Annotated in this window: 54 protein-coding genes (1 of these 54 cut by a window edge); 26 read left to right on the forward strand and 28 right to left on the reverse strand. The window is 63.2% G+C overall.

Annotation, left to right across the window (positions count from 1 at the left end):
* The coding region (locus tag RhoBH5_RS21800) for an HNH endonuclease signature motif containing protein (RefSeq protein ID WP_270008781.1) at positions 1-759 on the forward strand (759 nt) is incomplete at its 5' end.
* 49 nt (positions 760-808) lie between these two features.
* Here RhoBH5_RS21800 and RhoBH5_RS21805 read toward each other — a convergent pair.
* On the reverse strand, positions 809-1,810 hold the full coding sequence (locus RhoBH5_RS21805; protein WP_058227445.1) for a PHP domain-containing protein: 1,002 nt from the start codon (positions 1,808-1,810) through the stop codon (positions 809-811).
* Between the two features lie 60 nt (positions 1,811-1,870).
* Here RhoBH5_RS21805 and RhoBH5_RS21810 point away from each other — a divergent pair, with 60 nt between their 5' ends.
* Positions 1,871-2,281 (forward strand): TIGR03668 family PPOX class F420-dependent oxidoreductase, encoded by a 411-nt coding sequence (locus RhoBH5_RS21810; RefSeq protein WP_202427235.1) that lies wholly within the window; start codon positions 1,871-1,873, stop codon positions 2,279-2,281.
* A 144-nt stretch (positions 2,282-2,425) separates the two neighbouring features.
* Positions 2,426-3,178, forward strand: coding sequence for a cyclase family protein (locus RhoBH5_RS21815; protein ID WP_209923152.1), 753 nt, complete (start codon positions 2,426-2,428; stop codon positions 3,176-3,178).
* Here RhoBH5_RS21815 and RhoBH5_RS21820 read toward each other — a convergent pair.
* The 4 genes from RhoBH5_RS21820 to RhoBH5_RS21835 form a co-directional block, all read right to left on the reverse strand.
* Positions 3,167-4,723 (reverse strand): GGDEF domain-containing protein, encoded by a 1,557-nt coding sequence (locus RhoBH5_RS21820; RefSeq protein ID WP_007729043.1) that lies wholly within the window; start codon positions 4,721-4,723, stop codon positions 3,167-3,169. The two genes, RhoBH5_RS21815 and RhoBH5_RS21820, sit on opposite strands and share 12 nt — an antisense overlap.
* Positions 4,724-4,858: 135 nt before the next feature.
* Positions 4,859-5,749 (reverse strand): metal ABC transporter permease, encoded by an 891-nt coding sequence (locus RhoBH5_RS21825; protein ID WP_054186863.1) that lies wholly within the window; start codon positions 5,747-5,749, stop codon positions 4,859-4,861.
* Positions 5,750-5,752: 3 nt separating this feature from the next.
* Positions 5,753-6,484 carry a metal ABC transporter ATP-binding protein gene (locus RhoBH5_RS21830; protein ID WP_054186862.1) on the reverse strand — a complete coding sequence of 244 codons (732 nt, stop codon included), beginning with the start codon at positions 6,482-6,484 and terminating at the stop codon, positions 5,753-5,755.
* A complete protein-coding gene (locus tag RhoBH5_RS21835; RefSeq protein ID WP_054186861.1) occupies positions 6,481-7,407 on the reverse strand; it encodes a metal ABC transporter substrate-binding protein in 927 nt (308 codons plus the stop codon). Before RhoBH5_RS21835 ends, RhoBH5_RS21830 begins: the two co-directional genes overlap by 4 nt.
* A gap of 77 nt (positions 7,408-7,484) precedes the next feature.
* Here RhoBH5_RS21835 and RhoBH5_RS21840 point away from each other — a divergent pair, with 77 nt between their 5' ends.
* The 3 genes from RhoBH5_RS21840 to RhoBH5_RS21850 all read left to right on the forward strand — a co-directional run bounded on the left by RhoBH5_RS21840 (position 7,485) and on the right by RhoBH5_RS21850 (position 10,111).
* Positions 7,485-8,162, forward strand: coding sequence for an SDR family oxidoreductase (locus RhoBH5_RS21840; protein WP_007729052.1), 678 nt, complete (start codon positions 7,485-7,487; stop codon positions 8,160-8,162).
* Between the two features lie 138 nt (positions 8,163-8,300).
* A complete protein-coding gene (locus RhoBH5_RS21845) occupies positions 8,301-9,209 on the forward strand; it encodes a TIGR04222 domain-containing membrane protein (protein WP_054186860.1) in 909 nt (302 codons plus the stop codon).
* The gene (locus RhoBH5_RS21850; protein WP_054186859.1) at positions 9,206-10,111 is read left to right on the forward strand and encodes a TIGR04222 domain-containing membrane protein; all 906 of its coding nucleotides are present in this window, start codon (positions 9,206-9,208) and stop codon (positions 10,109-10,111) included. The genes RhoBH5_RS21845 and RhoBH5_RS21850 overlap by 4 nt, the downstream gene beginning before the upstream one ends.
* Here RhoBH5_RS21850 and RhoBH5_RS21855 read toward each other — a convergent pair.
* From RhoBH5_RS21855 to pdhA, 5 genes are read right to left on the reverse strand one after another with little or no spacing between them, the layout of a single operon-like run.
* Complete coding sequence (locus RhoBH5_RS21855) at positions 10,043-11,146, reverse strand: Glu/Leu/Phe/Val dehydrogenase dimerization domain-containing protein (RefSeq protein ID WP_054186858.1); 1,104 nt, start codon at positions 11,144-11,146, stop codon at positions 10,043-10,045. The two genes, RhoBH5_RS21850 and RhoBH5_RS21855, sit on opposite strands and share 69 nt — an antisense overlap.
* Positions 11,147-11,170: 24 nt before the next feature.
* Entirely contained in the window at positions 11,171-12,565 is a 1,395-nt protein-coding gene (gene lpdA / locus RhoBH5_RS21860) for a dihydrolipoyl dehydrogenase (protein WP_245219934.1), read from the reverse strand.
* Positions 12,565-13,788 (reverse strand): dihydrolipoamide acetyltransferase family protein, encoded by a 1,224-nt coding sequence (locus RhoBH5_RS21865; RefSeq protein ID WP_054186857.1) that lies wholly within the window; start codon positions 13,786-13,788, stop codon positions 12,565-12,567. The genes lpdA and RhoBH5_RS21865 overlap by 1 nt, the downstream gene beginning before the upstream one ends.
* The gene (locus RhoBH5_RS21870; protein ID WP_054186856.1) at positions 13,785-14,789 is read right to left on the reverse strand and encodes an alpha-ketoacid dehydrogenase subunit beta; all 1,005 of its coding nucleotides are present in this window, start codon (positions 14,787-14,789) and stop codon (positions 13,785-13,787) included. Before RhoBH5_RS21870 ends, RhoBH5_RS21865 begins: the two co-directional genes overlap by 4 nt.
* Before the next feature lie 2 nt (positions 14,790-14,791).
* Positions 14,792-15,919 (reverse strand): pyruvate dehydrogenase (acetyl-transferring) E1 component subunit alpha, encoded by a 1,128-nt coding sequence (pdhA, locus tag RhoBH5_RS21875; RefSeq protein WP_270008782.1) that lies wholly within the window; start codon positions 15,917-15,919, stop codon positions 14,792-14,794.
* A gap of 154 nt (positions 15,920-16,073) precedes the next feature.
* Between pdhA and RhoBH5_RS21880 the strand changes: the two genes are divergently transcribed.
* Genes RhoBH5_RS21880 through RhoBH5_RS21890 form a run of 3 tightly spaced genes read left to right on the forward strand, consistent with a single transcriptional unit; the run spans position 16,074 to position 17,738 of the window.
* Positions 16,074-16,544 carry an Lrp/AsnC family transcriptional regulator gene (locus tag RhoBH5_RS21880; RefSeq protein ID WP_042447206.1) on the forward strand — a complete coding sequence of 157 codons (471 nt, stop codon included), beginning with the start codon at positions 16,074-16,076 and terminating at the stop codon, positions 16,542-16,544.
* Between the two features lie 46 nt (positions 16,545-16,590).
* On the forward strand, positions 16,591-17,415 hold the full coding sequence (locus tag RhoBH5_RS21885; RefSeq protein WP_042447209.1) for a DUF692 domain-containing protein: 825 nt from the start codon (positions 16,591-16,593) through the stop codon (positions 17,413-17,415).
* Positions 17,412-17,738, forward strand: a complete 327-nt coding sequence (locus RhoBH5_RS21890; RefSeq protein ID WP_042447211.1) for a hypothetical protein — start codon at positions 17,412-17,414, stop codon at positions 17,736-17,738. The genes RhoBH5_RS21885 and RhoBH5_RS21890 overlap by 4 nt, the downstream gene beginning before the upstream one ends.
* On the opposite strand, the gene RhoBH5_RS21895 is transcribed toward RhoBH5_RS21890, so the two are convergent.
* The 8 genes from RhoBH5_RS21895 to leuS all read right to left on the reverse strand — a co-directional run bounded on the left by RhoBH5_RS21895 (position 17,727) and on the right by leuS (position 27,555).
* Complete coding sequence (locus tag RhoBH5_RS21895; RefSeq protein WP_003942478.1) at positions 17,727-18,521, reverse strand: family 1 encapsulin nanocompartment shell protein; 795 nt, start codon at positions 18,519-18,521, stop codon at positions 17,727-17,729. The two genes, RhoBH5_RS21890 and RhoBH5_RS21895, sit on opposite strands and share 12 nt — an antisense overlap.
* The gene (locus tag RhoBH5_RS21900; RefSeq protein ID WP_042447536.1) at positions 18,518-19,576 is read right to left on the reverse strand and encodes a Dyp-type peroxidase; all 1,059 of its coding nucleotides are present in this window, start codon (positions 19,574-19,576) and stop codon (positions 18,518-18,520) included. The genes RhoBH5_RS21895 and RhoBH5_RS21900 overlap by 4 nt, the downstream gene beginning before the upstream one ends.
* 68 nt (positions 19,577-19,644) lie before the next feature.
* Positions 19,645-20,601 carry an SMP-30/gluconolactonase/LRE family protein gene (locus RhoBH5_RS21905; protein WP_007729077.1) on the reverse strand — a complete coding sequence of 319 codons (957 nt, stop codon included), beginning with the start codon at positions 20,599-20,601 and terminating at the stop codon, positions 19,645-19,647.
* Between the two features lie 33 nt (positions 20,602-20,634).
* Positions 20,635-21,591, reverse strand: coding sequence for an alpha/beta fold hydrolase (locus RhoBH5_RS21910; protein WP_270008783.1), 957 nt, complete (start codon positions 21,589-21,591; stop codon positions 20,635-20,637).
* 1 nt (position 21,592) lies between these two features.
* Entirely contained in the window at positions 21,593-21,967 is a 375-nt protein-coding gene (locus RhoBH5_RS21915; protein WP_003942502.1) for a nuclear transport factor 2 family protein, read from the reverse strand.
* A 65-nt stretch (positions 21,968-22,032) separates the two neighbouring features.
* Entirely contained in the window at positions 22,033-22,713 is a 681-nt protein-coding gene (locus tag RhoBH5_RS21920) for a hypothetical protein (RefSeq protein ID WP_054186854.1), read from the reverse strand.
* 63 nt (positions 22,714-22,776) lie between these two features.
* Positions 22,777-24,282: an MFS transporter gene (locus RhoBH5_RS21925; protein WP_042451764.1), complete on the reverse strand. Its 1,506-nt coding sequence runs from the start codon at positions 24,280-24,282 to the stop codon at positions 22,777-22,779.
* A 426-nt stretch (positions 24,283-24,708) separates the two neighbouring features.
* Positions 24,709-27,555, reverse strand: coding sequence for a leucine--tRNA ligase (leuS, locus tag RhoBH5_RS21930; RefSeq protein WP_054186853.1), 2,847 nt, complete (start codon positions 27,553-27,555; stop codon positions 24,709-24,711).
* A gap of 101 nt (positions 27,556-27,656) precedes the next feature.
* Between leuS and RhoBH5_RS21935 the strand changes: the two genes are divergently transcribed.
* Together RhoBH5_RS21935 and RhoBH5_RS21940 are read left to right on the forward strand one after the other, a co-directional pair.
* A complete protein-coding gene (locus RhoBH5_RS21935) occupies positions 27,657-28,148 on the forward strand; it encodes an SdpI family protein (protein ID WP_054186866.1) in 492 nt (163 codons plus the stop codon).
* A 5-nt stretch (positions 28,149-28,153) separates the two neighbouring features.
* A complete protein-coding gene (locus RhoBH5_RS21940) occupies positions 28,154-29,113 on the forward strand; it encodes a DUF1648 domain-containing protein (protein ID WP_232318968.1) in 960 nt (319 codons plus the stop codon).
* Here RhoBH5_RS21940 and RhoBH5_RS21945 read toward each other — a convergent pair.
* On the reverse strand, positions 29,082-29,777 hold the full coding sequence (locus RhoBH5_RS21945; protein ID WP_007729102.1) for a FadR/GntR family transcriptional regulator: 696 nt from the start codon (positions 29,775-29,777) through the stop codon (positions 29,082-29,084). The two genes, RhoBH5_RS21940 and RhoBH5_RS21945, sit on opposite strands and share 32 nt — an antisense overlap.
* Before the next feature lie 162 nt (positions 29,778-29,939).
* Between RhoBH5_RS21945 and RhoBH5_RS21950 the strand changes: the two genes are divergently transcribed.
* On the forward strand, positions 29,940-31,109 hold the full coding sequence (locus RhoBH5_RS21950; RefSeq protein ID WP_042924296.1) for an MFS transporter: 1,170 nt from the start codon (positions 29,940-29,942) through the stop codon (positions 31,107-31,109).
* Between the two features lie 4 nt (positions 31,110-31,113).
* Positions 31,114-32,094 carry a bile acid:sodium symporter family protein gene (locus RhoBH5_RS21955; RefSeq protein ID WP_003942582.1) on the forward strand — a complete coding sequence of 327 codons (981 nt, stop codon included), beginning with the start codon at positions 31,114-31,116 and terminating at the stop codon, positions 32,092-32,094.
* On the opposite strand, the gene RhoBH5_RS21960 is transcribed toward RhoBH5_RS21955, so the two are convergent.
* Genes RhoBH5_RS21960 through RhoBH5_RS21970 form a run of 3 tightly spaced genes read right to left on the reverse strand, consistent with a single transcriptional unit; the run spans position 32,087 to position 33,715 of the window.
* A complete protein-coding gene (locus RhoBH5_RS21960; protein WP_042924370.1) occupies positions 32,087-32,305 on the reverse strand; it encodes a hypothetical protein in 219 nt (72 codons plus the stop codon). The two genes, RhoBH5_RS21955 and RhoBH5_RS21960, sit on opposite strands and share 8 nt — an antisense overlap.
* Before the next feature lie 55 nt (positions 32,306-32,360).
* Positions 32,361-32,966, reverse strand: a complete 606-nt coding sequence (locus RhoBH5_RS21965; RefSeq protein WP_003942572.1) for a YqgE/AlgH family protein — start codon at positions 32,964-32,966, stop codon at positions 32,361-32,363.
* A 53-nt stretch (positions 32,967-33,019) separates the two neighbouring features.
* Entirely contained in the window at positions 33,020-33,715 is a 696-nt protein-coding gene (locus tag RhoBH5_RS21970) for a TetR/AcrR family transcriptional regulator (protein ID WP_003942494.1), read from the reverse strand.
* A 134-nt stretch (positions 33,716-33,849) separates the two neighbouring features.
* Between RhoBH5_RS21970 and RhoBH5_RS21975 the strand changes: the two genes are divergently transcribed.
* The 4 genes from RhoBH5_RS21975 to RhoBH5_RS21990 are packed head-to-tail and all read left to right on the forward strand — an operon-like array spanning position 33,850 to position 38,421.
* Positions 33,850-34,791 carry an NAD-dependent epimerase/dehydratase family protein gene (locus tag RhoBH5_RS21975; protein WP_054827742.1) on the forward strand — a complete coding sequence of 314 codons (942 nt, stop codon included), beginning with the start codon at positions 33,850-33,852 and terminating at the stop codon, positions 34,789-34,791.
* Positions 34,792-34,845: 54 nt separating this feature from the next.
* Positions 34,846-35,469, forward strand: a complete 624-nt coding sequence (locus RhoBH5_RS21980; protein ID WP_042924289.1) for a TetR/AcrR family transcriptional regulator — start codon at positions 34,846-34,848, stop codon at positions 35,467-35,469.
* Positions 35,453-37,090, forward strand: coding sequence for an acyl-CoA dehydrogenase family protein (locus RhoBH5_RS21985; protein ID WP_054186851.1), 1,638 nt, complete (start codon positions 35,453-35,455; stop codon positions 37,088-37,090). The genes RhoBH5_RS21980 and RhoBH5_RS21985 overlap by 17 nt, the downstream gene beginning before the upstream one ends.
* Before the next feature lie 23 nt (positions 37,091-37,113).
* The gene (locus RhoBH5_RS21990; RefSeq protein WP_007729119.1) at positions 37,114-38,421 is read left to right on the forward strand and encodes an MFS transporter; all 1,308 of its coding nucleotides are present in this window, start codon (positions 37,114-37,116) and stop codon (positions 38,419-38,421) included.
* Here RhoBH5_RS21990 and RhoBH5_RS21995 read toward each other — a convergent pair.
* A complete protein-coding gene (locus RhoBH5_RS21995; protein WP_003942535.1) occupies positions 38,405-39,856 on the reverse strand; it encodes a CCA tRNA nucleotidyltransferase in 1,452 nt (483 codons plus the stop codon). The two genes, RhoBH5_RS21990 and RhoBH5_RS21995, sit on opposite strands and share 17 nt — an antisense overlap.
* Before the next feature lie 111 nt (positions 39,857-39,967).
* Here RhoBH5_RS21995 and RhoBH5_RS22000 point away from each other — a divergent pair, with 111 nt between their 5' ends.
* The 5 genes from RhoBH5_RS22000 to RhoBH5_RS22020 are packed head-to-tail and all read left to right on the forward strand — an operon-like array spanning position 39,968 to position 48,354.
* The gene (locus tag RhoBH5_RS22000) at positions 39,968-40,540 is read left to right on the forward strand and encodes an NUDIX hydrolase (RefSeq protein WP_030537486.1); all 573 of its coding nucleotides are present in this window, start codon (positions 39,968-39,970) and stop codon (positions 40,538-40,540) included.
* The gene (locus RhoBH5_RS22005; RefSeq protein ID WP_007729124.1) at positions 40,537-42,891 is read left to right on the forward strand and encodes a DUF6049 family protein; all 2,355 of its coding nucleotides are present in this window, start codon (positions 40,537-40,539) and stop codon (positions 42,889-42,891) included. The genes RhoBH5_RS22000 and RhoBH5_RS22005 overlap by 4 nt, the downstream gene beginning before the upstream one ends.
* A complete protein-coding gene (locus RhoBH5_RS22010; RefSeq protein ID WP_270008784.1) occupies positions 42,888-46,910 on the forward strand; it encodes a lipid II flippase MurJ in 4,023 nt (1,340 codons plus the stop codon). Before RhoBH5_RS22005 ends, RhoBH5_RS22010 begins: the two co-directional genes overlap by 4 nt.
* A gap of 47 nt (positions 46,911-46,957) precedes the next feature.
* Positions 46,958-47,584, forward strand: a complete 627-nt coding sequence (gene sigM, locus RhoBH5_RS22015; RefSeq protein WP_007729129.1) for an RNA polymerase sigma factor SigM — start codon at positions 46,958-46,960, stop codon at positions 47,582-47,584.
* Positions 47,585-47,637: 53 nt separating this feature from the next.
* On the forward strand, positions 47,638-48,354 hold the full coding sequence (locus RhoBH5_RS22020) for a hypothetical protein (RefSeq protein ID WP_007729130.1): 717 nt from the start codon (positions 47,638-47,640) through the stop codon (positions 48,352-48,354).
* 9 nt (positions 48,355-48,363) lie between these two features.
* Here RhoBH5_RS22020 and RhoBH5_RS22025 read toward each other — a convergent pair whose 3' ends face one another.
* On the reverse strand, positions 48,364-48,930 hold the full coding sequence (locus tag RhoBH5_RS22025; RefSeq protein WP_003942539.1) for a helix-turn-helix domain-containing protein: 567 nt from the start codon (positions 48,928-48,930) through the stop codon (positions 48,364-48,366).
* A gap of 98 nt (positions 48,931-49,028) precedes the next feature.
* On the opposite strand from RhoBH5_RS22025, the gene nox reads away from it, so the two are divergent.
* The 4 genes from nox to RhoBH5_RS22045 all read left to right on the forward strand — a co-directional run bounded on the left by nox (position 49,029) and on the right by RhoBH5_RS22045 (position 53,060).
* Positions 49,029-50,240: a 4,4'-dithiodibutanoate disulfide reductase gene (gene nox, locus RhoBH5_RS22030; RefSeq protein ID WP_007729131.1), complete on the forward strand. Its 1,212-nt coding sequence runs from the start codon at positions 49,029-49,031 to the stop codon at positions 50,238-50,240.
* 131 nt (positions 50,241-50,371) lie between these two features.
* Positions 50,372-51,379, forward strand: a complete 1,008-nt coding sequence (trxB, locus tag RhoBH5_RS22035) for a thioredoxin-disulfide reductase (protein ID WP_003942521.1) — start codon at positions 50,372-50,374, stop codon at positions 51,377-51,379.
* A gap of 38 nt (positions 51,380-51,417) precedes the next feature.
* A complete protein-coding gene (gene trxA / locus RhoBH5_RS22040; protein WP_003942530.1) occupies positions 51,418-51,741 on the forward strand; it encodes a thioredoxin in 324 nt (107 codons plus the stop codon).
* A gap of 128 nt (positions 51,742-51,869) precedes the next feature.
* A complete protein-coding gene (locus RhoBH5_RS22045; RefSeq protein ID WP_003942558.1) occupies positions 51,870-53,060 on the forward strand; it encodes an N-acetylmuramoyl-L-alanine amidase in 1,191 nt (396 codons plus the stop codon).
* 20 nt (positions 53,061-53,080) lie between these two features.
* Here the strand turns inward: RhoBH5_RS22045 and RhoBH5_RS22050 are convergent, their stop codons facing one another.
* The 4 genes from RhoBH5_RS22050 to rsmG all read right to left on the reverse strand — a co-directional run.
* A complete protein-coding gene (locus tag RhoBH5_RS22050) occupies positions 53,081-53,764 on the reverse strand; it encodes a hypothetical protein (RefSeq protein ID WP_003942495.1) in 684 nt (227 codons plus the stop codon).
* Positions 53,765-54,019: 255 nt separating this feature from the next.
* Positions 54,020-55,060, reverse strand: a complete 1,041-nt coding sequence (locus RhoBH5_RS22055; protein ID WP_054188731.1) for a ParB/RepB/Spo0J family partition protein — start codon at positions 55,058-55,060, stop codon at positions 54,020-54,022.
* Position 55,061: 1 nt separating this feature from the next.
* Positions 55,062-56,063, reverse strand: a complete 1,002-nt coding sequence (locus RhoBH5_RS22060; protein WP_003942510.1) for a ParA family protein — start codon at positions 56,061-56,063, stop codon at positions 55,062-55,064.
* A gap of 81 nt (positions 56,064-56,144) precedes the next feature.
* Positions 56,145-56,665, reverse strand: the 3' portion of a protein-coding gene (gene rsmG / locus RhoBH5_RS22065) for a 16S rRNA (guanine(527)-N(7))-methyltransferase RsmG (protein ID WP_270008785.1). Its footprint extends 160 nt past the window's final position; 521 of the gene's 681 nt are visible here — the last part of the coding sequence; the start codon falls outside the window, past its right edge; its stop codon occupies positions 56,145-56,147.

The following is a 56,665-nucleotide window of genomic DNA, read 5'->3' on the forward strand; positions in this document are numbered from 1 at the left end:
GGAGTGACCGGCGAAATGCTTCTCTCCGCCCTCTCCAACCTCTCCATGCCCACCCCCGCCGAAGACGGCACACCCGACAAACGACCCGCCGCCACACGCAACGCAGACGCCATGGCAGAACTCATCCGACGCTACCTCGACAACGCTGCCACCGGCATCGACGGCGGCCAACGCCCACACCTGAACGTGCACATCAACGCCAAAGACCTGGCCCACCACCGTGAATGCGCCACAACGAGTGATGGCTCAACACCTGCCCCGTCCGAGGACGACGATCCCGGCATGCTCGATCTCGACTTCCACGATCTCGACAAACAAGATCTCGATGTCGGCCACATGCCCTGGATGGGACCACTGAGCGTCGGCCGCACCCGCATGATCGCCTGCGACTGCATGCTCTCCAGCGTCCTCCTCGACGGAAACGGTGCCCCACTCGATGTCACCCCACTCAAAAGGCTTGTCACCGCGGCACAACGCACCGCCCTGATCGCCCGCGACAAAGGATGCGCCTTCCCCGGCTGCGACTGCGTCCCCGCCTGGACCGACGCCCACCACATCAAACACTGGGCCAAAGGAGGACCAACCGTCATGGACAACCTGGTCCTACTCTGCCGAACCCACCACACCCTGATGCACCGAAAACCCGGATTCACCGGCAAATGGGAAATCCGAATGGGCACCGATCACCTGCCCTGGTTCATCCCACCACCAGGCATCGACCCCGACCGGAAACCCCGCCGCTCCACCACACGACTCTGAACCCGGAGGTCACCGAGCACACGCCTCGGTGACCCATTCCGGCGTGCTCTCAATTGCCTGCCCACTCCAAAAGATCTTCGGCGGTCCAAGTATTGATCACCCGATCGGCTTCGACGCCGCACTTTTCGGCCCGGTCACAGCCGTAGCCCTGCCAAGCCAGCTGACCGGGGGCATGGGCGTCAGTGTCGATGGAGAAAAGACAATCGAGATCGCGGGCCAACTCGATCAAACGCGAAGGCGGGTCACGACGCTCCGGTCGGGAATTGATCTCAACGGCTGTGCCTGATTCGCGGCAGGCCTCGAACACTTTCTCCGCGTCGAACTGCGACTCGGGCCGGGTTCCGCGAGCACCCTCGACAAGACGCCCGGTGCAGTGTCCGAGAATATCGACACGCGGATTTTGCACTGCAGCAAGCATTCTGCGGGTCATCGCCTCACGCTCGGACCGCAGCTTGGAGTGGACGCTCGCCACCACGATGTCGAGTTCGTCGAGCAGATCGGGATCCTGGTCGAGTGAACCGTCCTCGAGGATGTCCACCTCGATTCCCGTGAGGATGCGGAAGGGAGCCAGTTCGGCATTCAACCCGGCTATCACGTCGAGTTGAGACCGTAGGCGCTCCGCGGACAGCCCGTTGGCAACTGTGAGGCGAGGCGAATGGTCGGTGAGGGCGCAGTAGTCATGGCCGAGTGCTGCTGCGCGTCGCATCATTTCTTCGATGGGGCTTCCACCATCGGACCAGTCGGAGTGGGTGTGGAGGTCGCCGCGCAGCGCTTGTCGCAATGGGCTGTCGCCGATGGGCTCAGCCTGCCCCCGCAGTTCCTCGAGATACTCAGGGATGCCGTCGTACGACTGAGCGATAATCGTGGCAGTCTTCGGCCCGATGCCGGTGAGCGCCTTCCAACTGTCGGCTTTCCGGCGAGACTCCTTCTGCTCGTCGGACAATCCTGAAAAGACCTCCGCAGCTCGGCGATAGGCCTTGACGCGGTGCGTTTCAGCGCGTGATCGTTCGAGCCAGTAGGCGATCTCCCGAAGCGCTTCATCCGGTTCCATGAGACCACTGTTCCGTCAGCAGCGGCTCGCGGCAACCCTTGATCCCCTTACGCTGTGAATATGGACGACCCGAGAGCACGATTTGAAGCCGCGCGGGTGGCTCACCTGGCAACGGCAGATGCGGCCGGCGTTCCGCACATCGTGCCGCTGGTATTCGTCTTGGTCGGCGCCACCGTCTATTCCTGTGTCGACCACAAACCGAAAACCACGACCGCTCTTCGCAGGCTCCGGAACATCACCGAGACGGGGCGCGCAAGCCTGCTGGTCGATCATTACGACGACGACTGGTCCGCGCTCTGGTGGGTCCGCGTCGACGGACATGCGGAGGTTCTCGACCCCGGCACCAAGGAGTCCGAGAGCGCGATCGATGCTTTGGCCGCAAAGTATCCGCAGTACGTAGATCACCGACCGCACGGACAGGTCATAGCTGTCCGCGATGTGGAGTGGTCGTCATGGTCCGCAGCAGCCTAAGGTTCTGTCCTAGTGTTCAAGGAGCGAAAGTGATTGCAACACTCTCAATTCGGACAAATTGGCGGGGGATCGATGAAACGACGGCAGTTACTTCAGCGCGCAGCCACAGGTCTGGCGCTGGTAGCGGGACCTCAGGTGATCGACATGGGTAGCAGTTCCGGAAGCAGTCAAGACGCAACAAGTCCGTTGAACGAACAGTTGTCGGTTGTTTCGCTCTCACACGTGAACGACCCGGCGACGACGCCGGTTTTTCCAGGCGACCCCGAGTTCACTCTCGACACAGCGGCCACCATCGCAAACGACGGCTACTACCTCCAGTACGTCAAGGAAGGTGAGCACACGGGCACGCATTGGGGCGCACCCGCACACTTCCAGGAAGGCGGCCTCACAGCCGACCAACTCGATCCGGCGGACCTCTTCCTCCCCGCAGTGAAGATCGACATCCGGGACAAGGCTGCCGCCGATTCGGACTATGCGCTCACGGTCGCGGACCTGCAGGAATGGGAAACGCGCAACGGCAAGATCCCCGATGGAGCGGCCGTAGTTCTCTGGACCGGGTGGGAATCGCGCTGGGGTAGCGAAGAATATGCCAACTCCGATGCCGACGGCGTCACCCACCAGCCCGGCTTCTCGGTGGACGCGGCGCGGTGGCTGATAGACACCGGCCGTTTGGGCACCCGCGGAGCATTGGGAACCGACACGTTCGGTCCCGACCTCGGAAACGACGAAACCTACCCCGTCTCGACAATCCTGTACGACAAGCATCGAATCAGCCTGGAGAACTTGAACAATCTTGCCGCCCTGCCAACCACCGGGGCCAGCATCCTTGTCGGTGGTGCGATCAACAAGGCCGGATCGGGTTCACCGGCAACGATTTTCGCACTACTACGGCGATAACCATTTGCGACGGTCGCCGTAGACAACGACAGCGCCCTTCCCACTTCTCTTCGCCTCGTACATCGCCGCATCGGCCTGGCGAAGAAGAGTGTGCGCGCTGAGCGGTTCGTCCCCGAACTCGAACTGCGCGGACTCGAAATGCGCGACACCAACGCTCGCACCCACCGACACCGATGTGTCTGCAGTCTGATCGGACCTGAGCGCGTCGACGATCCGGCGAGCCACGACGACGGCGTCGTCGATCGTGCCCTGCAGGAGCACTGTGAACTCGTCGCCACCGAATCGGGCGACAAACGCACCCTCGGGAACCGCTTCGCGCAGACGTGCTGTGAGAGCAACCAGTAACCGGTCGCCGGCCGGGTGCCCGTATCGATCGTTGATCTGTTTGAAGTCGTCCAGATCGACAAGCATCAGCACCCAATCGGAGTTCGTCTGGCGATAGTTTTCGATGGCGCTCGCAAAGTGTTCGTCGAACGCGGCCCGGTTTGCAAGCTCGGTGAGTGGGTCGTGATGTGCTCGGTACCTCAGCTCGTCCTGGGCAGCGGAGATCTGTTGAAGGAGCGCGTCGTTCTCGAGGAGCGTGAGTATTTGGCGCACCAGCGCGAGAACCAACACGCCGACGCCGAGTATCACGACCACGGCATCGAGGTTGCCGACGATCAGCGCCTGAACAGTCACGATCGTCGCGATCACCGCGATCAGCAGATACGGCAGCAGCAACTGAGTCCGATCGCTTCGCCACTGCTGCGGCGCGTTGCGGTTCCGAGGCTCGGTTCGCTTCGTCAGCGCCGCCAAGGCGATCAACGGCGGCCCCGCGATGAACCCGGCATCGGCGATCGTCGGCATACTCTCGGCGCCGATCGCCACCAAGTACGCGTACAGGCTGTCCGAAAGGGAGAGCATCACCAACCCGCACCCGAGGAACGTCAGCGGCTCACGGATCTCTGCTACGGCCTTCGGTCCGATGACCATCAGCAAGACCATGGCGATCAGAACGAAGTCGGTGATCGGATACATCACCGCGACAAGAAACCCGAGAGATCCCGTCGGACCGGTATGAACGACGGCGCCCAGGGCCGTCGTCCACGTGAGGATGAACAATCCACCGACAACGACAAGACCGTCGAGCGTCAGCACGAGCCAGAGATGGATCGGACCGATCGCCTCACGCCGGGGCGACTGACGCACCAACGACAGAAGCGCCGGCACGGCGAACACCGGGAACATGAAGAAACCGATATCCGCGATCGACGGCGACGGAAGTGGAACGTGGAGAACCGAGCGGTAGAACGCCCAGAAGAACATCCCCAGAGTCCAGCCGGCCATACCCAGAGCCATCAGAGTTCGCCAACGACGCTCGACGCCGTGATAGCGCCGCGATGTCCACCAACAGACCGCAGTTGCGGTGGCTCCGCCGACGAGCTGGGCGATATCGTCCACCAGAACCGAAGTTCGTGGGCTGAGCAGCCCGGATCCGGCGAGAGCGATGACCGCGACAACGACGCCGAGAACCAGCCACGTGCGTCGCGCTCGGAACTGCGTCATCGAAGAACCCATCGGTGTTCAAGGCGTCACCACCGATCGTCTTGCAGCCGGCATCGTTGCGGCCGGAATGTTGTGGTGACGAATGCCCGTACGAACCTACCCGATTTGGTAGCGGATTGTTAACTGGACGAACGATCAGGAAGGCTCGTACGCCGCGGCGTTGTATTCCGCTCGGGTCCTACGCCGCTGCGAAGTCCATTTCGCGATCACCCCTTGCGAGGGGCTGAACAGGTACACCAGAGCGAACACGATGCCCTGCGTCATGACGACCATGCCACCGGAAGCCGTGTCGAGGTAGTAGCTGACGTAGATACCGGTAATCGCGCAGACTGCGGAAACGACAGGAGCTATCACCAGCATCCGCGAAAACTTGTCGGTGAGGAGGTAGGCCGTCGCGCCGGGGATGATCAGCATCGCCACCACCAGCACGACGCCGACGGCTTGCAACGCCACAACGGACGTGAGTGCGAGGACGCCGAGTAGCAGCGCACCCAGGCGCTTGGGCGAAAGACCTATCGCGTTCGCATGGATCGGGTCGAAGGCGAACAACGTCAGATCACGACGCTTGATCAACAGAATGCTCAACGCCAACGCGCCGAGTATCGCGACCTGCAGAAGATCGGACGAGCTCACCCCCAGCAGGTTGCCGAAAATGATGTGGTTGAGATCGGTCTGGCTGGGGGTCACCGAGATGAGAACCAAACCGAACGCAAAGAGAGTCGTGAAGACGATACCGATCGCGGCGTCTTCCTTGACGCGACTGGTGTTACGGATCAGTCCGATCAGCGCTACGGCGATCAACCCGAAGATCAAGGCCCCGATAGCAAATGGTGCGCCGACGACGTAAGCGAGGACAACACCCGGCAGCACGGCGTGCGAGACGGCGTCGCCCATCAACGACCACCCGATGAGCACCAACCAACAACTGAGCACCGCGCAGACAACCGCTGCCACAACCGCAACGGCCAACGCGCGCACCATGAATCCGTACTGGAGAGGATCAAGTAGCAGTTCTACGAGGTTCATCGATCAGGTCCTGTCCATCACGTCGAGACCGAAAGCCAGGGCGAGGTTTTCCGGTTGCAGCACGGTGTCCGGGTCGGAATGCACCAGGACCTTGCGCATGAGCAGTACCGCCTCGTCGCAGAGTTTCGGCACAGCGTGGAGATCGTGGGTCGAGACCAAGATCGACCGGCCGTCGGAAGCCAACTCTCGTAGCAGCATCGAAATCGTTGCCTCGGAACGCTTGTCGACGCCCGCAAACGGCTCGTCCAGCAACAGTATCGACGCGTCCTGAGCGATGCCGCGTGCGACGAACGCGCGCTTCTTCTGACCACCCGAGAGCTGACCGATCTGACGATCCGCAAATTCGGTGAGTTCCACCCGCTCGAGGGCCTCTGCCACCGCCTCGCGATCTGCACGTCGCGGACGTCGCAAGAATCCGAGGTGGCCGTACCTGCCCATCATCACGACGTCACGGACGCTGATCGGGAAGGTCCAGTCGACGTCTTCACTCTGCGGCACGTATCCGACGCGGCCGCTCTTGCGCGCAGTGGCTGCGTCGAGACCGGCGATTCTGACAGAACCGTTGTCCGGCTTGATCATCCCCATGATCACTTTGAACAGAGTCGACTTTCCCGAACCGTTCATACCGATCAGTCCGCAGACGCTACCCGAGTTCAACGTCAGATCGACGTGGTCCAGTGCGTGGACCTCGCCGTAGTGAACGCTGACGTTTTCGACGCGAATGGCTTCGTTCATGATTTACCGCCGGTCAGACCGCCGAGGATGACGTCGGTGTCGTGGCGAATCATGTCCAGGTAGGTGGGCACGGGACCGTCGGCTTCGGACAGCGAATCGACGTACAGCGTTCCGCCGAACTTCGCGCCGGTCGCCCCGACAACCTGCTGCATGGGGGCATCCGAGACCGTCGACTCGCAGAAGACGGCAGGAACAGAATTGGCTCGGACGAAGTCGATCGCGGCGATGATCTGCTGCGGCGTCGCCTGCTGCTCGGCATTGACCGGCCAGATATACGCCTCGCTGAGTCCCGCGTCCCTGGCCAGATAGGAGAACGCACCCTCGCAACTGACAAGTGCGCGCTGACCTGCGGGCAATGCCGCCAGGCCGCTGACCAGGCCGTCCTGCACTGCTTGCAGTTCCGCCTTGTACTTCGCGCCGTTCTCCGCAAATGCCGAGGCGTTGTCCGGGTCGAGGTCGCCGAAAGCAGTCACCATGTTGTCGACGTAGATCTGCGTATTCAACGGAGACATCCATGCATGCGGATTGGGCTTGCCCGCATACGCGTCGCCGGCGATCGGAATGCCTTCGACGCCGTCGCTGACCACGACGTGTGGCACGTCCAGTCCGTTGACGAATTTCGCGAACCACGCCTCGAGGTTCATGCCGTTGTCGAGGATCAGATCGGCTTCGCTCGCCCGCCGAATGTCTCCGGGCGTCGGCTCGTAGCCGTGAATTTCGGCCCCCGCCTTGGTGATCGACTCGACGCGAAGATGATCGCCGGCAACGTTCTGGGCGATGTCCGACAGCACGGTGAACGTGGTGAGCACCACCGGGCGGTCGTCGTCGGAGCCAGAACTCACCGCAGAACAGCTGGACAGAAGCAGGGCGGCGAGGGCGGCAATTCCCAGGCGGCGGAAGTTCTTCGCGTCGCGTGTCGTCATGGTCGAACTCTAATATGTGGGTAAACAAATACACAAGTTCGTATGGCCGAACAATCCTCACTCGATAGGCTCGCACCATGCGTCCTACTGCTTTGATCACCGGTTCCAGTCGCGGCCTCGGAGCTGCCATCGCACGCGAACTGGCGCCGACACACGACCTGCTGCTCGGTGCACGATCCGCACAGGCCCTCGAGCCGATCTGCGCCGAACTGCCCGGATCGACGCCCCTACCCCTCGACCTCACGGACTACGACGCCGTCGCCGCCGCCGCCTCGTCCATCACGACGCTCGACGTGCTGGTACACAACGCCGGCGTGGCCGACATCGGAACCATCGAGGAATCCTCGGTCGATCAGTGGCGACGCACCCTCGAGGCAAACGTCATCGCCGTCGCCGAACTCACGCGGGTTCTCCTGCCCGCGCTTCGTGCGGCTGGAGGTCACGTCGTGCTGATCAATTCGGGTGCTGGACTGCGCGCCAACGCCGGTTGGGGCTCGTATGCGGCCAGCAAGTTCGCCCTGCGCGCTTTCGGAGATGCGTTGCGCCTGGAAGAGCCGGCACTTCGGGTCACCTCCATTCACCCCGGACGGATCGACACCGACATGCAGCGCGACATCGTCGCGGGTGAGGGCGACGAGTACGACCCGGAGCGCTTCCTGAAAGCCTCCACTGTGGCGCGTGCCGTACTCACTGCCGTCGAAACACCGTCCGACGCACACCCCACGGAGATCGTGCTTCGACCTACCGGCCGGTAAATCCCCAGTTCGGCGGTAACGGAATGGTGACGATGGCCATCCGGATATCGCTTTTCCGGGCACTGGCCCGATACTGACATCAGTTGTCGGACAAAGAGACTGGACTTGTCTCAGGAGTTCATCGAGAGGTGGTGTGCGATGCATGATCATACGGATACATGGGGGATCCCCAGCCAGACTTTCCTTCAGTGGTACCTGGTGGCGGCTGCCGTCGCGATCGGACTCTCGCTGTACAGCCGAATGACTGCGCGCCGGTCACCGGTGGTCGTCGACGCTGTCCGTCGGCCGCTCACTCCTCCCGAGATCGGTGCCTTGACCAGTGACTACCAAGCGGTGCTGGCGTCGATGGCTATTCTGCGCAGCGCCGAGCTGATCAGCACCGAAGGCAAGACCAAGCTGGCACTCACTGCGGAGGACAAGAATCGTCTCGACTGGTTCACCCGTACGGTGCACAAGCGGCTCGGCAACGGAAAGGTCCCGCTGCGGCAGGTGCGTCTGATGGGACGGCTGAACATCGCACTCGCACAACTACGTACGACGTTGATCGACGAGGGATATTTGCAACGCCAGCAGGACGGTCTGACCGCTGCCCTTCGGACCGTTCCGATCGTGGCGGTAATTGCTCTCGGCTTGGTCCGTCTCGTCGCCGGAATCGCCGGCGGTAAGCCGGTCGGGTTCCTGCTCCTCACCATCATCGTTCTCGCTCTGATGATTCCACTTCTTCGCATCAAGCGTCGTCGGACAGCTTTGGGAGACAGCGAGCTTCGACGACTCAAGCACGAAAACTCGTACCTCTCACCGAAACTGCGGCCCGCGTACACGAGCTACGGTCCCTCGCTCGCCGGGCTCTCGGCGGCGCTCTTCGGTGCGGGCGCTCTGGTTCTGATCGATCCGGCGCTGGCGGGAGCGGTAGCTGCGGGCGCCGCGTACAGCCCGGGTGGCGGAAGTTCGAGCTACTACAGTTGTGGCTCCTCATCCGGATCATCCGGTTCGGACGGCGGTGGCGGCAGTGGGAGCAGTTGCGGCGGCGGGGGGTGTGGGGGATGAGCACGCATGCAGCCGACACTTGGGGGATCCCCAGCGAGGATTTCCTCTACGGCTACATAGCCGTTTCGGCCACGCTCATGGTTCTCACTCTGGGGTGGCGTCTGATGATCCGGGCACCCCGGCACGGGTACTCAACCGAGCACGGGTATTCCGCCGAGCAACTGACGCCTCCGGAAGTCGGAATGCTCACCGGCGAGTCACGCGCCATCGCAGCATCATTGGCAATCCTGCGTAGCGCTGACCTGATCACCACCGACGGCGCTGTCCTGCGCCCGTTGGGCCCTGGCGACGAGACCCTGGACTGGTACACCCTCACCGTGTACCAGCGCCTGGCCCAGCAGGCTCTACCCCATCGTCGGCGCCAACTCGCCGAGCGTATGACGGTGGAAACAGCTCGCCTACGAAACTCTTTGGCGGACCGGGGATACCTGACCTCCGACAGCGCCAGGCGTTCAATCTTTCTCTCCACAGTTCCGCTGAAGATCCTGGTGGCCGTGGGTATCGTCCGCATTACTTTCGGACTGCACAACGACAAGCCCGTCGAGTTTCTGATTCTCGCCGTACTCGTCACCGGGTTCAGCATCCCGCTGCTCGGGCTCAACTTCGATCGAACCACCTCTGGCAAGGCGGCACGTTCGGAACTGACCACGGCACACGCCTACCTGTCCCCGCGCAACAAGCCTGCCTTCTCCGCCTACGGACCACGTTTGGCGGGAACGTCCGCCGCTCTCTTCGCCGGTTCGGCGATGCTGATGATCAATCCCGCCTTGGCCTCCGCCGCCGGAATCGGTGCCGACGGCAGCGGAAGTAGCGGGGGTTCGGACGGTGGCGGTTCAGGCGGGGGAGGCAGCAGCTGCAGCGGGGGCGGCGGATGTGGCGGCGGCGGTGGATGCGGGGGATAGCCGCGCCCGGGCGAGCATAAGCGCTGCGGCCTCGGTAGTGATGCCACGTTCCTCGCTCAACGAGTACACCTCGTCCAAGGTTCGACCGATCCCGCGGGTTCGTTCGACGACGTAGTCTTCGTTCCACCCCAGGACTTCTCGCCCCACGAGGTGAAAGGCTCCGCCTGCGTTCGCGACGAAATCAGGGGCACAGAGAACCCCGCGGTCTCGCAGAACCTCACCGGCAGCGGCATCGGTCAAGATGTTGTTTGCTGCGCCCGCCACGGCCAGAGTCGGAATCGACGCAGCCGCAGCGAAATCGATGATGCCTCCCATCGCGCAGGGGGCAAAGAGGTCACACGGTGTTCGGAGGACCTCGCCGGCAGGAACGACCGTGTGCCCCGCGAGAGAAGCCGCCTCGAGGCGCTGCGGGTCCGTATCGGCAACCAGCAGACGTGCGCCAGCCTGCGCTGCGAGACGGACGACGTCGCCGCCGACGGCGCCGAGCCCCTGTACCAGTACCGTTCGGCCGTCGAGTGTTCCGAGTCCTCGGCGACGCGCCGTGGCCTTCATCGCTTCGAACACACCCAGAGCGGTGGCGTGCGCGCTGGAACCGGCGCCACCGTTGCCGACCGAACGCCCGAAGACGTATTTGGTGGTGCGGCTGAGCTGATCCATGTCGGAAGAGTTGGTGTTGACGTCGGGACCGGTCCAGTAGTTTCCTTCGAGCTTGTCGATGTTCTCGGCGTGGATGCCGAGGATACGAGACCAGGTTGCGGCGTCGATCTGATTGCGCGGTGCTGGCAGTGCGATCACCGACTTCCCGCCACCCATCGGCAGGTCGGAGACAGCCATCTTCAAAGTCATTGCACCGGCGAGCTTCCCGGCGTCCGCCAGAGCGTGGCCGATCGAGGGATAGTGAGCGGCCCGCGTGCCACCCGACGCCGGTCCCAGACGGGTGGAGTCGATTCGAATCACGAAAGTCGTGCCGGTCTCCCGATCATGGCGAGTGACGGTCAGTTCACCGTCCCAGCGCAGTTCGTCGTCGATACTCATTGAATCTCCTTTTCTGTCTCCGGGTCAGTTGTGGGCGTGCAGTGGTGTTCCCGCGAGTGCGAGCATGGCCTCGCCCAACGCTTCGTTCTGACTGGGGTGCGCGTGGATGAAACGCCCCACTTCATCGGGAAGTGCTTCCCAGGCAACGGCCAACTGCGCCTCACCGATCAGTTCGCCGACGCGGTCTCCCACCAGGTGAACTCCGACAACAGGGCCTTTCGTTCCGCTTCGAATCACTTTGATTCCGCCGGTAGTTCGCAGGATCTGACTCTTGCCGTTACCTGCCAGGTCGTAGATGACGGTGGAGACGTCGGCGTACTGCGTGCGCGCCACCTCTTCGCCGAGCCCGACCGATGCAACTTCGGGATGTGAGTACGTCACGCGAGGAATCAGGTGTTCGGCGACCGGTATCGGATCCTTGCCGGCAATCTGTTCGGCCACAAAGATTCCTTGTTGGAAACCTCGGTGCGCCAACGCAAGACCGGGCACGATGTCGCCGACCGCGTACACACCGTCCACGGACGTACGGAGGCGTTCGTCGGTGACGACAAATCCCTTGTCGAGGCTGATTCCGTTTTCTTCGAAACCGTTACCGTCCGTGCGAGGTCCGCGGCCGACGGCGACCAACAGTAGGTCGGTGTCGAGTTTCGTTCCGTCGCTAAGTTCGATGCGGACGGAATCGGCTGCTTCTTTCGCGGAATTGACCTTTGTGTCTGTCTTACAGACGATTCCACGTTTCCGGTATGCCCGCTCCAGCTGCTTCGACGACCACGGATCCTCGGCGGCGATCAGTCGGGGGAGTGCCTCGACGATCGTTACTTCGGCGCCGAACGAGCGCCAGAGGCTTGCGAACTCGACGCCGATGCCACCGCCACCGAGTACCGTTGCGCTGGTGGGCACCCGGTCGAGTTCGAGTGCCTGGTCGCTGGTGACGATCCGTCGGCCGAGTTCGATGCCGGGGAGTTCCCGCGGATACGAGCCGGTGGCCAGAACGAGTGATGTTCCGGTGTAGCGGGTTCCGTCGACGTCGATGCTTCGCCCACCGACGTACGTCCCGTATCCGTTGACGATGGTGATCTTGTGTTGCGCCAACAAGCCTTGCAGACCGCTGTACAGCCGCTCGACTGTCCCGTTCTTGTAGTCGTGCACCTGCGCGACGTCGATGCCGGCAAAAGATGCCCGGACTCCGAATTGCTCGCTGGTGCGTGCCGAGTCGGCCACCTCGGCGGAATGCAGCAGCGCCTTGGTCGGGATGCATCCGCGGTGCAGGCACGTTCCGCCGACCTTGTCCGCTTCGATCAGCGTGACCGACAATCCGAGTTGGGCGGCGCGGATGGCGCAGGCATAGCCGCCCGATCCTCCACCGAGGATCACGACGTCGCTGTGGGGTTCTGCAGTTGTCATCGGAGCCTTGGTCATCAGAGCCTTCCCAGGACGCGGATCGGGTTCTCGATGTAGTCACCGAACAGCCTCAGGAATCCGCCGGCCTCGCCCCCGTCACAGACGCGGTGGTCGAAGCTCAACGAGATCTGAGTGACCTTACGAACGGTCAACTCGCCGTTCACGACCCACGGCTTGTCGATGATGCGTCCGATCCCCAGAATTGCCGCCTCGGGGTGATTGATAATCGGAGTCGATCCGTCGACCCCGAATACCCCGTAGTTGTTGAGCGTGAACGTGCCGCCGGTCAGGCGGGCGGGTTCGAGCTTGCCGTCGCGGGCAAGGTCGGTGGTCACCCGAAGTGCCTGTGCGAGTTCGGCAGTGCTCAGCGAATCGGCATTACGAATGACCGGTACCATCAATCCTTTCGGTGTCTGCGCGGCGATGCCCAAGTGGGTGCGGGCGTGTCGGACGATCTCACCTCGAGCCGTGTCGACCGACGAGTTCAGTTCGGGGTACTGCGCCAACGCGGCGGTGGTCAGCCGAGCCAGGAGCGCCATCAGGCTGATCTTGTCGGAATCGGGCAGTGACTTGTTGATCTCGGCTCGCGCCGCCAACAGTTCGGTGGCGTCGACGTCGACCCAGGTTGTCGCGTCAGGGATCTCGCGGCGGCTGGTGGACAGCTTGTCGGCAACTACCTTGCGTAGCCCCTTGATCGGAATTCTTTGGTCGGTCACGTGTGACGTTTCCGTTTCCGGGCCGAAGTTTGCCCCGGCCTCGACGTCGGCGCGCGTGATGACTCCGCCAGCGCCCGATCCGGAAATCGTGGCTAGGTCGATACTGTTGTCAGAGGCCAGTTTACGAACAATCGGCGAGATCACACGTACCGACGGAGCAGCTCTGCGGCGGCGCAGAGGAGCATCCTCGCTGGTGCCGTAGCCGATCAGGACGTTGCCCGAACCGGCGCGTTCCTCTTCGCGGTAGCGCTCGTGGTTGGCCGAAACGACCGCGTCGACACTCTCGCCACCACTCACAGTGATCAACGGAGTGCCCACCTTCAGGGTGTCTCCGCCCTTGCCGTGCAGTTCGATCACGGTCCCGGCGAACGGGATGGGCACATCCACAGCAGCTTTCGCAGTTTCCACCTCGACGACGATCTGATCGATGGTGACCACGTCGCCGACCTTGACGTGCCACTCCGCGATGTCGGCCTCCGCCAGACCTTCACCCAGATCGGGGAGCATGAAAACCTGATTGCTCATGCCGTCACCGCCCAACGGGTGTCGGGAGTGTCGTTCCACTGCAGACGGTCGACGGCGTCCAGGACACGGTCGACGCTGGGCAGGTGGTGACGCTCGAGCTTGGGAGCGGGGTAGGGGATGTCGAAGCCGCTGACCCGGAGCACCGGGGCATGGAGATGGTGGAAACACCGTTCCTGCACGCGGGCAGCAATTTCTGCACCCACACCGGCAAAACCCTGCGCTTCCTGGATGACGATGCAGCGTCCGGTCTTTCGCACCGATGCGGTGACCGTCTCGTCGTCGAACGGCACTATCGAGCGGATGTCGATCACCTCGATGTCCCGGCCCTCGGCTGCAGCGGCCTCGGCGGACCTCAGTGCAACATCCACGGACGGACCGTAGGCGATGAGCGTCGCGTCACGACCGGGGCGACGGACGACGGCGCGACCGATCGGCTCACGTGCGGTCAGTTCGACATCTGCTCGCGCGAAGTACAGCTTCTTGGGCTCGAGGAAGATCACGGGGTCGGGGTCCTCGATTGCCGAACGTAGCAGCGAGTACGCATCTTCCACCGTGGACGGCGCCACAACCTTCAGTCCGGGTGTGTGCGCGTAGTAGCCCTCACTGGAATCACAGTGATGCTCCACCCCGCCGATACCGCCGGCAAAAGGAACACGAATGACTATCGGAATCGACAGCGCGCCCTTGGTGCGGTTGCGGATCTTCGCCACATGGGAGGCGATCTGCTCGAACGCCGGATAGGCAAACGCGTCGAACTGCATTTCCACGACCGGACGAAAACCGGCCATGGCCATGCCGATTGCGAATCCGATGATGCCGGACTCGGCGAGGGGAGTGTCGAAGCATCGGTCGTCGCCGAAGTCGCGGGTGAGGCCGTCGGTGACGCGGAAAACGCCGCCCAGGGTGCCGACGTCCTCACCGAAGACGACAACGTTGTCGTCCGCAGCCAGAGAGTCGCGTAGCGCGGTGTTGAGGGCCTGAGCCATCGTGAGCATGGGCATGGTCAGTGTCCCCCTGTGTCAGCGGCTTCGGCAGCAAGTTCGGTCTCGAGTTGCGCTTGTTGCTCACGCAACTGCGGTGTCTGCTCGGCGAAGACGTACCGGAACAGATCGAGCGGATCGTGCGGGCGGTCGACATTCATGCCGGCGCGCAGTGTGGCGGCCTCTGCCTCGGCCTCCGCGGTCAGTGATTCCACGAATGCGTCGTCGATCAGATCGTGTGCGCGCAGATACTTTTCGAGACGCGGCAACGGATCTCGCCCGATCCAGGCTTCCACCTCGGCGCTGTCGCGGTAGCGGGTGGCGTCGTCGGCATTGGTATGTGCGTCGATGCGATAAGTGTGTGCCTCGACGATCACCGGTCCGTTTCCGCTGCGAACGAAGCGCGCTGCCTCGTCCATGACGGCCATCATCGCGACGGGATCGTTGCCGTCTACCTGCTCGCTGCCAATCCCGTAGCCGACGCCCTTGTGCGCCAACGTCGGTGCTGCGCTTTGGCGCGACAGTGGCACGCTGATCGCAAATCCGTTGTTCTGCACCAGAAAGATCACCGGCGCTTTGAAGACGGCGGCGAAGTTCAGCGCCTCGTGGAAATCGCCCTCACTGGTGGCGCCGTCACCACAGAGCGCCAAGGCGACGGTGTTCAAGCCCCGTCGAGACTCCCCGTAGGCCACCCCCGCTGCATGCAGCAATTGCGTTGCCAGCGGGGTGCACTGCGGCGCACTGCGCAGCGCGACCGGGTCGTATCCGCAGTGCCAGTCGCCGGCGAGCATGCTCAGAATCTGCACCGGATCGACACCCCTGGCGGCCAACGCCATCGAATCCCGGTAGGTGGGGAAGAGCCAGTCACTCGGCTCCAGACTCATCGCTGCCGCGATCTGACATGCCTCCTGCCCTCGCGAGGACGGATACACGGCCAGGCGCCCCTGTTTGGTCAGTGCCGTAGCCTGCTGGTCGAAACGCCTGCCCAGGAACATCTTTCGATACATCGCGATCAGGCGATCGTCGCTCGGTTTTGCGTAGCGGGCCTCGCTGCGCGTCAGTTCTCCGGCAGGGTCGAGGTACTGCACCGCAGAATCGGCCGGCAGGAACTTCTGATACCGCAGTTCCCCCAAGGGCTCGACAAGTGTCACTTCTACCTCCAGAAGACGTTGTGTCCATCAGTATTCGCACTTCGGCGACGTAATGGCAGCAAGCGTCGAGGATTCAAGACAAACGGCCTATCATGAGGATTCGGGCAGCAATATGTCCATCAACCGACTCGACTACCGAACCAGGAATGGACAGATGGCCACCGAACCGCACGCTCTCGATGCGATCGACCGCCGCATCATCGCCGAACTGGTCGCAGACAGTCGCATCTCCATGCGTGCACTGGCTGAAAAGGCGCACATATCCCGCGCTCACGCCTACGTCCGCATCGAAAGGCTCGAGGACGCCGGAATCATCACCGGATTCACGACGCGGATCGCCCATGAGAAGGCCGGACTCGGCTCCTCGGCGTACGTGGCACTCTCGATCCGGCAGCACTCGTGGCGAGGTCTGGCGGCGTCCTTGAAGGCCCTGCCGTTTGTCGAGCACTTCTCCCTCCTCGGCGGCGACTTCGACGTTCTGGTGCTGGTCCGTGCCCCGGACAACCAGGAACTACGCCACACCGTTCTCGAAGAACTCCAGGGACTCGACGGGGTTCTCTCGACCAAAACGTGGCTGATCTTCGAAGAAGGCAACGGTCCGGGACCCAACTGGCTGCCCGCCTGATCCGTCTATAGTCGCCGTTAGCAGTTGCACACGGGAGGTGATTCGAATGACCCTGTACGGCCTGGGAATCGGTTGGCGCCCCGAGGTCTCCGGAATCATCGCGCAGCTCGACGGCCTGGCATTCTGCGAAGTCATTGCCGAATCCGTCGGAAACGAGATACCGCCGCACCTCGGCTCGCTCGGAGTTCCGGTGATCCCGCACGGAATCTCGCTCTCACTTGGCGGGGCCGAGGCGGTAGATCAGGCACGGATCGATCACCTTGCGCATGCAGCTCAGCTACTGGGCGCTCCCTTGGCGAGCGAGCACATCGCATTCGTGCGGGCGGGCGGCATAGAGGCCGGGCACCTGCTCCCACTGCCACGCACCCACGAAGCGATCGATGTCTTGGTACGCAACATCACCCGCACTCAGGACGGTCTACCGGTGCCGTTCGCCGTCGAAAACGTTGCCGCCCTGTTCGACTGGCCCGACGACGAGTTGACCGAAGGGGAGTTTCTCGCGGAGATCGTCGAGCGCACCGGAGCCCTGCTGGTTCTCGACATCGCGAACGTCTATGCCAATGCCCTCAACCGAGGGCGTGATCCCTGGGCCGAGCTGAGCCGGCTACCACTCGAGCGAATCGCATACTGCCACATCGCCGGTGGCAGCATCAGCGACGGCAAATACCACGACACGCACACCGATCCGGTACCCGAAGCCGTGCTGGAACTACTCGCGCAATTCACCGCGGCCGGTCACCATCCCGCGATCATGCTCGAGCGAGACGGCAACTATCCGCCGGCACTGGAATTGCTCGACGAGCTCGATGCCATCGCCGACGCAGCTGGTCTGGATCGCATCACCGCGGGCACCGACTGGTCACGCACATGAGCACGCTCGGTGAGCGTCAAGAGGCGCTTATTCGCGCACTGGTGGCGGGTGGCGAACTACCCGAAGGCTTCGACAAAGACGAAGCCGCCGTTGTCTCGGCGGCGCTGCTCCGAAAGCGCGCCGGAGAAGTGGCGCACCACCTTCCGGTCGCGCGCCACACTCTCGGCGATCGTTATCTTCAGTTGTTCACAGCGTGGGCGGGTGGACGGCCGAAGACGTCTTCGCGTTCGGATGCCCAGGCCTTTGTCGCCCATCTCCAGGACATCGGCGAACTGCCTCGCCCGCCCTGGTATCAGAGGTTTCGAAAGCTCTCACGCAAGTGAGACAACAGCTTCGCTGGTGTACATGAGGAACGTCATCGATTCCTGGAAGTACAGCTCGACGGAGTTCGCATCGTGCGAGAGATAGCCGATGGACAGGTCCTGGCCGAGGTGCAATTCGTAGTCACCGCCACGCGTCGACAGCAGGAAAGCACCGTCGATGGCCGGGGCCCAGATGATCTCGCCGTCGAGGACGCGTCGCAGGTGCTCGCGGATGGGGTAGCCGTGATCGGAGGTCTCGTTGATCGCGGTGAACGCATCTGCATTCAAGAGCAGTGAGTACGGTCCGTTGACACCGGCCAAGCGCAGCGACGTGATCGCCTGGCTGATGGCTTCCGGGTAGTCCTTGGCGTCGATGGGTAGCTTCAGTTCCGGGTTGGAACCGCTGGCCCGCACGCCGGTGATGCTGGCTGCGGGGTATCCCTCGAAGATGGCGCGGTCCTCGGCGAACGCGATCTGCTTGGCCGCGTCCTTGACGGGCTGCCAGTCGGAGTCCTTGGCGCCGCGTTCGACGTCGTCGATGGCCTGACGGCTGACGGTGAAAGGGACCCGCAGTTCGATGATCGGCTGGGACTGACGAGCATGTGCGATGACGCCGTCGGCCAAGGGATTGATCGGCACCTGATGCCCGAGTGGGATGGCCGCGAGATCGTCACCCGACGGTCCCTCCACATCCACGACACGACGACCGGCGACGTGACGCTTGAAGGTACGGCTCGCCTCTTCTTCGATCTCGGCCCAGGCTGCTGCCGAAATGGGTGCTAGGTCGCGGTGCAGGTTTGTCATTGCTGGGCACTCCTTTTGAGGCTGCCGATTCCGAGAGAACCGTCAGAGATGGGCGCTGTGAACGTCGCTTCGGGAACGAGCCTGGTCGGCAAGTCCGGGGGATCGTCGAGAAAGTCCGCCGTCGGAACGAAGAAATTGATTCCGGTGACGGCGGTGGAGAAATCGAGAATGCGGTCGTAATTGCCGACGGGATTCCCGATGAACATGTTGGTGAGCATCTGCTCGGTGACCGTAGGCGACGCCGAGTAACCGATGAAATAGGTACCCATCTCAGCGGAACCGACGTGGCCGAACGGCATGTTGTCCCGCAGAATCTGGATCTGCTCACCGGATTCGTCTTCGATGACGGTGAGTGCGGTGTGGGAGTTGGCCGGCTTGGTGTCGTCGTCCATCTCGAGATCTTCGAGCTTGGAGCGTCCGATGACGTTCTCCTGCTCCTCGACGGGCAGGGAGTTCCACTCCGACATGTCGTGGAGGTACTTCTGGACGATGACGTAACTGCTGCCTGCGAAATCCGGATCCTCGTCACCGACGGTGACCGCGACGTAAGCGGCCTGCCCGGACGGGTTCTCGGTACCGTCGACAAAACCCATGAGGTCGCGTTGCTCGAAATACTTGAACCCGTGGACCTCGTCGATCACCGACGCGGCCCCGGCCAACCTGTTGGTCACGACCGTGGCGAACTCGAAGCACAGGTCCATCTGACGGGCCCGGATGTGAAACAACAGATCGCCCGGCGTGCGCGGGGCGTGGTGTTTGTCACCGGTCAACTCGACGAACGGATGCAATTCCGCCGGCCGTGGACCGTCGAAAAGTCGGTCCCACGCATCCGAACCGATGCCGACGACGGCAGCCAAGCCACCGGCGGGAACCCGGAATCCGATCGAGCGCTGCAGCCCGGAAATATCCGCCAGAACGTCGTGAACTGCCTGCTCACCACCCTCGTCGATGGTGAAAACCAGGAAGATCGCAGCTTCCGTGAGCGGGGTCAGCAACGGCTGCGGTATCGCGGGAAGGGCCACTTCGGCCTCGTCGATCTCACTCGTTTCCGCCATGCAGACCAGTATGGACGATTCCGGCAGTCCCGGCACCAGTAGTGGGTAAGTCGCGTCAGGGTGTCGCGTCAGGGGGTTGCGGCCTGGGCGCCCGCGTCGAAGCCGGCCGGAATCTCGAAGATCTTTCCGTCGAACCCGGCGCGGTAGAGATGCCCGGCCGCGAAACCGGAATTGCCACGCCCGTAGGTCAACACACTCGACGCTTGCAGTCCGCTGGTGAGCGAGCAGTACTGGCCGGGTCCGTCGATCCGCCACACCTCACCACTGATGTCCGTGGGAACAATTGCGCGATCTCGCGAGTCCAAGGTCAAACCATCTGGAGCAGAGAAGGTTTCGAAGCCACCGAGGTCGACCAACGACTCCGAATATCCCGGATTGTCGACGGAGATGCGGCTGACACCCGGGTTTGCGAACGTGCGCGAGACGTAGAGCCAGCGATTATCGGCACTCAGGGCAGCGCCATTTGCACTCGGGAAGGTTGCCCACGCCGGGTCGACGGAACCATTCGGGCTGACCTTTCCGATCAGCGAACCGAAATCGTTGGTGGCGTAGATCGTTCCGTCGTGCGCGACGGCAAGGCCGTTTGCAGCGCTCAGACCACCGGCTATCGGCGTCACGGCGCCCGAGTTCACGTCCACCCGCGCGACCGACGCAGCACGCGTCAGATCGCCGATCAGCACGCCGGCGTTTGCTCCGGTACCCACCAGCAGTGAACCGTCCGGGCTCCACGCGAGTGCGCCCGCACCGCCGGGAACCGTCGCGATCGGAACTGCGGCCTGACCAGGCCCGTCGACGCGGAAGATCCGCCCACTCACCAGGTCGGTCGTATACAGGCGCCCTTGCCCGTCCACCGTGACACCCTCGAGGGCCGCACCCGGAATCTGGGCGCTGAGTATGGCGGGTGACGATCCAGGGCAAGGCGGAGCGGCGGCGGCACCGGACACGCCCAGAGCCAGAAGCGAACCGGCAACAAGAGCACCGGTGATACCTACCCGAATACCGCGATCGAAGATCCTGGTGCGCATCTGCGCAACGCTAGACCTTCGGCCCGATTTCGCCTAGAGCGACCGAAGGAAAGAGATCAAAAGTTCATTGACCTCGGCAGCGTGTTCTTGTTGTACGAAGTGCCCCGCACCGCCGAGGAGATGTACACCCCGCAGGTCGGGGACAGTGTCCTTCATTCGGTCCAGTGCCTTGGGACCGCTCATCGCGATGACCGGGTCTTCCGCGCCCGCAACGAAGAGCGTCGGGACCTCGACGTGCGCGCCGTCCAGATCCGCGCTGCGTTCCCAATTGGCGTCATACGCTCGGTACCAGGTCAAGCCACCGGTGAAACCTGTTGCAGTAAAGGCCTTTACATAGACATCCAAATCATCCTCGGTGAGCCACGACCACGGCAACGCCGGCGCCTCGGGAAGTACGTCGAGATAGCCGTTTCCTTCGGAGGGGTTCTTCCACACATCGAGGTACCGGTAAGCCCCGGACAAGGCGTGGAAGAGCCGCTGAAGGAATTCACGTGGACGGGCGTCGAGTTCGCGCTCCGCAACACCCGGTTCCTGAAAATAGTGAATGTGCAGAAAGTGCTTGCGCGCCAAGGCGGCGTAGATGGCCGAGGGCTTGGCCGGGAATCTGTCCGGCACATAGGGAACCGCCAAGGAGACCAGTCCCGCAACGCGATCGGGGTGACGAAGCGCTGTCGTCCACGCGACCGGAGCGCCGAAATCGTGTCCGACGAACACCGCTTTGTCGATTCCGAGAGCGTCGAGTAGGTCGATCAGCCGGTTCGCGACGGCGTCGTTGGTGTAGTCCTCGATCGCGTCGGGGCAGGTAGTGCCGCCGTAACCGGGCATGTCGAGTGCAATCGACCGAAAACCCGCTTCCGCCAACGCTGCCGACTGATGGCGATAGCTGTATCCGAGGCCGGGAAAGCCGTGGCACATGACCACAGCTGTCCCGGAACCGGAATCGTCGATCTGCCAACAGAATCCGTCGACGTCGATCGTCTTGACCGTCATGTCAGGCGGTGATCATGTCTTCCTGGTTCCAGAATGCGCGCATCGACAGGATCTTTCCGTCGTCGTCGAAGGTCATGACGTCGATGGGTGCGATGGTCAGGGTCTGCTCGCCGAGCTTGGTGATCAGCGAGAAGTGGAATGCCGCCTCGTTTCCGGCGATGCGGAGGGTCTGAAGGTGAGCTTCCTGGTCGAAATTCTCGATCACGGAGTAGAACTCGAGAATGGACTCGCGGGTGGTGCGCACGTCGGTACCAACCGGGTCTTCGACCGTTGCACCCTCTGCGTACAGGGCCACAACCTGGGCAGCAGTGCCCGTCGCAACGGTCTCGATGTAGGCGTCGACGGTCTTGCGGATTACCTCTGCGGACGGTGCCATGGTCTACCCCTCGTAGTTAGAACAGGTTCTAATTCTGAGGATAACCTACGACTCTGTTCCACGGGTCAGCTTTCGAGCACCTTGCGCAGGCGAGCCTTCTTCCGGTTCTCCCGCACGATCCAGACGACATCGGTGTCGTCCGACGCCTCCAGGGAGACGAATGCCGGCAGGGCATTCTCCGGATCCGCCGCAACCGCGACACTCCAGCAGTATCCGAGCGCCTGCCGGAGAGTCCGTGTGTCGGCCTCGCGACGAGAATCAGCTGGTTGCGAGACGATCCACTCGGTAGCGTCTCGGCACACCTGAACGGCCAGCGCAGCGTTGGTCTTGTCCTTCAGCAACCGTGGCTCGCAGATCCCCGCAGCCGCTGCGCGCAGCGTCAATGGATGAGCGGAGCGTGACCACTGCTCGATGATCGCCCGCAATAATTGCGGATCCGTGTCGCCTATCGCCTGAACGGCCATCGCGGCAGCTTCACGTGCACGCCACGACGCACTGGTGGTTGCCTCCGTCAGACTGTTCAGAACAGCCTTGTCGCGTGAACGAACAAGGATGAATCCGAGCCCGACGATCCCACAGCAGCGGATGTATTCGTCCTCGGACTCCGCCGCCAGCAGGATGTCGTCGTCATCGGCGCCGCGCGCGAACTCGAGCATGAGCCCAAGGTTCGCGCGCGGGCCGGGCAATCCTGAACGCTCCGTCAGGTAACTCCACAGTTCGTCACCGTCCAGATCCGCGAACGTCATGGGAGTCCTTTCGTCGGTACGCCCAATCCTGTCAGTCCGGATCTACACGCGCAGCATTTCCGATCAGTGAGCCGGGAGGAGGGACGTCTCCTGCTGCACACCGTCTTCTGCGCCGATCTGGACGATGTTTCGCGGCAGGAACACGGCTGCGATCGCGCCGAGAACTGCTGCAGCAGCACCGATCAGGAACGCGATACGCATGCCCTCGTCGGTGTAGAAGACAGCGCCCTCCATCGCCATCGCGATGTGCGAGTTCAAGACCGTGAAGGCGATGACGGGAAGCACTGCGGGGAAGATGCTCTGGAAGACCGCAACCATGCTCGCCGTGGTTGCCTGCAACTGCGGCGGCACTGCCTCGATGAGCAGGTTCGGGATGGAGGCGTAGCCCATACCCATACCGACACCGAAGATTCCGGCAAAGATGATGAGCAGAGGCTTGTTGTCGTGAATGGTTGCCGTCAACGTGAATCCGACTGCCATGAGGATCATTCCGATGATCATCAGCAGACGGGGCCGGATGTTGCGCCCCACGAGGAAGCCCACGATCAAACCACCGACCACCACCATGCCGCCAAGCGGCGCCTGGAAGATCGCGAATCCCTCTGCCGTGACGCCGAATCCGTATCCCAGGCCGAGAACTGCTGGGGTCATCACCATCATCGGCAGCAGAATCGTGAAGACTCCCGACGCGCCGTAGCAGAACCCGGCACCGACGGCAGTGAGCATCACCGAACGCTTGCCGAAGTAGCGCAGGTCGATCAAGGGCTCGCGGATGGCTCGGGCAGAGGCAACCCAAGCCACCAACAGTGCGACGCCGCCGATCAGGTAGGCCAGTGTCGAACCGTTCTTCCAGCCCCAGGTCGGTCCGAAGCTGACGCCGATCAGAATTCCGGCGATGCCCGATCCGAGCAGTACCGCACCGATCAGGTCCAGCGAAGAGCGAAGTCGGACAGTCGATTCCGCCGTCGAAGCGAAGATCATGCCGCCGAGGAGAACCAGCCCGACGACAAAGAACCAGAAGATGCTCCGGAACCCGTGGTTGTCGATCAACCAACCGGAGACGAACGGCGCCGGAATCGCGATCAGACCCATACCGGAAGTCGCGATACTGACTGCCAGCGCAACAGTTTTCGGCGGGAAGACATCTCGAATGAGGGAGTAGCTCAGGAAGAGGCAGGGAACGAGCAGACCCGTCAATGACCGGCCCAGAATCAGGACGGCATAGCTCGGCGCAACCGCCGAAATGAAGGATCCGACCGCTGCGCCGGCGACCGCCAAGAGCAGGACTTTTCGCTTGCCGTACATGTCGGCGAGCTTTCCGAGCAGAGGAGACGCGACCGCCCCCAGCAGCAAGAACGACGTGAGCAGCCAAGCTCCCTGCGTCGTCTGATAATGCGTCGAGATGGCCGGCAGCGCAGTGGAAATCATCATGTAGCTCACCGCGAGCATCTCGAGAAGTAGAACGATCGACGCCAGAGAGAACACCAGTCGCGGAGTCCAACGCTCCGGTATCGATGTCGGTTCGGGCGCACTAGGAGACGAACCGGAGCTGTGGACGTGAGACGCCATGGCTGGAAGATCCTTTCGGGACACCTACAAATTCGATTGACCCCCTGTCGAATACCGCCGACGGGGGCCTTGCGGGGAAGTGCAGTGGAACGACAGCTACCGCTCTCGGCAACGTGTTACGTGCATCACAGCCCTCACATCGAACACGCGCTACCAAATGTTCCGTGGAGCGGGACATTCAGGACAACGACTGATTGGCATCACAAACTCGAACCTGGCCTTGGATTATGAGCAACGGCAACGATTTTCGGTTCGGACTTGAACGTGGAGCCATTCCCATCTTCGAAATACCGACCACCCCGTACTTGACGATCCCGCCTTTGAGGTTCCCCCCTCGGTGTCAACGTCGGGAATCATCCCCCAGAAACGACTGTGCGCCGTTTCGGTAGCGGTAACTACCAAAACGGCGCACAGGGGCCGAAGGCCCTACAGAACTATGTTGACCATCTTGCCCGGCACAACGATCACCTTGCGGGGTGCGTTGCCCTCGAGCAGAGCGACGATCTTCTCGTCGGCCAGCGCAATCTCTTCGACAGCCTTGCGATCGGCATCCGCCGGGACGCTGATGCGGCTACGAACCTTGCCGTTGACCTGGATCGGGTACTCGACGGTATCCTCGACGAGCCACTTCTCCTCGACTGCCGGGAAGGGTCCGTGCGCAAGGGATTCCGTGTGACCCAGACGCGACCACAGCTCTTCCGCGAGGTGCGGCGCCAGGGGAGCGAGCATCAGCACCAGCGGCTCGACAGCAGCACGCGGCGCACCTCCCGGGAACGCCTTGGTGAGGTGGTTGTTGTACTCGATCAGCTTCGCGGCGGCCGTGTTGTCGCGCAGCGCCGTGTAATCCTCGATGACACCGGAAATCGCCTTGTTGAGCGCACGCAAAGTCTCTTCACCAGGAGCTTCGTCGGTGACACGGGGCTTGCCGGTCTCTTCGTCGATGACGACGCGCCACACTCGCTGCAGGAATCGCGCAGCACCGACGACGTCCTTGGTAGCCCACGGACGCGAGGTGTCCAGCGGACCCATCGACATCTCGTACACACGCAGAGTGTCTGCACCGAACTCGGCGCAGATCTCGTCCGGCGCAACGGCATTCTTCAGGCTCTTGCCCATCTTGCCGTACTCGCGGTTGACCTCGGCGCCTTCGTAGAAGAACTTGCCGTCACGCTCGACGACCTCCTCTGCCGGCACGTAGACGCCGCGGGCGTCGGTGTACGCGAATGCCTGGATGTAGCCCTGGTTGTACAGGCGGCGGTACGGCTCGCTCGAGGACACGTAGCCCAGGTCGAACAGAACCTTGTGCCAGAAGCGCGAGTACAGCAGGTGCAGCACTGCGTGCTCGACGCCGCCGACGTACAGGTCGACTCCACCGGGATCGTTGGGGCCGTGCAGTTCCGGACGCGGGCCCGTCCAGTACGCCTCGTTCTGCGGGTCGCAGAAGGCGTCCTGGTTGGTGGGGTCGATGTAGCGCAGCTGGTACCACGAGCTACCTGCCCACTGCGGCATGACGTTGGTGTCGCGGTGGTAGGTCTGCAGACCGTCACCGAGATCGAGCTCGACGTTGACCCAGTCGGTCGCCTTGTTCAGCGGGGGAGAGGGCTCGGAGTTGGCGTCGTCCGGATCGAAGGACACGGGTGCGTAGTCCTCGACCTCCGGAAGCACCACGGGCAGAGCCGAATCCGGCAGAGCGTGTGCGTTGCCGTCCGCGTCGTAGACGATCGGGAAAGGCTCGCCCCAGTAACGCTGACGCGCGAAAAGCCAGTCGCGCAGCTTGTACTGGATGGTGCCCTTGCCCTGGCCGCTCTCCTCGAGGCGACTGATGACGGTCGCCTTGGCCTCGGCAACGTCCAGCCCGTCGAGGTAGTCGGAGTTCACCAGCGGGCCGTCACCGGAGTACGCAGCCTCCGAAACATTGCCACCGGCAATAACTTCGAGAATATCCAGACCGAACGCGTTCGCGAACTCCCAGTCACGGTGATCGTGTCCCGGAACTGCCATGATCGCACCGGTGCCGTAACCCGTCAGAACGTAGTCGGCGATGAAGATCGGAACCTTGTGTCCGTTGACCGGATTGACGGCGTAGGAACCGAGGAAGACGCCCGTCTTCTCCTTGTTTTCCTGGCGCTCCAGGTCGGTCTTGGCGGCAATCGACTTACGGTATGCAGCAACAGCTTCCGCCGGAGTCGTGGCACCGCCAGTCCAGCGCGCGTCGACACCTTCGGGCCACTCGTCCGCGACGAGCTTGTCCACCAAGTCGTGCTCAGGAGCCAGCGTCACGTAGGTGGCGCCGAACAGCGTGTCCGGACGGGTAGTGAACACATCGACGCCGTACTCGCCTGCAGCAAAGGTAACTTCGGCACCGTACGAGCGTCCGATCCAGTTGCGCTGCATGGCCTTGACCTTGTCCGGCCAATCCAGGTACTCGAGGTCGTCGACCAGGCGATCGGAGTACGCGGTGATGCGCATCATCCACTGCTGGAGATGCTTACGGAAGACTGGGAAGTTTCCGCGGTCACTACGACCGTCGGCGGTGACTTCCTCGTTGGCCAGGACGGTACCCAAACCGGGGCACCAGTTGACCATCGAATCCGACTGGTAGACAAGGCGGTACGAGTCCAGAACCTTGGCCTTCGCGGCCACGTCCAACGAAGCCCACTCGCGTCCGTCTTCCAGAGCGCGCTCACCGGAATCGAACTCGGCTTCCAACTCGGAGATACGACGCGCCTTGCCGGCTTCCTTGTCGTACCAGGCGCCATGGATCTGCAGGAAGATCCACTGCGTCCAGTGGTAGAAGTCGACATCCGTCGTCGCGAGACTACGACGCTCGTCGTGGCCCAGACCCAGGCGTCGCAGCTGGCGCTTCATGTTGGCGATGTTGGACTCGGTGGTGGTCCGTGGGTGGGTACCCGTCTGCACGGCGTACTGCTCGGCCGGGAGACCGAAGGCGTCGTAACCGAGGGTGTGCAGGACATTGCGGCCCTGCATGCGATGGAAGCGCGCGAAGACGTCCGTAGCGATGTATCCGAGCGGGTGACCGACGTGCAGGCCCGAACCCGAGGGGTACGGGAACATGTCCTGAACAAAGAGCTTGTCGGCGGGAACACCGTCGGGCGAGGAGAGCGGACCGACCGGATTAGGCGCGTTGAACGTGCCGTCCTCACTCCAGCGGTCCTGCCAGTGCTGCTCGATCTGGCCGGCGAGCTCCGCGGTGTAGCGGTGCTGCGGAGTTGCGTCGGCTGGTGAATCGGGGGACTGCGGAGACTCGGTCACTGTGGTCGCTATCTACTTGGCTGACGGAAATACCGATAACCAGGGTAGAGCCTGTGCGACCCGGGCATACCATCAACTCCACTCGCGCCTATCCTGTATGGGTGATCGTTGTCGCTGTGGTGCTATTCGTGCTCGCTGTCGCCGTCGGTGGAGTTGCTGTCGCCGGACTGATCGGCAAACTCCCGCGCAACCGCTGGGCCGGTGTCCGCACCGAGGATTCCCTGCGGAGCGAGGAGTCGTTCGCCCTCGCCAACAAGGTGGCCGGTCCGACCATGCTCGCGGCCGCTGGAATGTTGGTCATCGGCGGAGTCGCAGCACTGACCATCGGCGGAGTCTTCGGCATTGCCGTCGCGATCATCGCCGTCGTCGTCGCCGTCCTCACTGCCGGTTTCGGTGGCGGCATCGGCGCCCGCGCTGCCGCCGCACTCCCGCAGCAGAGCGGATGCGGTAACGACTGCAACTGCGGCGGACACTCCGAGCCTGTCGCCGAGCCGGTGGCGGAGACCCCCGAGGCCAAGGCGAACGCTGCCGCTTGCGGCACCGCTTCCTGCGGTGCCTGCGCGCTCAAGGATGCTTGCCAGCCGGCTCATTGATTCACGTGAAACATCGCGTGATCGACCCGGCCGGGGTCGTATTCGGGCTAGTGGTTCCGCTGCTGTGTGCGGTCTTCGGCTTCGTCCTGACAAAAATGTGGGAGCCTCGCCTCCCGGAGCAGATCGCGACTCACTGGACCACCACCTCGCCGGACGGATTCTCCACCCCGTCGGCCAACGCCTGGACCATTGCACTTCTGACGCTGCTCTTCGGTGGCGGCCTGAGTGCGATTGCTGCTCTTGCTCCCGCGATGCTGATGATGCGCCGATTCATGTTGGTTGTCGGGCTGAGCGTGGTCGGGCTCATCACGACAGTGAACTTCGCTTTGCTCTACACCCAACTCGATGTCACCGATCCATCCACGACGTCACTCCCGCTGTGGTCTATCGGTGTCGGCTTTGTCATCGGCGGGGTGCTGGGGTGGATCGGCGCCTCGTTCCTGCGTGACTACCGCGTCCGCACTCTTGCCACGATCGAACCCTCGGCCGGGTTGCCGCGAAGCCGCTGCGCTCTCCCCATCTCCGACGACGTCGGATTCAGCACCAAGGGGTCGGTGATCCTCACTGCGATCACTCTGGCGCCCGGAGTCGTCATGGCGTTGGCGATGCGGTCACTCTGGCCGTTGTTCATCTTCGGGGCACTCGGCCTGCTTGTCGTCAGCTTGGTTCGCTTCCGGGTGATCGTCGACGAACGGGAGATCCGGGTGATCAACATGGGGATGGCTGCGATGACCTACGACATAGACGAAGTTGTCGGAGCTGACATCGCGGAGATCAAACCGTTCGCGGACTTCGGCGGCTGGGGACTCAAGACCAAGGGTCGTCGCAACTACGGCGTCGTCACCCGCACCGGACCAGCGGTGGTCATCACGTTCGCTTGTGGCGACCGACTCACGATCACGACACCCGAAGCCGAAGACATCGCCGGGTCACTCAATCGATTGGCCGACGCCCGGACTCGCTAACCGCCGAGCCTGAACCGATCGCTTCCTGAGTCTTCTCGAGATACCCACACGCCGCAGCCCTGGCTTTGGTGACATCGCGTTCGGCGATGGCTTCGGCAACTCCCTGATGATGCGAAGACGTCAGCGACGGCGGATGCACCCCTTCGGTCACCTCGTAGGTGGCTCGAACTGTTTCGAGGATTCCGGCAAACAGATCTTTCAGCACGGGATTGTGGGCGGCATCGACAACGGCAATGTGAAACGCGAGATCGACGTCGACGAAGTTCTCCGCTGGGACATCACGCTTGGCGGCCAGTTCACGAAGTATCCGAACGTCGTCGTCGCTGCGACGCTCACACGCCAACCGGACCGCTTCCATCTCGAGCGCACGACGCACTTCGAAGACGTATTTCATCTCGTCGACGGACGCGTGTTTGCCGAGCAGTCCGCCGATGTCGGTCCGAGCGCGCACGAAGGTCCCTGATCCGCGACGGATCTCGAGAACTCCCGTCGAGGTCAATGTCTTGATCGCTTCGCGCACGGTGTTCCGGCCGACGCCGAGAACACTCATCAACTCCGGCTCGGTCGGAACACGATTGCCCACTGTCCAGACGCCGTCGGAGATCTGCGTGCGCATCCAGTCGAGGGATTGCTCGTACGCGGACTCTTTGCGAACAACGGTCATCAGCTCATCCTCACAGCATTAGCGGCGATCATTCCACTCACCTACGATACGTAGGACGACCCATGTATTTTCGCACTCTGTCTTCAGGAGGGGCTTCCCACGTCCGCCACAGCTGTCGCCACCGAAGAACGCACACGCCGCACCAATCGACACTTCTACGGCGTGGGCTACGTCCTCACCGTGATCCTCTTGGGCGCGAACATGCCCACCTCCGTCTACGGGCTCTACCGGACCGAGTTCGGATTCACGCCCACCATCCAGACGCTGATCTACGGCGTCTACGTCGCCGGCCTCGTTCCGGCATTGCTGTTCTTCGGACCGCTGTCCGACGCCCTCGGCCGACGCACCGTGCTCCTTACTGCACTCGCTCTGAGCGTCGTCGGCACGCTCGTTCTGGCATTTGCCGACGCGACGGTGTGGTTGTTCGTCGGCCGGATTGCCCAGGGAATCGCGGTGGGCGCGGCCAGTGCGGCGGGCAGCGCCGCATTGGTGGAGCAGGAACCGAAGTTCGATCACCGACGAGCAGCGCTCGTATCGACGGTGACGGGCGCGTTGGGCGGTGCGCTCGGACCACTCGTGTCCGGTGCAATCGCCCAGTACCTTCCACAACCGCTGCGGTTGCCGTATCTGATCTTCCTCGTCGCGTTCATCCCGGCACTGATCGTGTTGCTGCTACTTCCGCGGATCGGGGACGTCACACGCCCGAAGCGGTTCTTCCAAATGCCACATGTTCCCGCCACTGTTCGCGAGACTTTCTGGCTCAGCTCGCTCGCCGTCGCGCTGTCGTGGGGCGCGGTCGGGCTCTTCCAGTCGGTGGTCCCGTCGTGGATGACCAGCCTGCTGAACATCGACAACCTTCTGCTCGGCGGCGGGGCAGCCGCACTGGTGATGATCTGCTCGGTGGTCGCGCAACTCGGCGGAAGCCGCATGGACCCGCGCACGTCCGTCACCGTCGGTCTGGGAATCCTCGCTCTGGGAATGATCGGCCTCCTCGTGGTCGACCTCGTCCCGAGCCTGGCACTGCTTGGCGTCATCACCGTCGTGGTCGGCGCCGGGCACGGTCTGGCGTTTGCCGGCGGCATGAAGCGCGTCAACGCCGCCGCCCGGACCCACGCCCGCGAGAGCCACGGCGGAGTTCTGGCCGCGTTCTTCACCGTCAGCTACGCGGGACTGGCGATCCCGTCGATCATCGCGGGTATCGCCATCACCCTCCAGGGAATGCAGACGGCCATCATCGAGCTGTCGATCATCGGGACGCTGCTGTGCCTGGCGGTGATGGGCTTCAACCTTCGTGGGGCTCGAGAGCCCGCTGAAGCTCGCCGTTATCCTTAGCCAGGTGAAGTTTCTCAGTAGGTTCTACATCGACGGGTTCATCCTCGGCATCATCATCGCCGGCGTGCTCGGAAGTGTGTTCCCGGTATCGGGTACCGCGGAGAGCATTCTGAACTGGGCCACCAAGATCGCCATCGGCTTCTTGTTCCTGCTCTACGGCGCACGGCTCTCGCCGCAGGAAGCCTGGAAGGGCGTCAAGCACTGGCGACTGCACACCGTCGTCCTCGCCGCGACGTTCGTGCTGTTCCCACTGATCGGCCTAGCACTGCGATTCCTGTCGCCGACGCTGATCAGCGACGAACTCTACACCGGCATCCTCTACATGTGCCTGGTTCCGTCGACGGTTCAGTCTTCGATCGCGTTCACCTCGATCGCCAAGGGGAATGTCGCGGGCGCGATCGTCAGTGCGTCGTTCTCCAACCTGATCGGCGTCTTCGTCACACCGCTGCTGGTGGTTCTGCTGATGAACACCACCGGCCAGGCAACGGTCGACTTCTCGTCGATCCTCGACATCGTCGTGCAGTTGCTGATCCCGTTCATCGTCGGTCAGCTGATCCGCCCGCTGGTGATCGGATGGCTGCAGAAGTACGCCGAACCCACCAAGTACGTCGATCGCGGATCGATCCTCCTCGTTGTCTTCGCCGCCTTCAGCGAAAGCATGAAAGAGGGGATCTGGAGCACCATCACGATCTGGCAGATCGTGATCCTCACAATCGTGTGCTGCCTGATTCTCGCGCTGGTTCTCGGCGTGACCACTCTCGCGGGGCGCAAGCTCGGGTTCGATCTTCCCGATCAGATCGTCATCATCTTCTGCGGGTCGAAGAAGTCCTTGGCAACGGGCCTACCGATGGCGGCTGTACTGTTCGCGGGCCAGCCCGTCGGCCTGATCGTGTTGCCGCTGATGATCTTCCATCAGATCCAACTGATCGTCTGTGCTGCGATGGCGCAACGCTTCGCGAATCGGGATCCGGTCAGCGTCAGCTAGCGAGCAACTCGCCTCGGGTCGCGTCGACGCAGCCGCAACCGCCCTGCAGTTCAGCACAATCGATGGACAGCGCATGGCGGACCGATGCCAGGTCGAGGCAGTTCGCGCCGGTGCATTCGAGTGATCCGTCGGCATGCCGCAGCAAAGAATCGTGGCAGTGATCGACATCCGAAACACAATCCGCGCACTGGATCTGACGCTCAGCGATCATTGCTGCCACCTCTCTCGAAAACGATGACACAGGAATATCATCGACCTCCGACAAGTCAGTTTCGTTCCACCTCGATGGGGTGGCTGGCCAGCATCGCCACGGGTAGCGGCTGGCGTCGTAGCACCCGTGCCCAGACATCGACTCGGGGCGGCGTCAGCACATCCGACGGCAGCGAGCTGATCACCATCCAGTCTTCACGCTCGAGCTCCGAATCCAGCTGGCCCAGAGTCCAACCCGAGTACCCGGCAAAAATTCGGATCCCTTCGACCAGAGGAGCAATGACCTCCGGGTCCGAGTCCAGATCCACCATGACTACCTTGCCGTCCACCCGCCGCAGGCCGGCGACGCCGTCGATCCGCGCACCGTTGCGAGCGATGCCCAGGCAAAGCGCCGAGTCACGCTTGACTGGTCCACCGATGTACAGGGCCGAAGGATGCGCGGTCAGCGGTGACCACTGCGGCAACACGTTCTGCACGGCCGTCTCACTCGGCCGATTGACGACGACGCCCAGGCTCCCGGCGTCGTTGTGCTCGATCATGTAGATGACGGTGCGGCGAAATGCGGGTTCCGTGAGATCGGTCGACGACACCAACAAACTGCCCGGACGAACCTCCGGTTCTATCCAGGCCATTCGATCCTCGGGTTCTTCTGCGTGCGCCACAAGGACATCATCTCACCGACAACTGCGCGCGGAGGAACGAGACACAAACGTGTTCAGGTCAGACCCGCCACATCGGCAAGTAGTGCCAAATGCCGCTCGAAAATCTCGCTCGCGTCGGTGAACGTATCGCTTCCGTACTGCCCGAACACCTCGAAGTTCACCGAACCGAACAGCGATACCCAGACGAGAGTTGCGCGCACCGCGGCATCCGGCGGCAGGTCGGTACCCAGTTCATTCCGCACTCCCTCGAGGTCCGCTGCCAACGTGTCACTCAGGCCCGGACCCTCTCGCACCGTCAGTGAACCCGCGCGATGGGCGGCGTCGATGATCCCGATCAGCCGGGTCACGACGAGGGTGCCGGGGCCGGTGGTCTGCTCGCCCGGAGCGTCGTAGCCGGGGACGGGGCTGCCGAACAACAGACCGTAGCGGGCCGGCTCCCGGATCGCCCAGCTGCGAACGGCGCGCCCGAGAGCAATGAACTGTCCGCGAAAATCCTCTGCTGCAACGGCATTCACGGCGGCGTCCACTTCCGCGCCCAGTTCCGTGTACCCGTCGACCACCAGCAAGGTCAGCAGTTCGTCCCGACTGGCGACATAGCGGTATACCGCTGAGGACACGACTCCCAGGTCACGCGCGACGGCGCGCAGGGACAAAGCGGCAGCGCCGACGGCAGCGAGATGCTCGCGTCCGATACGGGTGATGTCCTGCAGCGTCTGTTCGCGCGCCCGCTCACGGGGAGTTCCAACCATGAGTCCATCTTGCCCCATTCCCGAGAGCAGTATCAACAAAAGAGAGCACTGCTCTTGACAGCGCTCGGGTGCAGGTGCATTCTTGAAAACGAGAGCAGTGCTCTCAGTTCACCTGAAACGAGAAGGAGCACACCATGTCGAACCTCGAAATCGTCACCGGAGCAGGACCTGTCGGATCCGCCGTCGCGCTACAGCTCGCCGAGCAGGGAATCAACGTCCGGCTCCTGACCAGGTCCGGCAGCGGGCCCGAGCACCCGCTGATCGACCGCCGACGCGTCGACGTCTCGGATTCCGAGGCCCTTCGCTCGGTCAGCGAGGGCGCCACGGCCATCTACCACTGCATCCACGCTGCTTACAACGCAGCCGATTGGGAGCGGGAACTCCCGGCGGCCGAGAAGGTTGTGCTCGACGCGGCCGCATCCATCGGTGCCGTCGTGGTCTTCCCCGAAAGCCTCTACGCCTACAACTCCGACACCCTGATGACCGAATCCGATCCACGCAACGCCACCGGTGGCAAGCGCGGAGTGCGCACCGCGCTGCTGCGTGCTCGCGAGGCCTCTGCAACACCCACCGTCAGCGTCGTGGCCTCGGACTTCTTCGGTCCCCGCGTCCGCACTGCCCACGCCGGCGAGCGCATGGTTCCGAAAGTCATGGCAGGTAAGAAGATTCGTGTCATCGGTTCCGCAGATCAGCCGCACTCCTTCACCTACATCCCCGATCTCGCAGCAGCGATGATCGCGGCGGCACACAACCCCGAACTTTGGAACTCCGTCCTCCACGCACCCACCGGCCCCGCGCTCACTCAGCGCAAGATCGCCGAGGCCTTCGCCCGCGCCGCCGAGGCATCCCCCGCCAAGGTGGGTGTCCTGCCCGCCTGGGTGCTCGACGCCGTCGGCAAGATCAACACCGACAGCCGCGAACTCGCGGAGATGAACTACCAGTTCACCAAGCCGTTCGTCATGGACTCGAGTGCCAGCGAAGTGCTGCTCGGACTCTCGCCGACGCCGCTCGATCAGGCCGCCGAAGCGACCGTCGCGTGGTGGCGCGAGGAACAGGCTCGCGCCGCTGCTGCCTGAACCTGCAGGTGGGGGCTCTTGACGCAAGAACGGAACGGGTGTTCACTTCTTCACATGGCCTATCGCCGCACTCCGGCAGTACAGGAAAGATTGGACGCCCAACGCGCCCGACTGCTCGAGGCCGCTACGACGGCAGTGGCAACCCACGGCTATGCGGGATGTTCCATCGCCGCGGTGGCCAAGAACGCCGGCGTCGGCACCGGGACGCTGTATCGACATTTCGACGGCAAGGGCGAATTGTTCGCCGAAGTGTTCCAATCAGTCTGCAGCCGTGAGGTATCCGCAGCTCGGGACGCCGGAGACAGCGCCCGACATCTGGAAGGCAACCACCGCTCCGCTGTATCAGCGTCGGTTCGGACCTTCGCCGAACGTGCCATGCGCGCACCGGTTCTCGCCTATGCACTGCTGGTGGAACCGGTAGATCCTCTCGTCGACGAACAGCGGTTGATGTTTCGCGAATCGTTCCGCGATTGCCTGGCCACCGCAATTCGCTCAGCAGTCGAATCCGGTGAGATACCGCCACAGGACGCCACTCTGACGGCAGCGTGCATCGTCGGGGCAATCGGCGAGGCCCTGATCCTTCCACTGCGCGGCGGCACCACCGATCCCGCTGCGATCGACGCCATTCTCGCCTTCACCCTTCGATCGTTAGGGAGCTTCGATGACACCCACGCATGAAGTCACCAATCAGGTTCCGCCCCTGATCGATTACGACGCAGCCGAATACGCGCCGCTTCTCGAGGCACTGCAACGTGAAGGAGCTTCGGACGCACTCGAGGAGGTTCATCAGGTTGGAATCCGCGCCGGAAGCGCGCAGGCCCAGGAGTGGGGCGATCTGGCCGAGGAGCACCCACCTGTCCTGAGAACCCACGACCGCTACGGCAACCGTATCGACGAGGTCCGCTACGACCCCGCCTATCACCAACTCATCAGCACCGCAGTGGAATTGGGACTGCACGGCGCTCCGTGGGTTGACCCGAATCCACACGCACACCTCGTCCGCGCCGCGAAGATGGCCGTGTGGGGTCAAACCGACGCCGGTCACGGCTGTCCCATCTCCATGACGTACGCCGTGATCCCCGCGCTGCGGCACAACGCGGATCTGGCCGCGCAGTACGAACCCTTCCTGACCACGCGGCACTACGATTCGGCGCTGAAAGCTCCCCTCACCAAACCCGGATTGATCGCCGGTATGTCGATGACGGAAAAACAGGGCGGTTCGGATGTTCGTGCCGGAACCACAAGGGCAGTGCCACAATCCGACGGCAGCTACCTGCTGACGGGCCACAAGTGGTTCACCTCCGCGCCGATGTCGGACGTGTTCCTCGTCCTCGCCCAGGCACCGGGTGGTCTGTCGTGCTTCTTCCTGCCTCGGGTCCTGCCGGACGGCTCGCTCAACAACATGTTCCTGCAGCGTCTGAAGGACAAGTTGGGCAATCATTCCAACGCGAGTAGTGAGGTTGAGTACCGCGACGCTCTCGCGTGGATGGTCGGCGAGGAAGGCCGGGGCGTGCGCACCATCATCGAGATGGTCAACATGACCCGGTTGGACTGCACGATCGGCACGGCCACCGGCATGCGCGTCGGCACCATGCAGGCAGTTCACCACGCGAATCATCGAAGTGCTTTCGGCGCCAACCTGATCGACCAACCCTTGATGCGAAACGTTCTGGCAGATCTGGCGGTGGAATCGGAAGCGTCGACCACCGTCGCGATGTGGCTGGCCGCTCTGACCGACCGCGCAACCGCAGGCGATGCCCACGCCAGCGCACTACGACGCATTTCGTTGGCCGTGAGTAAGTACTTCGTCTGCAAGCGCGGACCGATCCACGCTGCCGAGGCACTCGAGTGTCTGGGCGGAAACGGATACGTGGAGGAATCCCGGATGCCGCGCCTCTATCGCGAGGCTCCGCTGCTTTCGGTGTGGGAGGGTTCCGGCAACGTCGCGGCGCTCGACACACTGCGGGCGATGGCCAAGCAACCCGAAACACTGCAGGTGTTCTTCGACGAGCTGAAACGAGCCAGTGGAGTGGACGGCCACTTCGATCAGGCCGTGCGGGATCTCCAGGTGGCATTCGGCGATTTCGACGACATCGAATACCGGGCACGAAAGATCGTCGGCGACATGGCGCTCGCTCTGCAGGCCTCGCTGTTGCTCCGCTACGGGCACCCCGCGGTGGCCGACGCGTTCTGCGCGAGTCGGCTCGGAAACAGCTGGGGGAGTGTGTTCGGAACGCTGCCGAGGGGCGTCGACGTCGCGCCGATCCTCGAGCGGGCCACCGTCAAGATCGGCGCCTGACCCACCCACTACAGTTTCCGCTTATGAACCGAGCCTCGAACCGCCGCGAGGCCTGGCAGCGCGTACTGCACACCCTGCGTGAATCACCCGGCCTCGGAAGGCTGGCGCTCGTCCGCTTTTCCAGCCAGTTCGGCGACGGAATGTTCCAGGCCGCGCTCGGCGGCGCAATCCTCTTCAACCCGGAACGCGAAACCGATCCGGTGGCGATAGCGGCCGGCTTTGCCGTACTGCTCCTTCCTTATTCGGTGATCGGCCCCTTTGCCGGCGCTCTGCTGGATCGTTGGGACCGCCGCCTGGTGCTCCTGTGGGCGAGCGTGCTCCGCGGGCTCTTCATCCTGACCACTGCGGTGCTGCTGGTCGCCGGCGGCGGTGACACTCTGTTGTTGACCTGTGCGCTTGCTGCAATCGGAGTCAGTCGCTTCGTCGGGGCAGGCGTATCCGCAGCCCTGCCGAAGGTCGTCCGACAATCGTGGCTGGTGGCAACCAATTCCGTTCTCACAACGGCTGGTTCGGTGGTAGCCGCTCTTGGTGCTTCGGCAGCGGTGGCGATCATCGGCATGATCGGCGCGGGGGATCGAGCGTCAGGCGCCGCCGTGGCCATCGCAGCACTGGGATCGGTGATCGCGGCCCTCGCCGCGGCCAGGTTCACCGCCCGCTCACTTGGTCCGGTCGCCGACGAAGTGGTCCGCGCCAGTGCCGTCCGTTCGGTGACGGCCGGACTGCGCACCGGTGCAACCGCTGTCTGGGAGGCGCCCGGCGTCACCACGGCGATGATCGGAATCGGAGCGCACCGCATCTGCTTCGGCATCAACACCCTCATCATGGTGCTGGTCCTACGCGACACCTCGAACGGCTCCCAATTACCTGGAGGGATGGCCGGATTCGGCGTCGCCGTCGGCGCCACGGCAATCGGAATGCTGATCGCGGCATTGATCACACCGTTCCTCATCCCGCGGATCGGTCGCTCACGGACGATCACCTACGCCCTGGTGTGCGCGGTTCTCGTCCAGCTCGTCTTCGTGACCACGCTGACTCAGGGGTCGCTGCTGATCGCCGCTTTCCTGCTCGGCATCGCCGGCCAGTCCGTGAAACTCAGCGGCGACGCGGCCATGCAGATCGACATCGACGACGACCGTCGTGGTCAGGTATTCGCCCTGCAGGACACCGTGTTCAACGTCGCGTTCATCGGTGCGATCGCGGCAGCGTCGACGGTGATCGCACCCGACGGCAAGAGCGTCGGCCTGGCCGTTGCCGGTGCGGGTGTCTATGCCGCCGGATTGTCAGCGGTGCTGATCAACCGCAAGAAACGAGAAACTAGCCCTGCTGGGTAGCCCACCACTTCAGCAGTTCGGCCTCGGCCTCGTCACGCTCGAGCGGGCCGCGATCCAGACGTAGTTCCTTGAGGAACGTCCATGCCTTGCCCACCTGCGGGCCGGCCGGGATGTTCAGCAGCTCCATGATGGCGTTGCCGTCGAGGTCCGGACGCACCCGAGCGAGGTCTTCCTGCTCCGCGATACGCGCGATCCGCTCTTCGATGTCGTCGTACGTGGCCTGCAGCTGCGCGGCGCGACGCTTGTTGCGTGTGGTGCAGTCGGCCCGCACGAGCTTGTGCAAGCGGGGGAGCAGCTCGCCCGCGTCGGTGACGTACCGCCGCACCGCCGAGTCGGTCCACTGTCCCTTGCCGTAGCCGTGAAAACGCAAGTGCAGGAACACGAGCTGTGAGACGTCGTCGACCATCTGCTTCGAGAACTTCAGTGCCCGCATGCGCTTGCGCACCAGCTTGGCGCCGACCACCTCGTGGTGGTGGAAGCTGACCCCACCGCCAGGCTCGTTACGCTTGGTATCCGGCTTTCCGATGTCGTGAAGCAGTGCTGCCCAACGCAATACAAGGTCCGGATCGCCTTCTTCGAGATCGATCGCCTGCTGGAGCACCGTGAGGGAGTGCTGGTAGACGTCCTTGTGCTGGTGATGCTCGTCGATCTCGAGCTTCATCTGCGGAACCTCGGGCAGCACGTATGCAGCCAGTCCGGAGTCGACCATCATGTTGATGCCGTCCACCGGGTACATGCCCAGCATCAGTTTGTTCAGCTCCACCTGCACACGCTCGGCGGTGATTCGCTCGATCTGCGACGCCATCTCCTTGATGGCCTCGAAAACACGATTGTTCAACGTGAAACCAAGCTGCGAGACGAACCGGGCAGCACGCAGCATCCGCAGCGGATCGTCGTTGAACGAGTTTTCCGGCGCCGACGGCGTATCGAGCTCTCCGGCCAACAGCGCGTCCATGCCGTTCAGCGGATCGACAAACGTGTAGGAACCGTCCGCGCCGATCTTCATCGCCATCGCGTTGACGGTGAAATCGCGGCGCACCAGATCGTCGGCCAACGTCGTGCCGTACTCGACTATCGGATTACGAGAGACGCGATCGTAAGCGTCGGCCCGGAAGGTCGTGATCTCGATCTCCTGGCCGTGCTTGATGGCGCTGATGGTCCCGAACTCGATGCCCGTGTCCCACTGCTTGTCCACCCAGCCCTTGAGCAGAGCCTGAACCTTCTCCGGCCTGGCGTCCGTCGTGAAGTCCAGATCGCCACTGAAGCGGCCGAGGATCGCGTCGCGAACACTGCCACCCACCAGGAACAGCTCGTGACCGGCCGCAGCAAAACGCTCACCGAGCGGGTTCAACACGTCGGACAACGTGCCGAGCGTTGCAGTGGCGTCGGCAAGCAGTCGTAGGCGGCGATCAGCGTCGGAGGTAGGGACAGTCACGTGAAAGGAGCTTACTTAAGGTGCGCAAATAGCAGAACGCGCATACGAACGCGATAGACCGCTTTGCGCGGGTTACCGGGCAACGCTGCAACGCCAACTAGTATCGATGAGGTGTCTGGTGCCGAACGAACAAACAGGAGTCGCCGCAACCCGCGGCGTCGACCTGCCGTCGGCAACCCCGATAAACCTTTGATGCGAACCGTCCGTGAAACTTCTGCGGGCGGCTTGGTCGTCGACGGCTGGGGAGGACCCCCGGAACGCCTCTGCGCTGCACTGATCGGCCGAACCGACCGCCGCGGACGCCTGCTCTGGTCGCTACCGAAGGGCCATATCGAACAAGGTGAGACCGCTGAGCAGACCGCGATGCGTGAGGTCGAAGAAGAAACCGGTATCCAGGGAACCGTCCTGGCACCGCTGGGCAGCATCGACTACTGGTTCGTGACCGAAGGTCGACGCGTCCACAAGACCGTGCACCACTATCTCCTCCGCTTTCTCGGCGGTGAACTCTCCGACGAGGACATCGAGGTCACCGAAGTCGCTTGGGTGCCGCTGACGGAATTGCACTCGCGCCTCGCATACGCCGACGAGCGCAAACTCGCAGAACTCGCGTCCCAGATGATCGCCGAGATGCCGCGAACGGAAATACGGCAAGAACAGCGCCCGAAGGAACCGGACGCCGGATGAGAATGGCACTGCGGCGGGCCGGTGTGGCCGCTCTGGTGATGGCCGCTGTCGGTTTCGGGCCTGCAACGACGGCCGTCGCATGGGCAGCGCCGTCCAGCCAGCCCAGTGAGCGCGCCCCGGCGCGAAACACCAACGATGCCAAATTTCTGCAGCTGACCATCGACTCCACCGCACCGACCACGGTGACGACCACCAGCGACCGCAACGTCGTGGTCAAGGGGACGGTGAAGAACGTCGGTGACCGTCCCGTCGAGGACGTCGGAGTGAGGCTGCAACGCGCTCCCGCGATCGACTCCAGTTCGGACGTGCGCGCAGCACTCGACTTCGACCAGGCCGTTTTCGACACGGTCGGCGAATTCGACACCGTTGCCACCACCCTCGACACCGGCCAGTCCAAGCAGTTCACGCTCACCTTGCCGTTGCGGAGCACTACCGGGTTGTCTCTCGACATCACCGAACCGGGCGTCTACCCGATGCTCGTCAACGTGAACGGCACCCCGGAGTACGGCGGTGCCGCCCGACTCGACGACGCACGCTTCTTGCTCCCCGTCCTCGGTGTGCCGGCCGCAGCCGAATCGAACGCCACAGCCGGAACCCCCAGTTCGTCCGCCACGGCCGTCGTTCCCCCCGACACGTCCGCCCCGATCGGCGTCACGCTCATGTGGCCGCTGGCCGACGCGCCACGACTCGTCGGCGGAATACCCGGCGCGGTCAACGAGCCCGTACGCCTGATCGACGACGAACTCGCCACCGAACTTTCCGACGGCGGGCGCCTGGACGCGTTGGTCGATGCGGTGGAGAACGCCACCAAGCCCGAGAGCGACACCGATCGCCGCGTCACGGATGCGCTCTGTCTGGCAATCGACCCCGACCTTCTGATCACCGTCGAGAACATGACTCGCGGATACCTCGTGGCCGACAACTCGTCAGATCCCACCGGACCGTCGCACGAAGGCCGCGGCAGCGACGCCGCCAACCAGTGGCTCGGCCGGGTGAAGACCCTCGCGTCCTCGATGTGCACGACGGCGGTTCCGTTCGCCCAGGCCGATCTCGCCGCGGTCACCTCGGTGGCCAATCCGGAGTTGACGGCTACCGCGCTCACACGGCCGGCGGACATCGTCGACAACATCCTCGGCGTGACCTCACTGCGAGATTTCGTCTGGCCGGATTCGGGTGTCCTCGACTCGGCCACCGCAGAGGTGCTGAGCGTGAATCCCACCACAGCGATGGTGGCTGACACTTCCGTCGACTCGGCAGCTCCGCAGCTGTCGTCGCGGATAACCGGCTCACTCGACGCGCTTGCCTTCGACACCTCGGCGGCAGCGGCGCTGGCCGCCACCGGCTCGGAGCCGCAGGTCCCGTCGTACATCCCCGACGACACCGCGCCGACCATCGACATCGAATCGCGCAGCGCCCGGCGTCAGGACGCGCTGGGGGCGATGGCCTGGGCCGCGCTGACGCCGACGTCGCTGCCGCGCAATCAGATCTTCGCGCCGCCGCAACTGTGGACCGCCGACAGCAACGACGCCACGGCGGTGCTCTCGATGCTCGCGACCCTCATCCGGTCCGGGCTCGCCTCACCTCAGGCCCTGCCGGCACTGCTCGGCAGGCAACCGGGCGCGACGGACGCCGCCACTCTCGACTACCCGGACCGGGCTACCCAGGACGGTCCGCAAACGTCCGTCGTCGAGACCGCAACCACCCAACTTCCGCGTATCGACGGGCTCGAAGCTTCGCTCGTGGACGATCCGGCGGCTTCGCTCACCCCCCGGGGATTCACGGCGCCGCTCCGCGAAGATCTACTCCGTTCGATGACCTTGGCCGATCGCCGCAACGTCGACTCCGCTTCGGTCAATCGGGCGGAGCGCGCTGCGACCATCCGCGCCGACAACGTCACCGAAGCCGTCGACGGGATGTACCGGGCCGTCAGTGTGGTGTCGCCGGGCGGCGTCTACACCCTTGCGTCGGGGCAGAGTCCGCTCCTGCTGGTGGCGCGCAACGAGCTGCCCATCGCCATCAACGTCGACCTGCGTGTGGAAGCCCCACCCGAGATGCAGATCAGTGACATCGGTCCCAAACAGCTTCCGCCGCGAGGTAGCCGACAGTTGACTGTGCCCGCGGAAATGAACGATTCTCGCAAGCTGGAAGTCAACTTCTCGCTGACCACGACAGATGGCCGCCAATTGGGTACGCCGACCAGCGTGACCGTACGGTCGAATGCGTACGGTCGTCCCCTGGCCGCCGTGACGGCGACAGCGGGAGGGTTGCTGCTGTTCCTGGCAGGGCGACGGCTGTGGCATCGATTCAAGGGTCAGCCGGACCCAGCAGATGAAGGGTACGAACGCTCATGACCGGGAATCCACCCGAGGAGGGTCGCCGCTCGGCGATCACCCGCAAGAGTGCCACGACCCGCTCGCATCCTCGGATGCCACCGTGGGAGCGCGGTTACCCGATCCAGCCGGTCAACCCGGACGCACGTTTCGACGACGCACCCACCATGACCATCCCGGTGATCCGCGACTACCCCCGGTACCGCGAAGCCGAGATGGAATTCGCCGACCGGCAGACGACCACGTCGGACGAGTTCGACACCGACGCCCATGTCCAGGTCGGGGAACGCAAGGAGACGAACTCTCGACTCCTCGCGGCAACGGGTTCCATCGCGATCGCGACGCTGACGAGCCGCATCACGGGATTCGCCAAGCAGTTGATGATCCTGATGGTCCTCGGCCCCGCCATCGCCAGCTCGTTCACCGTCGCCAGCCAGATTCCGAACATGATCGCGGAACTGGTTCTGGGCGCCGTGCTGACCGCCATCGTCGTCCCCGTGCTGGTTCGCGCCGAGCGGGAGGACGCCGATCACGGCGAAGCGTTTGTCCGACGCCTCTTCACGGCGTCGCTCGTTCTACTCGGCATGGCCGCGCTGCTCGCGACCCTGGCAGCACCCGTACTCACCAAATACGTCTTCCTGTCCGAAGACGGCAAGGTCAGCACCGACCTGACCACGGCGCTGTCGTATCTACTTCTGCCGGCGATCCTGTTCTACGGGCTGTCGGCACTGTTCACAGCGTTTCTGAACACCAGGCAGATCTTCAAGCCCGGAGCCTGGGCTCCCGTACTCAACAACGTCGTCGTCCTCGTGGTGCTCGTGATCTACCGCCTGACTCCGGGCGAGATCTCGCTTGATCCGGTCTCGATGGGCGATGCAAAGCTGCTCACCCTCGGTATCGGCATCACCATCGGCGTCATCGTGCAGGCAGCCAGCCTGATCCCCGCGCTTCGCCGCGAGAAGATCTCGCTCAAGCCGCTGTGGGGTCTCGACGACCGCCTGCGCCAGTTCGGCGGCATGGCCGTCGCCATCGTCTTGTACGTCCTGATCAGCCAGATGGGCATGATCTTCGCGACCAAGATCTCCTCCCACGCCGACGAAGCCGGCCCTGCCATCTACAGCCAGGCCTGGTTGCTCCTGCAGCTCCCGTACGGCGTGCTCGGAGTGACGGTTCTGACGGCGATCATGCCGCGCCTGAGCCGCAACGCTGCTGCCGACGACACCCCGGCCGTCGTGGACGATCTGTCGGTCGCAACGCGTCTGACCATGATCACGCTGGTTCCGATCATCATGTTCCTGACCTTCATGGGTCCGCAGGTCGGTGAAGCGCTCTACGGTTACGGCCGCTTCGGACCCGAACAGGCCGAACGACTCGGCACCGCCGTGAGCTGGTCGGCATTCACGTTGATTCCGTACGCGCTGGTCCTGATCCAACTTCGAGTGTTCTACGCCCGCGAACAGGCCTGGACGCCGACGTGGATCGTTCTCGGCATCACTGCAGTGAAAATCGCTTTCTCGGCGCTCGCTCCGGTCTTCGCATCCAACAGCGATCAGGTCGTGATCCTGCTCGGTGCGGCCAACGGTCTCGGATACATCACCGGCGCCGTCATCGGCGGGTACCTCCTGCACCGCAGCCTCGGAAACCTGCAGATGGCCAACGTGGGCAAGACAGTCTGGTCCGTCGTACTCGCCTCGCTAGCCGGGTCGTTGACCATGCTCGCGGTCGACCGGGTCCTCGGATTCGATCAACTCACCGAGCGTTTCGGCGGACCCGGCTCGATGGTTCGCGTCGCCGTCGGCGGCATCCTGATGCTCGCGATCACCTTCACGATTCTCTACTTCAAGAAGGTTCCGGAAGTCCTGTCGGTAACGGTTGCGGTCTCCCGCAAGATTCGTTCACTGACAGGTCGCGCCGAACCGGACACACGTAACAACACCGACGACGACGTCACCGAGCTGATTCCTGCAATCAGAACGGAATCAAACGAGCAAGAACGACCGGGTGCGCTCCCGTACCCTGGTCATGGGCGTACAGGATCGCAACCCGCGCGTATTCGGGGACGGGCTATCGATGGAGAAGGAGCGAGGGTGAGCGACGACAACGTTTCCGGCAACAAGAGTGCCGGGACTTCTGCCGTGAAAGCGTCCGAACAGAAGTCAACGGCATCGTCGGGCACACCTGCATCCACGAGTTCCTCCGCATCTGCCGGCCAGAAGCCACAGCAGGGTCAGAAGCCACAGCAGCCCGCACAGCGACCGCAGCAGGGCCAAAGCCCGCAGGGTCAGAAGCCGCAGCCGCCGGTGCAGAAGGCCGCTCCGCCGGTACCTCCGGTCAGTGTGTCCAAGGCACCTTCGGCGCCCGTGTCGAAGACACCTTCAGCACCTGTCTCGAAGACACCCGCGCCGAAGACGCCTGCTCCGGACAAGAAGGCACCCGAATCTCAGAAGACGGCTGCCGCTCAGACACCACCGCCCGCTGCACCTCGCACACCTTCCGCCGGATCCGCATCACGACCGGCCCAGCGACCGATGCCACGTGGACCGAAGCTCATTCCCGGCGCCTCTGTCGCCGGCGGACGCTACCGTCTGCTCGCGCCGCACGGCGGAACCCGCGGACTGCAGTTCTGGGAAGCTCTCGACGTCAAGCTCGACCGTGAAGTAGCCCTGACGTTCGTCGACGCCGATCAGCGCGGTGACGACGACAGCCAGTCCGGACCGCAGGCAGTTCTCTCACGCACTCTGCGCCTGGGACGAATCAACTCGCCCGGTCTGGCTCGCGTCCTCGACGTCGTCCGCGGAAGCTCGGGCGGCATCGTCGTCGCCGAATGGACTCCCGGCCGTTCGCTGCGTGAGATGGCCGAGACGACGCCGTCGCCGATCGGTGCGGCCCGCGCCATTCGCGCCCTCGCGGCGGCTGCCGAAGCTGCTCACCGCACCGGCGGTGCGCTGTCCATCGACCACCCGGACCGCGTTCGCATCAGCATCAACGGTGACGCCGTACTGGCGTTCCCGGCGACGCTTGCAGACGCCGATTCCACCAGCGACGTCCGCGGTCTCGGCGCCATGCTGTACTCGCTCATCACGGCGCGCTGGCCGCTGGCCGAACCGTCCGCCGGTCCCGTCGGTGGTTTGCTTCCCGCCGGCCGCGGCGCCGACGGGAACATCGTCGAGCCTCGGGTCGTCCGTCCGGAGGTTCCGTTCGACATCTCGGCCGTTGCGGTTCGAGCGTTGCAGTCGGAGAGTGGAATCCGCACTGCTGCCACCGTGCAGCACATCCTCGATCAGGCGTCCGTCGTCAACGACAAGACGGAAATGATTCCGGCACTTCGTCTCGGCCACCGCGAACAGGGTGCGTCGGGTCATGCACTGAACGACCCCGAAGCCATCGAGGCCGAGAAGAAGAAGTCGACGCGGATGCTCGCGGCACTGACGGCGCTCGGTGTCTTCACCGTGATCGTCCTGATTCTCCTTGTGGTGTGGGTAGCGAGCTTCCTCTCGGGTGGCAGTAACGACACCCCGCTCAGCGAGCAGAGTTTCGGACTGACCACCGAAGCCACTGCGCCCGAGAACAATTCACCGGCGCCCGCACCGGCGGCAGCAACCGTTCCGGTAGCTTCCTCGGCCGTAACGGTGTTCTCACCCCAGGGAACGCCGGATCAGCCGGCAACAGCGAAGAACGCCATCGACGGCAATCCGGCCACCGCATGGTCGTCGGATTCGTACTTCCAGCCGTTCCCGTCGCTGAAGAACGGTGTCGGCCTGATGGTGACGCTTGCCGATGCCGCCAACCTGAAGAACGTTGCGATCACGTCTGATTCGCCGGGAACCGTCGTTGAAATCCGTTCTGCCCCTTCTGCGAATACTTCGCTGGATCAGACCAAGGAAATCGGATCGGGTGTCCTGAAGAACGGCGTGACCGACATTCCAGTCACTTCGGATGGCTCGGGTCAGTATGTCCTGGTTTGGATTACGCAGCTCAGCACCGAATCCGGACAAAACCAGACATCCATCTCGGAGATTGCATTCACTGCCGCAAAGTGATCGCCCTTGGCCCTTCTGAAACCTACCGACTGGGCTAATATCCGCCCGTGCACAGTTATCGGGGGGGCACCGGGGGCGGAGCCGGAAAATTCGAATCCAGAAGTTTCGAGAACAAGAATCTCGAGGCGACGGATTTCGAATTGTTGACTGCTCATGTCGAGGGCGATCGGCATGCGTTCCGTGAACTACTGACCAGGCATCAGGATCATCTATGGCACGTTGCCCGGCGTACGAGCTACTCGGACGAGGACGCGGCAGACGCACTCCAGGAGGGTCTGCTCTCCGCGCACCGCAAGGCAGCGAAGTTCCGCGGCGACGCGGCGGTGCGTAGTTGGCTCCACACCATCGTGGTCAATGCCTGCCTCGACCGGATCCGACGCAACAAATCACGGGCGGCGTTCTCTCTGTCTTCGGAGAACGCGGAGGAACCCCGCGATCACCGCGACTATGCGGCGACAGTGGACATGAGCCTGACCGTCGAACAGGCACTGGCATCGCTGCCGCCTGAGCAGCGTGCTGCCGTCGTCGCCGTCGATGTCGAGGGGTATCCGGTAGCCGAGGCCGCCGAGAGGTTGGGAGTGCCCGTAGGGACCGTGAAGAGTCGCTGCGCCCGCGCGCGCAAGCGTCTTGCCGCCCAGTTGGAGGACTTTCGCGAAGGCGGGAACCATTCGTGAACCGGCCGCGTCCTATCTTGTAAGGGTCCGCATCGACTGCCGAGGGAGGGTTCATGACAGATCCGTCTGTTCGCGTTCCGTCGCCTCCGTTTTCAGAAGACCTACTCGCAGATCTTCACGCCGGGGTTCTCGATTCCGAAACCAGTGCGGCTCTGTGGCCGGTGGTACGCGCAGATCCTGACGCCCATGCATTTGTCACCGCCCTTGACGGCGTCACGGCATCACTCGCGACACTGAACTCGAGCAAGGCTACTCACGAACGGATTCCGAATTCGCTTGCCGAGCGAATCAATTCGGCACTGGATCGACAGTCAGAACAGCTGGAGCCGCCAGCTGAGGCAGCTGTCGTGCCGTTCCGGCGGCGCCCACAAGCGTGGGTTCTCGGTGCCGCAGCAGCCGTGTTGGCGGCCTTCGTGATCGTTGTTATCGGAACCCGAGATTCCGAACCCGCCGAAAGTGTTGTCGCTCAACCGAGCACACCGGCGACGTCTGCTGTCGACGATCCGGATTCGGCGTCTCTGCTCTCACTCGTCGGATCCAAAAACCTTGGACCACTGGATGATCCATCCAAACTTGCCGGATGCCTACGCGCCAACGGCATCGACGAGGGCTGGCCTTTGCTCGGTTCCGGCGAGATTCGCATCGACGGGGCGCCGGCGATAGTCCTACTCTTCACGGGATCGCAGCCGCGTCAGATCACTGCACTGACTGTTGGCATCAACTGCAGCGACGGGAATCCGAATACGTTGTCGGTCAAGAACATCGGCTGACGTCGACGGTCAGCGCGGCGATGCCGCCGGGAGTAAGAGCTCGAGGATTCTTTCGCGTAGCGCATCTGTATCGTCCTCGACCGCTATCAGACTCGAAAACATCGCTGCCCCGGCCGCCAATACCAGCACGGCCTTGGCATCGAGCAGTGCCGATTCAGGATCTTCGGCGTTCTGAAGGAACAGTTGCGTACTCGGTCCACTGAACCCGCGCCACAATTCGTTGCGCAGGTCGTCGTGGTCGCGCAGGGCCGCCAGCAATCCTGGCGACGCGGCGCGAACCTCGGGACGGGAGAAGAGCTGAGCACTTCCCTCCACCACCCAACGGATCCAGCCGTCGCGATCGGTGCCCTCGAACGGTGTCAGGTCCGGTGTCGCCCCCAGGATCGACCCGAGAACAAGATGTGCCTTCGACGGCCATCGCCGCGACATCGAGGCTCGGCTGACCCCTGCCCGTGCCGCGATCGCCCGGAGACTGAGTTGATCCCAACCGACCTCGAGGAGCATCGCTCGGGTGACCTCGAGGACTGTGTCGTCGATGCGTGGGTCTCGTGGGCGACCTGATCCTGTGGCATTCATCGTGTCGAATTGTCGGACAGATTGGCAGTAGGCGCTATATCGTCGTAGTTACGAGTCCACTGGCATCGTAAAGATCAGGCCGCCGCAGGAAGTTGAAAATGACCACAGCGCCCACACCGTCGATATTCGAACCCGCACGTCTCGGCCCTCTGACCTTGCGCAACCGCATCGTCAAAGCTGCAACGTTCGAGGGCGTCATGCCCCGGGGAGCGGTCTCGGACGATCTGATCAACTTCCACGCCGAGGTGGCCCGCGGCGGGGCCGCGATGACCACTGTCGCCTATTGCGCCGTCTCACCAGGTGGACGAGTCCACCGCGACACCCTTGTCATGGACGAGCGCGCGCTGCCGGGACTACGCAGACTGACCGACGCCGTCCACGCCGAAGGCGCACTTGCTGCGGCGCAGATCGGCCACGCGGGACTGGTCGCCAACACGCTCTCCAACAAGACGAAGACTCTGGCGCCGTCGACCCGGCTGAGTCCGCCCGCGATGGGCCTCGTCAAGGGCGCGACACTCGCCGAACTCGACGGTGTCGTCTCCGACTTCGAACGGACCGCTCGCGTCGCCGTGGACGCAGGATTCGACGCCATCGAGGTCCATCTCGGCCACAACTACCTCCTCAGTTCGTTCATGAGCCCCAATCTGAACAAGCGCCACGATCGATACGGTGGCAGCGTCGCCAAGCGCGCCGAGTATCCGCGTCGAGTCGTCGAAGCGGTGCGACGGGCCGCTGGATCCAGCGTGGCGGTCACCGCGAAATTCAACATGTCCGATGGGGTGCCGAAAGGTCTGTGGCTCGACCAGAGCCTGCCGATCGCCCAGATCCTCGAAGCCGACGGCCATCTGGACGCGATGCAATTGACCGGTGGCAGTTCACTTCTCAACGGAATGTACTTCTTCCGCGGTGAGGTCCCACTGGCTGAGTTTGTCGCCTCCCAACCCAAACTCGTCGGGTACGGGCTGAAGTTCTACGGTCCCAAACTCTTTCCGACGTACCCGTTCGAGGAGGGCTTCTTCCTGCCCTTCGCCCGTCAGTTCCGACAGGCGCTGAGGATGCCACTGATCCTGCTCGGCGGCATCAACCGCGTCGACACCATCGAGCACGCACTGGATGAAGGATTCGAATTCGTCGCCATGGCGCGTGCGCTCCTCAGGGACCCACAACTGGTCAACAAATTTCAGGCCGAGAGCGTCGACGAGGGTCTGTGTATCCACTGCAACAAGTGCATGCCCACCATCTACACCGGCACGCGCTGTGTGGTTCGGGACGCGCTTGTGGTTCGGGAGGCACCGCGCCCCGCCCCGTGAGTCCCGCGCTGTGAGCTGCCGGCTGTGAGCCACTTTCCAGCGGAGTGCGGGAACAACACCCCTTATCCTGGTGTTGATCGGTACGGCTCTCCAAGAAGCGGAGGGTCTGCACTCACTATTGGAAGGCTCGCATGACCACCCAGCTGGAAAACACGCCCGCGGTCCATGACGTCATCATTGTCGGTTCCGGACCGGCCGGATACACCGCTGGTGTCTACACCGCGCGCGCTGAGCTCCAGCCCCTGCTCTTCGAGGGAACCCAGTTCGGTGGCGCCCTCATGACCACCACCGAGGTCGAGAACTTCCCCGGATTCCGCGAAGGAATCATGGGCCCCGACCTGATGGAACAGATGCGTGAGCAGGCACTTCGCTTCGATACCGACATCCGCACCGAGGACGTCGAAGAGATCGATCTCAGCGGCCCGATCAAGACGGTCGTCGCGAACGGCGAAACGTACGCCGCGCACGCGATCATCCTCGCCATGGGCGCGGCAGCCCGTTACCTCGGCATTCCCGGTGAAGAACGCCTCCTCGGCCGCGGTGTCAGCGCCTGCGCCACCTGCGACGGCTTCTTCTTCCGTGACCAGGACATCGTCGTGGTCGGCGGCGGCGACTCCGCGATGGAAGAGGCAACCTTCCTGACCCGCTTCGCTCGCTCGGTCACCCTGGTGCACCGCCGCGAGGAATTCCGCGCCTCACGGATCATGCTCGAGCGCGCCAAGGCCAACGAGAAGATCCGCTTCCTGACCAACGCGGAGCCCGTCGAGGTGCTCGGTGAGAACAGCGTCACCGGGCTCGTCGTTCGTGACACCGTCACGGGTGAGACCTCCACACTCGAGATCACCGGCATGTTCGTCGCCATCGGCCATGACCCGCGCAGTGAGCTCGTCAAGGGCCAGGTCGATCTCGACGACGCCGGATACGTGCGCGTCGCTCCCGGTTCCACCGCGACCTCCGTCGACGGCGTCTTCGCTGCCGGTGACCTGGTCGATCACACGTACCGCCAGGCGATCACCGCTGCCGGCACCGGATGCTCCGCAGCAATCGACGCCGAACGCTGGCTGGCCGACCGCGGCGACATCACCGCCAACACGCTCGACGCAGCCGGCCACACGGTCGACGTCGTCGGCGCTCCCTGATTCATCAAGCTGTCGAACCCAACCCTCGAGGAGTAACAGTGTCGAATACCGTCACCATCACCGACGATTCCTTCAAGCAGGACGTCCTGGGCAGCGACAAGCCCGTTCTGGTCGATTTCTGGGCAACCTGGTGCGGCCCGTGCAAGATGGTCGCCCCGGTACTCGAGGAGATCGCCGGTGAGAACAGCGAGAAGCTGACCGTCGCAAAGCTCGACATCGACGCCAACCCGGCGGCCGCCCGCGATTTCCAGGTCATGTCGATCCCGACGATGATCCTGTTCAAGGACGGCAAGCCGATCAAGACGATCGTCGGCGCCAAGGGCAAGGCCGCACTGCTCAAGGACCTCGCAGACGTTCTCTGACGGCTGGATGAGCATCGTGGATTCTCGCAATCCACAGAATTTCTGAGATAATCGATCGATGTGCCTGATCGGGTCTACGACCAGGCACATCGATCGAATTCGTTAACCGATCCGAGAGGCTTTCACGCATGCACAGACTCCGACACGGCGATCACGGCCCGGCCGTCGCCGAGATTCGGGGCACATTGACGAAGCTGGGATACCTCCATCACGGAACTTCCGGTATTCGACGTGAAAGCGCCGACGGTGCCCACTGGGTTGCACCCGACGCCATCTTCGATCATCAACTCGACAGCGCCGTTCGCGCCTTCCAGCAGCAGCGTGGGCTCCTTGTCGACGGCATCGTGGGCCCGGCCACCTATCGGTCACTTCGCGAGGCCTCGTACCGCCTGGGCGCCCGTACGTTGATTTACCAGCTTTCTGCGCCGCTGTACGGCGACGACGTCGCAGCTCTGCAGGCCAAACTGCAGGACCTCGGCTTCTACGCAGGTCGGGTCGACGGTTTCTTCGGCCCGCAGACCCACGAATCTCTCTCGTCTTTCCAGCGTGAAATCGGGATCGCCGCCGACGGTATCTGCGGACCGCAGACACTGCGTTCGCTGGAACTGCTGGGAACTCGCGTCACCGGCGGATCGCCGCACGCGATCAGCGAAGAGGAGCTGGTGAGGCGCAAGGGCCCACAGCTGGGCGGCAAGCGCATCGTCATCGATCCAGGCCTCGGTGGTCCGTCCACCGGCACCATCGTCAACGGCATCTCCGAAGCCGACATCCTGTGGGATCTGGCTATGCGCCTCGAGGGGCGGATGGCAGCAACCGGGATGGAAACCTTCCTCTCCCGCCCGCACAACGCCGATCCGAGCGAGGCCGAGCGCGCGCTGACGTCCAACGCATTCGACGCCGATCTGATGATCTCCCTGCGCTGCGACAGCAACTCGAGCCCGTCGGCGAACGGCGTCGCGAGCTTCCACTTCGGAAATTCGCACGGTTCGGTCTCGATGATCGGGCAGGTGTTGACCGGTTTCGTTCAGCGCGAGATTGTTGCGCGAACTCCGTTGCGGGACTGCAGAACTCACGGTCGAACGTGGGAGTTGTTGCGCCTGACCAACATGCCGACGGTACAGATCGATCTCGGCTACCTGTCCAACGCGTCCGACGTTGCGGTACTGACGAATCCGCGGATGCGTGACACCATCGCCGAAGCCATCTTGATCTCGGTCAAGCGGCTGTACCTACTGGGTCAGGACGATCAGCCGACCGGCACCTTCACCTTCGCCGAGCTTCTCGCAGAAGAACTTTCGGTAGCCGACCGCATTTCGTAGGTCCTGCGGTCGGCACCTGCTCACACTCTGGCGAGTTCGCTGATCTCCACCATTTCGAGAGCTGCGGCCTTCAATAGACGGTCGAGGGCTTCTTCGACGTCGACTTTCCATTCGTGATCTCGATTGAGTTCGAGACGAAGGCGCGGATAACGATGGTGCGGTGCCACGACCTCGAAACCGTAATCCTCGAGGAACTCGGCACTGATCATGCATTCCGCGGGTGAACATTCCAGAGCAGCCGTTGCACTGGCCACGTCGGAAGCTGGCCCCAAGTCGCCGCTACGGATACCGAATGCCTCGAGCGCACGAACTCCTCGTCGGACCAGATCTGTCACGACAGCGGCCAGCAGGCTCGGCCCTAGTTCTTCCTCTATGCCCGAGGGCTCGAGGCGAAGGCTTGTGAGAAGCACTGCGTCCGAGCTGACCGGGCTGGTGGGAAACAGTTGCGCGCGCGGGATCATGCGGGGAGGGGCGTACAACGCACTGCCGAGCGGCTTTCCGTCGCGGACGGCGACCTGTCCGCACGAACCCCACTCGAGCATGACCATCGACAGCCAGGCTTCCTTCTCGAATTCCTGATCACAGAATCCTCGGGCGTCATGAAGCGCGCCCGGGTCCATCTCCCAGAACACGCATCGGCGCGCATGGGCGGAAAGCTGATCGAGGCTGTCGAGTGTGAGAGAGGTGATGACGTGAGTCGACACTGACTAACTCACTCTCCGTAGGTCCCCGAAGCGGTTTTGATGCTCGCCCGCCGCTTTTCTCTTCTCCAGGATAGGCCAGCTACGACATGTCGGCAGTGGCACGAGAGTTGATCGCCCTAATGTATTGCTGTTCAACATCTTTCGTCCCGCTTCAAGATTTCGAGAAGCTCGGACCACCTAGATTTGTCACAGTGACGAAAATAGGTGGTGTGCCCGGTCATCATGATTACGTCACCAAACGGGCATCCGAGTTCTCTACTTGGATTTCTGTGCTTCCATCATTCCGACGATGCGTTGTAGGTCGTCGACCGAGCCGAATTCGACCACAATCTTTCCCTTCCGCTTGCCCAGACTGACAGTCACCCGAGTGTCGAACGAGTCCGACAACCGCTCGGCCACATCCTGCAGGCCCGGCATCACGATGGGCTTGCGCTTCTGTGGGGGAGCGATCTCATTATCCGCCCGGTTGGCCAGAGTGACTGCTTCCTCCGTCGCGCGAACAGACATTCCTTCCGCGACGATGCGCGCCGCCATGACCTCCTGAGCGTCGGCACCCGCCTCGAGGGACAGCAGCGCGCGAGCATGGCCGGCCGAAAGTACACCGGCCGCAACGCGACGCTGAACCGCCACCGGCAGCTTCAGCAGACGAATCATGTTGGTCACGACGGGACGCGAACGTCCGATCCGATTGGCCAATTCTTCGTGGGTGACTTCGAACTCCTCGAGCAGCTGCTGATACGCCGCTGCCTCTTCGAGGGGGTTCAGTTGCACTCGATGGATGTTCTCGAGGAGCGCGTCGCGCAGCATCGAGTCGTCATCTGTTTCACGAATGATCGCCGGAATCTTCTCCAGCCCGGCTTCCTGGCTCGCGCGCCAGCGACGCTCACCCATGACAAGTTGGTACTTGTCACCGTGACGACGGACCACGATCGGCTGCATCAAGCCGAACTCGCGGATCGAGTGAACCAACTCCGCGAGTGCTTCCTCGTCGAAAACGCTGCGAGGCTGCTTCGGGTTCGTCTCGATCAGGCTCGGTTCGATCTCGAGATAGACCGCGCCGGTCGGCTCGAGTTCGGTCTCCGGCTCAGCTTCCACCGGAGCCTTCGCAGCCGACGCCTTGGTGGCTTTCGGCGTTTTCGGGGCCGCTTTGGTCGGTGGGGGAGGGGAGGGGTTGCGCTTGTCGACGCCGATTACGACGTCCGCTGCAGCCGATCCCAGACCCGGCGCCGTGGCCGGCCCAGTGGGGATGAGAGCAGCCAAGCCGCGGCCCAATCCACCTTTGCGTGCTTGACTCATCTCACTGCTCCTGGGTCGTCGTGGTGGCAGAGCGGGCGGCAAGTTCACGGCCGGCGTCGAGGTAACTCATGGCGCCACGTGAACCCGGGTCGTAGTCGAGAACTGTCATCCCGTATCCGGGAGCCTCGGACACCTTCACGCTGCGCGGAATCACAGCGCGCAGAACGGCCTCACCGAAGTGCTTGCGTACTTCTTCGGCGACCTGGTCGGCCAGCTTGGTGCGCCCGTCGTACATCGTCAGAAGGACGGTGGAGACATGCAGATCCGGGTTGAGATGAGCCTGGACGAGTTCGATGTTGCGGAGCAACTGACCGACCCCCTCGAGGGCGTAGTACTCGCACTGGATCGGGATCAGAACTTCCTTGGCAGCGACCATCGCGTTGACGGTCAGCAGTCCCAGCGAGGGCGGGCAGTCGATGAGGACGAAGTCGACGTCAAGCTCTGCGAGCACCTTGTCGTTGAGCGCGCCTTTGAGTCGATTCTCGCGGGCAACCATGGAGACCAATTCGATCTCGGCGCCCGCCAGATCGATCGTTGCCGGGATGCAGAGAAGGCGCTCACTGTGCGGGCTGGTCTGGATCGCCTCCGGGGCCTTCACTTCGCCTATGAGCAGCTCGTAGCTCGACGGGGTGCCCGAGGTATGGACGACGCCCAGAGCGGTGCTGGCGTTGCCCTGAGGGTCCAAATCGACCACAAGGACAGTGAGCCCTTGAAGAGCGAGCGCCGACGCAAGGTTCACCGTGGTCGTCGTCTTGCCGACGCCACCCTTCTGGTTCGCGATGGTGATCACGCGGCGGAACGCCGGCTTCGGCAGCGTAACCGAATGGGGATGAAGCACTTGGCTCGCTCGATGCGCGGCCGCCCCGATGGGGGTCTCCTCCGAGGAGATCGCCGCGTAGGGGGCGGTGAAATTGTCGTCGTCGTTGACGATCTGATCCGCACCCGCACTCGTGTGCTGCTTCGGTGTTTCACGTGAAACGGCGGATTCAGATCGACCCGACATTGACTGCTCCTTCGATTGGGAATCGATCACTAGGTGCTCTCATCATCTGTACATTGCTCTCGATTGCATGCGTGTAAATCATCAACGCTGGCGGCGCTTCGGGAGACGTTCGGACTTCACCACAACAGTGGGGGTGCGGAGAATCTTGGCTCCGCATTCGAGTATTTCCAACTTACCTGCGCCCAACTTGGTGAGCGCCGTACGGTCTCGCTCGATCTCCTCGGAGGCGCTCGAACCCTTGAGTGCCAACATCCGGCCGTGCTCGTGAATGAGTGGGAGGGACCAACGTGCGAGCTTCTCGAGAGGCGCCACAGCTCGCGAGGTGACTACATCCGCGCCGCCCGCTTCCTTCACAACACCCGATTCCTCGGCTCGCCCTCGGACAACCAATACGTCCAATCCGTTGGACTCGATGAACTCCGCGAGGTACACCGAGCGTCGAAGCAACGGTTCGACCAGAGTCACCTTCAAGTCCGGGCGGGCGATTGCGAGAGGGATACCGGGTAGGCCGGCGCCGCTTCCAACGTCCACAACCGACTCGCCTTCGGCAATCAACTCACCGATGACGGCGCAATTGAGAAGGTGACGCTCCCACAGTCGAG

Source organism: Rhodococcus sp. BH5 (genome assembly GCF_027583855.1).
In the GTDB taxonomy this organism is placed as follows: domain Bacteria; phylum Actinomycetota; class Actinomycetes; order Mycobacteriales; family Mycobacteriaceae; genus Rhodococcus_F; species Rhodococcus_F qingshengii.

Excerpts from the sequence above, each read along its gene's own strand:
- RhoBH5_RS21820 (WP_007729043.1), bottom strand. The coding sequence starts at position 4,723 with ATGACGCAGTTCCGAGCGCGACGCACGTGGCTGGTTCTCGGCGTCGTT.
- RhoBH5_RS21905 (WP_007729077.1), bottom strand. The coding sequence starts at position 20,601 with ATGCGCACCAGGATCTTCGATCGCGGTATTCGGGTAGGTATCACCGGT.
- RhoBH5_RS22010 (WP_270008784.1), top strand. The coding sequence starts at position 42,888 with ATGACCGGGAATCCACCCGAGGAGGGTCGCCGCTCGGCGATCACCCGC.
- RhoBH5_RS21990 (WP_007729119.1), top strand. The coding sequence starts at position 37,114 with ATGAACCGAGCCTCGAACCGCCGCGAGGCCTGGCAGCGCGTACTGCAC.
- RhoBH5_RS22025 (WP_003942539.1), bottom strand. The coding sequence starts at position 48,930 with ATGAATGCCACAGGATCAGGTCGCCCACGAGACCCACGCATCGACGAC.
- RhoBH5_RS21855 (WP_054186858.1), bottom strand. The coding sequence starts at position 11,146 with ATGAGTATCGACGACGAACTGCGCTGGGACGGTGAACTGACCGTCACT.
- RhoBH5_RS21915 (WP_003942502.1), bottom strand. The coding sequence starts at position 21,967 with ATGGCACCGTCCGCAGAGGTAATCCGCAAGACCGTCGACGCCTACATC.
- RhoBH5_RS22060 (WP_003942510.1), bottom strand. The coding sequence starts at position 56,063 with ATGTCGGGTCGATCTGAATCCGCCGTTTCACGTGAAACACCGAAGCAG.
- RhoBH5_RS21960 (WP_042924370.1), bottom strand. The coding sequence starts at position 32,305 with ATGATCGCTGAGCGTCAGATCCAGTGCGCGGATTGTGTTTCGGATGTC.
- RhoBH5_RS21810 (WP_202427235.1), top strand. The coding sequence starts at position 1,871 with ATGGACGACCCGAGAGCACGATTTGAAGCCGCGCGGGTGGCTCACCTG.
- RhoBH5_RS21890 (WP_042447211.1), top strand. The coding sequence starts at position 17,412 with ATGAGCACGCTCGGTGAGCGTCAAGAGGCGCTTATTCGCGCACTGGTG.
- RhoBH5_RS21845 (WP_054186860.1), top strand. The coding sequence starts at position 8,301 with ATGCATGATCATACGGATACATGGGGGATCCCCAGCCAGACTTTCCTT.
- RhoBH5_RS21925 (WP_042451764.1), bottom strand. The coding sequence starts at position 24,282 with ATGGCGTCTCACGTCCACAGCTCCGGTTCGTCTCCTAGTGCGCCCGAA.
- RhoBH5_RS21885 (WP_042447209.1), top strand. The coding sequence starts at position 16,591 with ATGACCCTGTACGGCCTGGGAATCGGTTGGCGCCCCGAGGTCTCCGGA.
- RhoBH5_RS21835 (WP_054186861.1), bottom strand. The coding sequence starts at position 7,407 with ATGACGACACGCGACGCGAAGAACTTCCGCCGCCTGGGAATTGCCGCC.
- RhoBH5_RS21945 (WP_007729102.1), bottom strand. The coding sequence starts at position 29,777 with ATGACCGTTGTTCGCAAAGAGTCCGCGTACGAGCAATCCCTCGACTGG.
- RhoBH5_RS21985 (WP_054186851.1), top strand. The coding sequence starts at position 35,453 with ATGACACCCACGCATGAAGTCACCAATCAGGTTCCGCCCCTGATCGAT.
- trxB (WP_003942521.1), top strand. The coding sequence starts at position 50,372 with ATGACCACCCAGCTGGAAAACACGCCCGCGGTCCATGACGTCATCATT.
- RhoBH5_RS21975 (WP_054827742.1), top strand. The coding sequence starts at position 33,850 with ATGTCGAACCTCGAAATCGTCACCGGAGCAGGACCTGTCGGATCCGCC.
- RhoBH5_RS21815 (WP_209923152.1), top strand. The coding sequence starts at position 2,426 with ATGGGTAGCAGTTCCGGAAGCAGTCAAGACGCAACAAGTCCGTTGAAC.
- RhoBH5_RS21900 (WP_042447536.1), bottom strand. The coding sequence starts at position 19,576 with ATGGCGGAAACGAGTGAGATCGACGAGGCCGAAGTGGCCCTTCCCGCG.
- RhoBH5_RS21840 (WP_007729052.1), top strand. The coding sequence starts at position 7,485 with ATGCGTCCTACTGCTTTGATCACCGGTTCCAGTCGCGGCCTCGGAGCT.
- RhoBH5_RS21970 (WP_003942494.1), bottom strand. The coding sequence starts at position 33,715 with ATGGTTGGAACTCCCCGTGAGCGGGCGCGCGAACAGACGCTGCAGGAC.
- RhoBH5_RS22020 (WP_007729130.1), top strand. The coding sequence starts at position 47,638 with ATGACAGATCCGTCTGTTCGCGTTCCGTCGCCTCCGTTTTCAGAAGAC.
- RhoBH5_RS21825 (WP_054186863.1), bottom strand. The coding sequence starts at position 5,749 with ATGAACCTCGTAGAACTGCTACTTGATCCTCTCCAGTACGGATTCATG.
- RhoBH5_RS21880 (WP_042447206.1), top strand. The coding sequence starts at position 16,074 with ATGGCCACCGAACCGCACGCTCTCGATGCGATCGACCGCCGCATCATC.
- RhoBH5_RS21805 (WP_058227445.1), bottom strand. The coding sequence starts at position 1,810 with ATGGAACCGGATGAAGCGCTTCGGGAGATCGCCTACTGGCTCGAACGA.
- RhoBH5_RS21920 (WP_054186854.1), bottom strand. The coding sequence starts at position 22,713 with ATGACGTTCGCGGATCTGGACGGTGACGAACTGTGGAGTTACCTGACG.
- nox (WP_007729131.1), top strand. The coding sequence starts at position 49,029 with ATGACCACAGCGCCCACACCGTCGATATTCGAACCCGCACGTCTCGGC.
- RhoBH5_RS21850 (WP_054186859.1), top strand. The coding sequence starts at position 9,206 with ATGAGCACGCATGCAGCCGACACTTGGGGGATCCCCAGCGAGGATTTC.
- RhoBH5_RS21910 (WP_270008783.1), bottom strand. The coding sequence starts at position 21,591 with ATGACGGTCAAGACGATCGACGTCGACGGATTCTGTTGGCAGATCGAC.
- lpdA (WP_245219934.1), bottom strand. The coding sequence starts at position 12,565 with ATGACCAAGGCTCCGATGACAACTGCAGAACCCCACAGCGACGTCGTG.
- RhoBH5_RS22055 (WP_054188731.1), bottom strand. The coding sequence starts at position 55,060 with ATGAGTCAAGCACGCAAAGGTGGATTGGGCCGCGGCTTGGCTGCTCTC.
- RhoBH5_RS21830 (WP_054186862.1), bottom strand. The coding sequence starts at position 6,484 with ATGAACGAAGCCATTCGCGTCGAAAACGTCAGCGTTCACTACGGCGAG.
- RhoBH5_RS21895 (WP_003942478.1), bottom strand. The coding sequence starts at position 18,521 with ATGACAAACCTGCACCGCGACCTAGCACCCATTTCGGCAGCAGCCTGG.
- RhoBH5_RS22045 (WP_003942558.1), top strand. The coding sequence starts at position 51,870 with ATGCACAGACTCCGACACGGCGATCACGGCCCGGCCGTCGCCGAGATT.
- RhoBH5_RS21865 (WP_054186857.1), bottom strand. The coding sequence starts at position 13,788 with ATGAGCAATCAGGTTTTCATGCTCCCCGATCTGGGTGAAGGTCTGGCG.
- RhoBH5_RS22005 (WP_007729124.1), top strand. The coding sequence starts at position 40,537 with ATGAGAATGGCACTGCGGCGGGCCGGTGTGGCCGCTCTGGTGATGGCC.
- RhoBH5_RS21980 (WP_042924289.1), top strand. The coding sequence starts at position 34,846 with ATGGCCTATCGCCGCACTCCGGCAGTACAGGAAAGATTGGACGCCCAA.
- RhoBH5_RS21870 (WP_054186856.1), bottom strand. The coding sequence starts at position 14,789 with ATGCCCATGCTCACGATGGCTCAGGCCCTCAACACCGCGCTACGCGAC.